The sequence below is a fragment of the Chryseobacterium sp. CH21 genome (assembly GCF_004119445.1).
In the GTDB taxonomy this organism is placed as follows: Bacteria; Bacteroidota; Bacteroidia; order Flavobacteriales; family Weeksellaceae; genus Chryseobacterium.
In genome coordinates, this window is record NZ_QICI01000075.1 from 1 (window position 1) to 47,841 (window position 47,841).

Sequence of the window (47,841 nt, forward strand, 5' to 3'; positions counted from 1 at the left end):
CTTTGGCGCTTAATGATTCACCCTGTTTCTTGTGGATTAATTAATACTATAAAGTTAATTTACGTAATTCAAAAAACTTTATAATACAAACTAAAGGGCGCAAATTTCTTAATATGCAGCAGGTTTAAGGCGCAAAGATTTTATCTCCGATAAAATTTTTCGGTGTCTTTGTCATTCCGAGCAAAGCAAGGAATCTATACATTTATATGCTCTCGCAGATTAATGTTTCATGAAGTTTAGATTCTTAACGGAATGGATAAAGGCTGTGGATAGACTGTTTTTATACAAGATTTCCATTTTAACACTAATATTTTCACTAATATCACTAATGCGATTCAATAGGAACGGGCTATAATCCTAAGCTTAGTCGAAGGGAGCCCGCTTGTTTAAAATATAAACACACCAATGGCTTTAGCCCAAGTCTAACAACAACGCAATAAAACAAAAAACGGACTTAAAAAAGTCCGTTTCTATTATTTTGAAATATATTTTCAATTATTAAGATCTCAACTCAGCGTTGAATTCTTTCTGGAAAGCTTTGATCAAAGAATCCATTACTTCTGCAATCTCTTTTTCTTCCAGTGTTTTTTCTTCGTTTAGCAGTTCGAAGCTCATGGCATAAGACTTCTTACCTTCAGGAAGATTTTTACCTTCATATACATCGAATAGGTTAATATTCTTAATGAATGGAGATTTGTTTTTCTTAGCCGTCTGATATAAATCCTGGTAGTTTACCGTTTTATCAATCAGTAAAGCCAAATCTCTTCTGATTTTGTTGAATTTAGGAATATCTTTGAATTTCAATTCATTTTTAGAACGCAATTCCTGAGCGTATTCCAGTTCAATTTCTGCATAGAAACAATCCTGATCAATATCAAATTCTTTCAATAAAGCTGGAGCTACTTTTCCAATTCTAACGAGAGTTTTACCTTCTGCCTCATATGCCAATGCATCAGAGAATCTATCATCAGACAAAGCAACTTCTTTGTAATCTACAGCAAGTCTTTCCAATAAAACTTTCACATAAGCTTTAAGGTTATAGAAACTTACAGCAGATTTTGGCTGAAGCCAGTTTTCTGCAACATCTCTTCCAGAAACCAATAATGCAACCTGCTTTCTTTCTTCATATTTATCTTTTTTGTGATAAATTTTTCCTAATTCGAAGAACTTGATATCCTGATTCTTTCTGTTGATATTATATACTGTATTCTGAAGAAGTCCTTCTAATAAAGACTTTCTCATGAATGCCAAATCACCACTTAACGGGTTCAATAGTTTTACAGCATCAGTTTCATCTTTTACAGAAGTTAATGAGTTGTTCATTACTTCATTGAAGCCAATGCTCTGTAAAGTTCTTGCCCAACTATTTTCCAGTTCATCCTGATCGTTAGCACTTAACTTAACAGGGGTAAACGAAATCTTCTGTGGAGCATCAATCTTATTGTATCCGTAGATTCTTAAGATCTCTTCAATTACGTCAATTTCTCTTGTTACATCTGCTCTGTAAGCAGGAACTGAGATTTCGAAACCGTTAGGAATTTCATTTAAAACCTGAATTTCCAATGCTTTTAAGATCTCTTTTACTTTTTCTCTGTGAATTTTTGTTCCTAAAATCTGTTCAATTTTAGAGAATCTGATAATCACATAGTTATCTTCTATTTTCTTAGGATATTCTTCCAATAGCTCTCCTACCAACTTTCCTTCAGCAATTTCCTGAATCATTTTAATAGCATGAGTGATGGCTGTTCTTGTAAGATTGGGGTCTACTCCTCTTTCAAATCTGAAAGAAGCATCTGTGTTCAGGCTGTGCGCTTTAGCTCCTTTTCTCACGGCAATCGGGTTGAAGTAAGCACTTTCCAGGAATATTGTTTTAGTGGTTTCAGATACTCCTGAGTTCTCCCCACCAAATACTCCGGCAATACACATTGGTTTATCTTTACCATCTTTGATCATGATTTCAGAACCATTCAATGTTCTTTCAACACCATCTAAAGTCGTGAATTTTGTTCCCGGTTTTACCACTCCTACTTTCACTTTCTTATCTGCAATTTTATCAGCATCAAATGCGTGAAGCGGCTGTCCGTATCCGTGAAGAATATAGTTGGTAATATCTACAACGTTGTTAATCGGGCTTAATCCGATCGCTTTTAATCTGTCTTTTAACCAAGATGGTGATTCTGCTACTTTTACACCTTCAATAACCGCTCCGATATATCTTGGGCACAATTCTGCATCTTCAATTTCCAGTTTGAAATCATGAGTTCCCTCACTATTCAAAACTTCAGAAGCTACTTTATTAAATTGAGATTTCAATTGGTTTGTAGAAAGATAGGCGTGTAAATCTCTGGCAACACCATAGTGAGACATCGCATCTGTTCTGTTCGGTGTTAATCCGATTTCAAATACTTCATCGTTAGTCAGCTCAAAATAATCAGCAAAGTTTTTTCCCACTTCATATTTGGTTTCATCCAGCACCATGATTCCTCCGTGATCGTCACTAAGACCTAATTCATCTTCAGCACAGATCATTCCCTGAGAAACCTCACTTCTGATTTTTGCTTCTTTAATTTCAAAAAAGTTTCCGGTTTTGTCATAGATTTTTGTTCCGACAACAGCTACAGGAACGGTTTGCCCAGCCTCTACATTAGGAGCTCCGCAAACAATGTTCAACACTTTTCCGTTTCCTACGTCTACCGTTGTCTTCTTCAGTTTGTCAGCATTAGGATGTTTTTCGCAAGTTAAAACTTTACCTACAACGATTCCTTCCAGGCTGCCTTTTACACTTTCAAATTTATCTATCCCTTCAACCTCAAGACCTATATCTGTAAGGAATTCACCGATTCTTTCAGTTTTTGATTCCGTTTTTACAAAGTCTTTCAGCCAGTTGTTTGATATTTTCATTTGTTAATCTATCTACTTATTTAATTCGTCAGATGAGTCCTAAGATTTCACCTGCTCTATTTTGAAACTTTTATTTGAAATTCCACACTTATTCCGGTATGATTTTTCAAGCTACAAATGTCGTGTTTTTTTGAGAAACAGAGAAATTTAGAAGCCACTTTAAGATAATAAATTTTCGTTAATCTTATGCTTCTGGTTTGAAAATCTACTGATCGGATGGTCTCAGTACTTTCTTCAGGCTATCCGAAAATAATACGAGTCCTCCGGCCATCATAATAATATCTTTCAAGACAAGACGTCCTGCTCCGGACAGATACGGAAATCCATATTGAGGCGTTGGAGAATCTCCACCAAGATTTGGCACATATACTTCCGGAGTCGTGATCAGGAACGAGAGGGTAACCATTGACATTAAAAATGTTAAGGCACCTCCAACGGCTCCAATTTTAGGAAACCAGATTCCTAGCAACACCAAAAATCCGATAACTACAATCATTGTTCCCAGGCCGTAGGAAAATATATAAGTTCCGTTTTTTGTATGCCAGTCGATATTTTTCTGAATGACTTTCCCTTCTGGATTTTTATACACTGTATATTCTGCGACTAATTTTTTATCTTCGTTAAAGACCTTATTATTTGCATTTTTGTAAAAGAAACTCATCAATGGGCTGTTAGCAACAAAAGGAACGATTCCATCAGCTTCATAATGAAATGCTTTCAAGCCTCCAATCCAGGCCATAACGATGAAAATTGAAATTCTGAGAAAATTGAAAAAGTAAGTATCCCATTGTAATAGTTGGTGATAAAGTCTATTGTTTTTCATGTGATTTATTTTTACCAAAGGTATTCACATGCCTACAGCGCCAACATAGATATTTGAGGACATTACATGGACATTTTTGCCACTACTGAGATCCCTACGCTTTCTCTATACTTTTTCGGCGAACATCCTACCGATTTTTTGAAATACCTGCTGAAATAAAATTCGTCTTCAAATCCCAACTCTGCAGCAATCTCCTTTACAGATCTAAAGGTTAAATGCAGCAGCTTTTTAGATTCCAGAATAATTCTCTCGTTGATAAGCTGGGTAGGTGTTTTTGCAAATTCTTTCTTTACGGCCTTACTTAATGTATTATTGGTGATATTCAGTTTATCACTGTAAAATGACAGTTCTTTTTCATTTTTAAAATGGGATTCCAACAGTTTCTGAAATTCAGCTGCATTTTTATTGGAAAGCTTTTCATGAGAAACCACACTGTTTTCAATGCTGCTTTTTTGTTTGCTTCCAATGGCAAGAATAAGCTGAATATAGGTCTTTATAATAGATTCCGAAAACGGATGTTTCTCTGATTCTTCTTTTTGAATATGATTAAAAAGCTCAAGAATATAATTGAAACTCTCTTCTGACAGCTCAACCCCCGGATTCAGATAGATATTATTAAAAAGAAGCCCATTGCAAGCCACTTCCTCTTTATGATATTCTATACAGTAATAATCCCCATGAAACAAAAGCACATGAATATTTCCCTCCGATTCCGAAGCCAGTTTCATCTTTTGGCAAGGAGAAAGAAACAAAATATTGTGTCCGCTGTAAGAATAATTAATATCATCCACAGAGAAAACACCTGAACCTTTCCATAGAACCACACTGTAGTTTTCAGTTGTGAATTCTGCGGCAAAATCTGAGGTTGGGTAAGACTGGATTTTTATTTTCATGATTAAATTTTTTAAACACGAATTACTCTAATGATTCACAAATAACACGATCCCGTTTAATATTGTTTTGAATATGTTTTTTTCTCTGTCAGATATTCATTCTTGGTTCCGTCACCAGTTCTGAAAAGAGTTTTGAGAGTATTTTTTTGCTTTGGTTTTGAAGGGTCTGGAAGAAAGCATTGGAAGTGTAAATGAGGACCATTTGTCCACCCTGTATTGCCACTCAATCCTATTAAATCACCTTTTTTAACCTCATCTCCAATGTTTAACTTTAACTCCATCTTGTTTCAGGTGAAAATATTGCGCAATAGTTCCGTCTGAATGTAAAATTGAAATATAGTTCGCCTGATTAGCACAACTTGATGTAGGACATCCTGTATTATTATTCTGAACAGCATCAATCACTTTCCCTTCTCTTGCCGCTGTAATTTCTGTTCCTTCAGGCATTACGAAATCTAAAGAGTTTTCATTCTGGTGAGAAAATATTCCATTGTACCCCTGATAAACATTAAATGATTTCCCTTTTTGAAAAGGAAGATCATATTTATAATCTGCATCATAGGTCTTTATTGTTGCATCTCCAGCCAATGTATAATAAGCAGGCATTTTTTTGATTTTCCAACCTTTTTTATTATCATTGACAACAAAATAAGCAATTCTGTTTTTTGTTGATTTAGGAGGCAGCACTCTGATCATTTTAAATGCTTCCGGGCTCTTCAAATTTTCTGTTTCCGGTTGTTCTGAGAATGTTATTGAAATGGGGTAGATTTCAATATTATCAGCATAGTAAGTGATAATATCTTTCGTATGTTCATAATACATTTTTGCATTCTTCTGAGAGAAAGCCCATAGAGAACAGATAAGTGATCCGAGAGTTGTTATTTTTTTCATGTTTATTAATTTATTTTTTTTATTATTATACTTTTACCTTGAAGCAAAAGTATACAAAGTTCAAGACGGAATAAGTCGATTATACCCTATTTACAACTATGGATCAGATGGCAAGATTACAAAAAAGCCGGAAAATTCCGGCTTTTTATATTTGTATATATTAAATATTATAATCCGATAACCGGCATTGATAACATTAAGATATTTTCGTTTTCTTCAAGACCATCAAGAGGTTCAATAATTCCTGGTCTGTTAGGTTGAGACATTTTCATGGTGATATCGTCAGATCCTAAAATCGTCAGCATTTCCGTTAAGAATTTTGAGCTGAATCCGATATTGATATCTTCTCCATTGTAATCACAAGGAATCTGCATGTCTGCTTTGTTTGCATATTCAGTATCTTCTGCATGAAGGTGAAGAATATTTCCGGAAAGCTTGAATCTTACCTGGTTGGTAGATTTGTTAGACATAATAGATGCTCTTTTGATCGCTCCTAACAACAAGTTTCTATTGATTGTCAATACATTTGGATTTTCTTTTGGAATTACCGCTGTATAGTTCGGGTATTTCCCGTCAATCAGTCTACAGATCCAGATATGTTTACCAAAAGTAAATTTAGCCATATTCTCATTGAAGTCGATCGTAACGTCTTCATTGGAACTTGCCAGGATATTTTTGAAAATGTTAAGAGGTTTTTTAGGCATGATAAACTCCATTGGTTCAGCATTCATCAGGTCAGCTCTTTTGTATACCACCAATCTGTGGGAGTCTGTAGAAACGAAATTGGTTTCATTTTCTCCAAACTGGAAAAGAACTCCTGTCATTACCGGACGAAGGGAGTCGTTACTTGTAGCGAATAGTGTGTTTGTCAAAGCTTCAGACAAAACTCCTGCCGGCATCGTTACACTTTGTGAAGCATCGAATTCCGGTAATTCAGGATAGTCATCAGCATTGTCTAATGCTACTGCGAAATTATCTTTTTCATCTAAAATCTCAAGCTGGCTTCCAGTACCTTCGGCATTGTCTTTTACAACAAATGTCAGAGGCTGTTCACCATATGTCTTGATAAAATCCTGAAAAATTTTAGCAGGAACAGCAAATTTACCTGTATCATCAGACTTTACTTCCAGAGAAGTAACAAGAGTTGTCTCGCCGTCAGATGCTGTAATGGTAACATTATTTCCGTCTAATTCAAAAAGATAGTTTTCTAAAATCGGTCTCGATTGAGAGCTTGATATTACGCCACTTACAGTTTGCAACGCCTTCTGCAGTTCACCACTTGAAATAATAAATTTCATAGATTTATAAAATAAGTTTCTACAAATATAATAAATAGATACAATAAAGAAAAGAATAATATTGAGGAGTTTTTCACAAATATCCTTAATTTGTTTTGAGCCTTGACATTATGCTTTGATTTCTGCAAAGATTCATTTTTTTATCAATTACAAAAGCTATATTTGTGAAAAAAGTTTTCAAATCGTGCAAAAACCTCCTATCCATAAAAGTTTTCTCAATGCTTTCCGGGGTGTTTTGATGATGATAAAAACGGAAAGAAATTTCCAGATCGAGCTTCTGGCCTTCTTTGTCAATCTCTTTCTTATTTTTTATTTCAAATTAAATTATACCGATACCGCATTGGTTCTTATGGTTTCGTTTGCTGTTTTAAGTGCCGAAATTTTCAATACTGCTATTGAAAAGATCTGCGATATCATTCAACCGGATTTCGACAAAAGAATTGGCTTTATTAAAGATATTGCTGCAGGAGCTGTTGTGCTGACGGCCATAGCAGCAGTGATTGTCGGGATTCTGGTGTATGGGAAATATGTTGTAAGGTTTATGAAGACCATAAAACTCTTGTTTCTGTAGGCTCAGACCACCCCGTCAAAAATTCTTTGAATTTTCGCCACCCCTCCGAGGGAGGGGAATTTCACATCTTCAGTTCAAAGGTCTGTGAAAGCAGGAAATTTTTTCTCTTTTTATTTCACAGCGATGAAAATATCAATTTCCGCGTCTAAAGGATTTTGTGCTTTTTGCCCATAAACTTCAAAATCGGCTGTAAATATTCTTTCCAGATCCATGTTCCATATTTTGATCCATTCATTGATCACGAGATCTTTTGAAACATCTCCTTTTACTGTAAATTTCAGATAATCTCCGCCATCAAAAGAATATCCAACCATTCCTTCCGGAATATTGTCAAGGTTTTCCACCTCGCATCCGAGAACAGTCGTGTATGGTTTTGTATGGTCTTTTTCGTAGTCTGTGTAAATGGAATAAATGGTATTGTCAATTTTATTAGGAATTGAATTGAGAATATCTTCACTAATCATTTCCTCCCATAATACCGGGATATCTTTTCCTGCCTGTCCATTTTCATTGGTTGTTCTTACCGAGATACCTATGACCTTAAAAGGTTTTATTTTTACGTTATTCATTATTAATTTTTTATGATAGAGCAAAGATAAGGGGAGGTTGTGACAAGGGGTGTCAGGAGTTTTTTTAATCTTAGTAAAGCCCATGGATTTATTTTTATAAGATGAGTGGGCTTCCTTCGACTATGCTCTGGATTAGAGCCCACTGCTATTGAATTGAATTTCTGCGGCTATTTTCTTTTGGCTTAGCCTATTCCAATTTTCTCACTCTGTAGGAGTTTCAGTATGTTTTATAAACCAATTATTCCTCGCTCTGCCCGGAATGACAAAGAGACCATTGATGTTTTATCTGAGATAGTGAGATTGCTTCGCTTTGCTCGCAATGACTATTTCCCGACATAGATAAACCCATTTTTTCCGGATTTAAAAACGGTTTCGATTCTTTTGTAATCATCAACTTCATATTCATCTGCCTGAAGGATTTCAGCATCTGTTACTTCAAAAAGTACACCTTCTACCTGATCATCATCACTTCCTGAAAATTCCAGTACAGGATGGTATTTCTGGCCGCTTTTCCGAAGCACTTCAGGATCTGTAATTTCCAGCATACTTAATTTGTAGCCTGATAAAATGTCTTTTTCACCTTTTAAAAGACGTCCAAAGGTTTCCATTTGAACCTGCTCTTTTTGCAGCGTTCCGTAAGAAAATAAATTAGGCATTATAAATATTTTTCGATGATTGGTATTGCGATTTCGGCCATCATTCCATAGCCTTTTTCGTTGGGATGTACACCGTCTGTGGAAAGCAGGATTTCTTTGTCATCCAGGAAAGCAGAATAGAAATCAATATAGGTCAGTGAGTCATCAACTGCAACATCTTTCAAGATCTGATTGTAAACAACGACATCCTCATTGATTCTTTTCTTCCCGGAGCTTACCACTACTCCATCTATTTTTTGAGAGAAAGGAAGAATGCTTACAACGTAAATTTCATTAGAAAACTGTCTGGCATGTGCGACAGCTTCTTTGATATTATTTTTAAACTTTTCAGGATTTACGATTTGTTCTCCATCTTTTACAGCAAGATCATTGGCACCGTAACTTAGAAAAACGATATTTCCATCAGCGGAATTTCTTGCATTTAATTCGTGAGGAATTCTTTTTAATAGTCCTTCTGTAGTTTCTCCTCCTATTCCGAGATTGAACAGGATGAGTTCATCTCCGTTTCCTTCATGAAATTTTTGCAGGGCATATCTTTTCAGAATATCTACCCAACCGCCAAAGACTCCGTCATATTCCCCATAGGTAATGCTGTCACCGAAGAACAGCCCGTAAATAATTTTCTTCATTCAACTTTTATTGTTTCCTGTTTTGTTGAAGTAAAAGTATTAAGAAAAAACTGTTTAAGGGAAATAATTTTCCTCAATTTGTGTGATTTTTAACGCAAAAGACGCTAAGTGTTTATATTAGTTTTTATGCTTTTGTTCGCATGGGCGTTTCACTAAGCAATACACAAACTGATATCCTAACTGAACAAAGAGATTGGAACCATTAAGATTTTTGAAGGAGTAAAGAATTATTAAGGTAGTAGCGCAGCTATTAATAAGCAGCCTGCTTCATTCATCGTTGATGAATCTTAACTTTCCTTAAAAACTTTACTATTCTTAATGGTTAAATAATTTTTATATTTTTTTTGACGCAAAGGTTTTATTGTTATTATGTTGATTGCAGGAAGCAAAGAAGGAATCAACAAGTTGATTTGATGAAGCTCACTGAAAATGTCAACATTTAAAAATTTCCACTCATTACTCATTACTCATTACTCATTACTCATTACTCTTCATTCCAGCCTCAGTGTAATATTAATATGTGATTCTATAATTTCTACCAGGATATCAAAAAGCGTCTGTCCTTTTCCTTCTGTCAATTCATCTAGCTTTTGCTGAATTAATTCTATGTTGAAGGGTTTTCCCTGTCTGACTTTGTTTTCGTAGAATTCACGGGTAGTGGTAAAACCTAAATCTTCTTTTGACTTCTGCGATTCTTTCCAGATAATTTCAATTTCTTCTTTGTTTTCGAATACTCCAAAACCACCGTAAAGAATGTCATCAAAGCCATCCAGTGTTCCTATTTTCCATTCTGTATCTTTCATCAGCACGTTGGAAGCTTCTTCGTAGAAACCTCCTAAAGACGAAAAATGACCGCCATGGATAACGATCATTTTTCTTGTATTATTATTTGAAGTATTCAATTCCATTTTTAAACATTAGTGATCATTGTAAAACAGGATAGTGTTTGCTTACCAAAACATATTCTATTAAATAAGATGTATTAAATAAGCTAATAAAATCAAGCTATATTTATAGGTAACAATACCTAAAAATAGGCAAATTAAACTTTTGCCATAATTTAAAATATTTTTTTCTCCAAAAAACTGGCCAATTGCTCCCACAAAGTAAATTTGAAGTAATATCACACCAATCTTCGTAATTATTAGTAATCCCGTTAGTTTTGAGAGCAACAGGAAAAATAAAAGTACGATAAAGAACACTCCGAAAACATAAGATAATAATACAAATATTTCAAATATATTATAACCCTTTCTGTAAAAGAATATTTTGGTCCAAATAGCCATAAAAAAACCAATGATCAGGGCAGAATATCCAACATGAGAATCAATCCATTTATTGATAACTTCGGTATCAATATTATGCTCCCATTGTAATGTTCCGCTAAATCCGTTAATATTAAAGATGAGGACTTCAATATGAAATAAATGAATAATAAAAGTATAAATAACTGCTGCAAAGATGAGAAAAACGATTGGTTTTACATATTTCTCACGGTTTTCTCTAAGATATTCTCTTACTGCCTTTCCGGGACGCAGCAAAACTTCTTTAAAGGTAAAAGGAAAACCTTTGTCAAAATGCAAAAGGTGTTGAATCTCATGCGAAATATAATGTGCATCTATTCTTTTGATTTGTTTATCAGACTCAGAAGAATTTTCTTGGTTCATGGGTTAAAGTTTTATTTTTCTAATTACGCTGCAAAAATATAAACTTATTGATTACATATTAAAAAAAACCTCACAGACTTTGATGTCTGTGAGGTTGTTGTTTTTTATTTGAAGTATTCAACTCCATTCTTGAATATGTTGTGATAATTCGCGGTTGGTATATTTCTCATGAGACCTTCAGCAAATCGTTCCGGGTGCCCCATTCTTCCGTAGATCTTTCCACATGGGCTGGTAACTCCTTCGATTCCGAATAATGAGTTATTTGGGTTGAAAGGCATCCCGTGGGCAATGTTTCCATCAAGATCAATGTATTGAGTGGCGATTTGTCCGTTTTCATACAATTTCTTGATTTCTTCTTCTGAAGCCATGAAACGTCCTTCTCCGTGGGAAATCGGAATAGTGAAAGTTTGACCTTTCATTCCTTTTAACCAAGGGCTTTCGTCATTTACTACCTGTACCGTTACCATCTGAGAAATATGTCTTCTGATGGCGTTGTGAGCCAATGTTGGAGAGTTTTCATCCAGATCTTTGATTCTTCCATAAGGTAGCAATCCTGATTTCACAAGCGCCTGGAATCCGTTACAGATCCCGATGATCATCCCGTCTCTGTCTAATAATTCATGAACTGCATTTTTCATTTTCTCGTTTTTCAGAACGTTTACAATGAATTTTGCAGAACCATCCGGCTCATCCCCTGCAGAAAAACCTCCTGAGAATGCCAGAATCTGAGAAGTTCTGATCTCTTCTACCCATGCATCAATGCTTTCATCCAGTAACTGGTGATTGATATTGATTAAAGGTAAGCTGCTTACTACAGCTCCTTCTTTCTGGAATGCATTCAGTGTGTCATACTCACAGTTAGTTCCCGGGAATACCGGAGCAAAAACTTTCGGCTGTGCGATTCCGTGTTTTTTAATGATGATATTTCGTGGATGGATTGAGTTTGATTTTTCATCAATTTCAACCGTAATCTTTTCTTTTTCTACTGTTGGGAAAAGGTTCTCGAATGTATTGGTATTGGCAGCTACAAGGTCTGTGATGTTTGATTCAAGACCATTGATTTTTACAATACCTGAATCTTTCACTTCTCCGATCAACTGAAGAGCTGCTGAGCTTAATTCTTCTTTTGATTCAATGATTAAGCTACCGATATTTTTAGCTAATAAAGCATTTTCATCAGCGTTAATTTCAGCACCTAATCTGTTTCCGAAGCTCATTTTTGCTAAAGCTACTGCAAGACCTCCTTCTTTCACTGTTTTCACAGAAACAATTTTTCCTGCTTTGATGTTTTCAAAAATGAATTCAAAAACTTCTTTTAAAGCAGTATAGTTTGGTAGTCCGTTTTCCTGAGCAATATGATTGAAGAAATATAGTTTGTTTCCAGCATTTTTCAATTCAGGAGAGATGATATTTTCTTTATCTCCGTTAGCACATGCAAAAGAAATCAAGGTTGGCGGAACATTCAGATCCTGGTACGTTCCACTCATGGAATCTTTACCTCCGATGGCTGCAAGACCTAAATTGATCTGAGCATCATAAGCTCCTAAAAGGGAAGCCAAAGGTTTACCCCATTTTTCAGGATTTTGTCCTAATTTTTCGAAATACTCCTGGAAGCTTAGTCTGATATTTTTATAATCACCTCCCATCGCTACGATCTTCGCTACACTTTCTACTACAGCATAAGATGATCCTAACAGTGAGTTTTGTTTTGAGATTTCAGCATCGAATCCCCAGCTTGCCAAAGAAACAGTTTTAATATCTTTTGCTCCTAAAATTGGCAGTGTCTGCACACTTCCTTCCATTAGCGTCTGCTGATATTTCCCTCCCAAAGGCATAGCCACCGTAGTTGCACCAATTGAAGAGTCAAACATTTCCAATAGCCCTTTTTGGGAAGCTACGTTTTTATCTTTTAAGATGTTCAGGAAGTTTTCTGCTGTGAAAGCTTTTGTTTCTTCTTTTACTTCTTCAAGGTGAGTGATTTTCACTTCCTGAGATTTTGAACATCCGTTGGTATCTAAGAAAGCTCTTGAAAGGTCTACAATTTTGTCTCCTTTCCAGAACATCTGCATTCTTCCGGAATCTGTCACTTTTGCTACTTCTACGGCAACAATGTTTTCAGCTTCACAGAATTTGATGAATTTTTCTTTATCCTGAGGATCTACTACCACCGCCATTCTTTCCTGAGATTCGGAAATAGCCAGCTCGGTTCCATTTAATCCTTCATATTTTAAAGGTAATACATCAAGGTTTACTTCTAAAGAGTCTGCAATTTCACCAATCGCCACAGAAACTCCTCCTGCTCCGAAGTCGTTTGATTTTTTGATCAGCTTTGTTACTTCAGGATTTCTGAATAGTCTCTGGATTTTACGCTCTTCTACCGCATTTCCTTTCTGAACTTCAGAACTCATTGTGTGGATAGAAGTTTCGTCCTGTTCTTTTGAACTTCCGCTTGCTCCTCCTACTCCGTCACGACCTGTTGCTCCTCCTAAGATAATGATAGAGTCACCGTTTTCAGGCTTCTCACGTCTTACCCAGTCTACAGGAACAGCTCCGGTAACGAAACCTACTTCCATTCTCTTGGCTTTGTACCCTTCGTCATAGATTTCGGAAACCATTGTAGTGGCAAGACCGATCTGGTTACCGTAAGACGAATATCCGTTGGCAGCCTGTTTTGTAATGGTTTTCTGAGGTAATTTTCCTGGTAATGTTTTGTCAACAGATTCTAAAACGTCTGCAGCACCTGTTAATCTCATCGCCTGGAAAACAAAAGATCTTCCGGATAATGGGTCTCTGATAGCTCCTCCCAAACAAGTGGAAGCTCCACCGAAAGGTTCAATTTCTGTTGGGTGGTTGTGCGTTTCATTTTTGAATAATAAATACCAAGGCTCTTTTTTACCGTCGTATTCTGCTTCGATCTGGATGGTACATGCATTGATCTCGTCTGAGATAACAAGATTATCCAGGTTTCCTGTTTTATGGAAATATTTACCGCATACTGTTGCAAGATCCATTAAGGAAATTGGTTTCAGCTCACGGCCTAAGAATTTTCTTTTTTCTATATAATCATTGAAAATAGTTTCCAATGTGTGTTTGAACTGACCTTCAAACTGAATGTCTGACAACTGGGTTTCGAAAGTGGTATGACGACAGTGGTCGCTCCAATACGTGTCTAATACTTTTAATTCTGTTTCCGTAGGATTTCTTTCTTCAGTTTTGAAGTAATCCTGAATGAATTTCAAGTCGTCTAATCCTAGTGCAAAACCATGGTTGTTATAAAAACTTTCAAGTTCTGCATCATTGAAATTGATGAAGTTTTCGTGGATGATTACTTTTGATGGGATTTCATCTGCAGGAATATCAAGAATTGATAAGTCTTTTTCCTGAGATTCTACTTTGTTGATCAGAAGGTCTTTGATTTTAACCAGATCAGCTTCGGAAACTCCTTCAAATTCGATTAATTTTCCACTTCTTACTTTTGATTTTTCATTTTCAGTCAGTAAAGCGATACACTGTTGTGCAGAATCTGCTCTCTGATCATACTGACCTGGTAAAAATTCCATTCCGAAATGAATAGCTTTTGCAGGGTTTTCTGTATGTAAAATATCAGTAACAGGGTCTACGAAAGTGTTGTTCACTACTTTTTCAAATTCTCCGTCATTCAAGTTGAAAATATCATACAGATTGTATACTTTCACACTTTGAACTGCCGGAACAACCGCTTTTACTTCATCAAAAATTTTTGGACTTTCAACATCGAAAATTCCTCTTTTTTCTACGAAAATTCTTTTGTTATTAGACATTAGATGTCAGATTTTTAATATTAGATTTATTTTTCTTTTTTACTTTTTCTGAGTTAAAGTTTCTTTCTTTAAACCCATCTATATTGGAAATTTTTGAAAGAGATTTTCTCTCTAATCATTATTCCGTACAAATTTAAAGGAATAAGTCGTATTTTCTTCAAATTTGACCTATGCAATTTCCAAATTTATTTTATTTGTTTATAAATTTATTCGGATTGTCCTTATGTTCTTTCTGAAAGTCTTCTGCATTTTTTATTTCTTCTTTCAGCCAGTTTTCAAAGGCACTTTTTTTCATTAAAATCTTCAATGGCATAAAATGTTTTACCATTTTCTGAAACCAGAAATTTGAAACGATAAAGCATATCCAAATCCTTTTTCTTCCAATCATAAGTATTCACCTGATAGTAGGGAAAGTTTTCTTTTGGTCTTTCTACAATTTCAAAAAACAGGTTCTTTTCTTTTTCAGACAGTTTATTGTAAAAATTTACATAATAAAGATCTGCAAGCTTTTTCTTCTGTTTTTCAAAGAACTGAAGGATATTTTTCTCTTTTTCATTGTATTGAAATGGATTCGGGTAGTATTTCCCATCTATTTCAACATCCTGTTCTGTTGGTTTTGCCAATGGCTGAACAGTTTGTCCTTTGACATTCACCACACCCCATTTTCCTCCTACAATTGCTCTGTGTTCATCATTGGTCTTTTCCCAATCGCAACCATCGCAAAATGCAGCGTAACCGTAATTAAAAGGTGATACAAAATCATGCTCAGCTTCAATAACAATTTTGCCATTGCGGTCTGCAAATCCTACTTTACCATTTTTCACCAATCTTCTCAGTCCTTCAGAGAAATAATCTGCTCCATTGTCATAAAGGAAAGGCTGGTACAGAAAATTGCCTTTTCTGTCGTACACATATCCCCATGCATTTTTCTCTGGTTTTTCACCTTCTTTACTACCATCAAAAAGAATGGTTTCTCCTTCTACAGGATCTCCATCTTTTAGAAATGAAAAGATTTTGAACTGTGCAGGAACAATTATTTTTCCTCCTTTATCTTTTACTCCAACTAAAGAATCTTTGGATTTAAAATAATGCAAATCTTCTTTACTCTGAGAAAAAGAAATGATTGGTGTTAATAGAATGGTTAATAGTAGTTTTTTCATAGTAATTTGGAGTGGGAAATAAAATATGCAGCCCAAAAGACTGCATATTGTTTTATACTTTAAGATCAGCTTCCAATCCTATTAAGTCTTTGTTTTGGTCTATAATCGGCTGTACTTCATTTTTGATGAATTCCTCCGTCTGGATCGGCGCGAAACCAATAAAGTTTTTAGGATCTAAAACTTCTTTCAGTTTTGATTTGTCTAGTTTTAAAGAATCATCGTTTAAGATTCTTTCGATAAGGTCATTTTCTTTTCCTTCTTCTTTCACTTTTTTGGAAGCTTCCATAGAGTGAACTCTTATTACCTCATGGATTTCCTGACGGTCACCACCAGCTTTTACTTCTTCCATGATGATATATTCTGTCGCCATGAAAGGAAGTTCTTCCATAATATGTTTGTTGATTCTGTTTGGATAAACAACGATTCCGTTCATGATGTTATTCCAGATTAATAGAATAGCATCAACAGCTAAAAATGCCTGAGGAATTGTTAATCTTTTGTTGGCAGAGTCATCCAAAGTTCTTTCAAACCATTGTGTAGAAGCTACCATTGCAGAACTTGTTGTCAAAGACATTACATATTTTGCTAATGCCCCGATTCTTTCGCTTCTCATTGGGTTACGTTTGTATGCCATTGCCGATGATCCGATCTGGTTTTTCTCGAATGGTTCTTCAATTTCCTTAAGGTTTTGAAGTAAACGTAAATCGTTTGTGAATTTGTGTGCAGATTGTGCAATATTTCCTAATAAAGCGACAACTTTAGCATCAATTTTTCTATCATAAGTTTGTCCGGAAACTCCGAACACTTTTTCGAAACCGAATCTTTTTGAAAGTTCTTTATCTAAGTGTTTTACTTTAGAATAATCACCGTTGAAAAGCTCAAGGAAGCTGGCAGCAGTTCCTGTAGTTCCTTTTACTCCTCTGAAACGTAGTGTTTCAAGGAAGAAATCCAATTCTTCGATGTCAAGAACCAAACTCTGTAACCAAAGTGTAGCTCTTTTCCCAACCGTTGTCAACTGAGCTGGCTGGAAGTGTGTGAATCCTAAAGTCGGAAGGTCTTTATACTGAATTGCAAAATCCGAAAGATTTTTCATCACGTTCACCAACTTTTTCTTTAAGATTAAAAGTCCGTCACGGATTTGAATTAAGTCTGTATTGTCTCCTACAAAAGCCGAAGTAGCTCCCAGGTGGATAATTCCTTTTGCTGAAGGCGCCACATCACCATAAGCATGAACGTGAGCCATTACATCATGACGGAATTTTTTTTCGTACTCTGCAGCTTTTACGTAATCGATATTTTCAGCATTCGCTTTTAACTCAGCGATCTGCTCGTCTGTAATTTCAAGTCCAAGGTCTTTTTCGATTTCAGCAAGAGCTATCCAAAGCTTTCTCCAATTCTGGAATTTGTTATTGTGTGAGAAGTTAAATAACATTTCTTCACTGGAGTAGCGCTCTTCCAATGGATTTTTGTAGGAATTCATTCGTTCTTTTACTTTTTAGATGTACAAAAATACGGTTTTTCAGTGAGAGATGAAAATCCTGTTCTGATGATTTTCATTCATGATTTATACTTATACTTTTGTATTAAAACAAAAGTATTCAAAAGTTCAAGACGGGAATTATCCCTAACATAAAACAGGCTGCCTCATTTCTGAGACAGCCTGTTTACATTATTTTCATGAATCAAATTAATCAATAAGTCCGCATGATGATCCTACAGGGATACATTTTTTTACAAATGAACACCAGAAGTATCCTGGCAGACACATCGGGATACCTCCCTGAACGGTTTTCAATTCTCTTTTTGAAAGTTTTCTTAGATTTTTCATAGTAACATTTTTTTGTTTTTTTCCTACTCTAAATGCTTTTCGGATTGCGCTTTAATTTAGTAACACCAATATACAAATTTTTCGGATATAAAAACATAAACTACTCATTTTACACAATTTACACCCAAATACCCATCTACTAACAGTATTTATACTTTTGCCTTGAAGCAAAAGTATACAAAAGTTCAAGACGGGAATCATCCGCTAAAAATTTGAATGGACTCCTAAAATTTCCAAACTCGCATGAATCATTTGGCTCTTCTTCGGTTCTAAATTTCACTCATGCTCAGACAGTGGAAATTTTTTAACGGATTCCATGCAAATTTTCTTAACGCTCCTAATTCCTAAGTCGATAGTTTACAACAAAGTATTCAATTATATTTTTTTATCTATTATTCAATAAACTATACATCCAGCTATAAAAAAACCACTCTCCCGAGTGGCTCTCTATTTTTAAATTTGATCTTATTGATAAATTACTTCATCATTTTTCTTGATCTGATAGCTTTTTTTGTAAGGAGTTAAAACATAACTGTCTTTCACATGAGTTCCGCTTTTCCAGATTTTCTGTTTCCCCTGTTTATCCAGAATAATACTTTTTGCCGCTCCATCCGGAATAAACACTTCAGCTTTTGTCATGCTTTTATTGAAAATCACAGCGGTTGTAGAAGTATAACTTTTATCTGTACCGACTTCCTTAAGTTTAATCTTCTGATTGAAAGTTTTTATACAATTATTTTTAAGCTGCGAGTAAGTATACCCTGCTGAACCAATGCAACCATGAACATCTCTATCACCTCCTAAAACAGGAGATTTTTGAGCAAAAATACACGTACCAAGGAGCATTACACTGAATAAAATAGTTTTTTTCATAGTTTAAATTTTTGTTTTCTGATGGGTTAAAGATATCACAAAAATGTGACATCAATTAATTTCTCTCCAAGTTACAAAAAAACCACTCTTGCGAGTGGTTTTTTGTTTCCTGAAATGATCTTACTGATAGATCACTACATTATCTTTTTTAAGCTGATATCCGCTTTTTTTGTAAGGAACCAATACATAACCATCCTTTTCCATGCCTTGGCTTTACCTCCGGCTCTGGTTAGAATGATACTTCCTGATTCGGCATCTTTAACGAAAACCTCAGCTTTTTTCATGTCTTTGCTGAAGATTACTGCAGCTATTGAAGTATAACTTTCTTTCGGTGCTACTTCTGTTAACTTGATCTTTTGTTCAAAAGTTCTTACACAGTCCTTTTTAATTTGGGAATAGGTATACCCTGCTGAACCAATACAACCATGTGCATCTCTATCTCCACCTACAACACGTGTTTGTTGTGCAAATACTAATGAACCCAGGAACATTGCGCTAAGGAAAATTGTTTTTTTCATATTGATTTTTTTATATAATAATAATAATTACCGAGTTATTATTAAAAATCATGCCAAATAAACCGTAACACACCTTCCTGTGAATAAAATTCTTTTTTATTACTTAGTCCAATTAACCTTTGAATGCTTCACATCAGCAGAGCTGGTACCAATCATAATTTCAAACTCTCCTGATTCCCAGTCATATTTCAAATCCCCGTTGTAGAATTTAAGATTTTCAGGGGTGATATCAAAAGTAACTTTTTTAGATTCTCCTTTTTTCAAAAATACTTTCTGGAAACCTTTCAATTCTTTTACCGGTCTTGTAATGCTTCCTACCATATCTCTGATATACAACTGAACTACTTCTGCTCCGTCATAATTACCATTATTCGTCACTGTAACAGATGCCTGAACAGTCTGATTTCCTTTTGGATTGGCATTAGATACCACAATGTCAGAATACCCGAATTTTGTATAGCTTAAACCAAATCCAAACGGATACAATGGTGTATTACACTCATCCATATAGTTGGAACGGAATCTTTGATATTCACATTTATCAGTCAGTTCCTGACTTAATGGACGACCTGTATTTTTAGCATTATAGTAAATTGGAACCTGTCCAAGGCTTCTTGGGAAAGTCATCGGAAGTTTTCCTGATGGATTTACTTTTCCGAAAAGAACATCTGCAATAGCATTTCCAGCTTCTGAACCTGCAAACCACGCATTAAGAATAGCGTCCGGTGTATCTTTTACATTCGTTAGAGCTAATGGACGGCCTGTGAAAAGAACGACAGCAATTGGCTTACCGGTTTTCTTTAATTCATTTAAAAGATCAACCTGAGACTGAGGAATGGTAATCTCTGTTCTTGAAGACGATTCACCGCTCATTTCTGCAGATTCTCCGATTGCCAGAACAATAACGTCTGCTTTATTGGCAACATCTACAGCTTCTTTCAACAATTCTTCTTTAGAACGATTATCTCTATCTGTTTTTTGCCGTGAGCAGCATAGATGTCTTCTAATTTAGCATCATAATCAATATTGGCACCTTTAGCAGAAAGGAATTTCACTTCTTTACCATAGTTAGCCTGAAGACCCTGCATCAGGTTTACTGCTTTATCATGTTTTGCAGCAACACTCCAGGTTCCGGCCATGTTTAATGAATTGTTCACCAATGGTCCGATCACAGCAACGGTTCCTGATTTTTTCAAAGGAAGTACCTGGTTTTCATTTTTCATCAAAACCATTGACTGAGCTGCAGCACTTCTTGCTACATTTCTGTTTTCCATATTGAAAACTTCTTTTGCCGCCAGTTTTGCATCTCCGTATTTGTATGGATCAGTGAATAATCCTAAGTCATATTTTGCTTCAAGGATTCTTTTGGCTGCCAGATCTATTTCAGCCTGTGTTACTTTTCCTTCAGATAAAGATTTTTTTAATGTGGTTAAAAATCCTTCTCCTACCATATCCATATCCACACCTGCTTTCAAAGCCAATGCAGAAACCTGCTGAAGATCTCCCATACCATGGTCAACCATTTCATTGATCCCTGTGTAATCAGTTACTACAAAACCTTTAAAGTTCCATTTGTTTCTTAGAACTTCGGTTTGAAGCCATCTGTTTCCGGTTGCAGGAACGCCATCCACTTCATTGAAAGAGGCCATTACAGAAGCTACACCTGCATCAACAGCTGCTTTGTAAGGTGGGAAATATTCGTTGAACATTCTCACATGGCTCATATCAACTGTATTGTAATCTCTTCCGGCTTCACCGGCTCCGTATAATGCAAAGTGCTTTACACAAGCTAAAATGGTATTTCCAACAGATAAATCTTTGCCTTGATATCCATACACCATATTCTTCGCAATTTCACTTCCTAGATACGGATCTTCACCGGAGCCTTCGGAAACCCTTCCCCATCTTGGTTCGCGGGAAATGTCTACCATTGGAGAGAACGTCCAGTTGATCCCGTCTGAAGATGCTTCTTTAGCAGCAACTCTTGCTGACTGCTGCACCAGATTCATATCCCATGAAGCGGCTAAACCTAGTGGAATCGGGAATGTTGTTTCATAACCGTGGATAACATCCATCCCGAAAATCAAAGGAATTTTCAGACGACTGTTTTCCACCGCTACTTTTTGAACGGCTCTGATTTTTTCAGCTCCTTTTATATTAAATAGTCCGCCTACTAAACCTTGTTCTACTTTTTTACCGATATCTGAACTTTTAGCCAGACCTGTGGTAAAATCACCTGAACTTGGTAAGTTAAGCTGACCGATCTTTTCATCCAATGTCATTTTAGATAAAAGATTGTCTACGAAAGCTTTCTTTTTAGCCTGATACTGGGCCGTCTGATAAGACTGAACGGGCTTGTCTACCATTTCCTGTGCAGAAAACACAGGAGCCAATGCTAAAGTGGCAATTACAATTAACTTTTTCATAAATCTATCTTCTTAAATTATTGTTTTTATATTTTTTAGTTTTAATTCGATCGGTTTATCTTTCAATCATTATGCGTCTGACTATTTTCCTTTCTTTTTTGATAACATCCATTCATAGAACTGCGGATTTGAGTAGGCAGAATCCCATGAGTTATGATTGTCATTCGGGAAAATTACTAATTCTGCAGTTGGGTTTACAGGGTGCAGCTTTTGGTAAAAATTAAAAGCATTGGCAGGCAGAACAATATCATCCATTCCGCCATGAAATATTTTCATATTCAAATCTTTAAATTGCTCAATATTTGCTGTCATAACCTGATCTGTAGGTGCACAAACTGAAGCTACTGCTGCAAACATTTCCGGATGTTCCATTGCCAGTTTCAATGTTCCCCATCCTCCCATAGAAAGTCCTGTAAGATAAATACGGGAAGCATCAATTTTATATTTTTTCTGAATTTCCTGGATCAGATTATATATAGTAACGGTATCCCACCACATTCCTTCCGGACATTGCGGAGCAAGAATAGCCACGGGTTCTTTGATCAGATTTTTATAGGTAAACGGACTATGTGCCTTTACAAGATCAAGATTGGTTCCGCGCTCTCCTGAACCGTGGAGAAAAACAATCAGAGGAACATTTTCTTTTGTATTCTGGGGATAATCCAGAATATAAGACATCTTTTCCTGTCTCTTAATTTCTTTATTCAGTTCTGCTTTTATTTCCTGAGCATTGAGGCTTAAAGAAAATGGCAGAAGTAAAAGGGGAATATGTTTTAATTTCATGCTGCTATTTAGGTTTTGGCTAAAGCCGATGGATTTATTTTTTTATTTAAACGGACTCCCTTCGACTATGCTCAGGATTATAGCCCGTTTCTATTAAATTATTTTATTCCATATTTTGTTGACTGGAAACTTAGCTTTTTCAATCCCTGTTGAATTTCCGGAGCATTCATAAATAATTTCCAAAGGAATCCGGATCTGTAGTTTTCAATCATTGGAGCGATAGTTCCCTGATCAATAGCCAGGTATCTTGGGGTAAACCAATTGTTGTAATTGATTGAAGTGGCATCATAAGGACCTGCTGATCCTATGAATTCAGGTTTTTGAGTATAAATAAATCTCAGAAAAGCCATTGATTCTTTTGGAGTATAGGGAAAACTGCTCAATGCGGCTGTAGGCGTTATAACTCCGTTATCGTTATTACCCGGCATGTGAGCTGTATACCCCGCACTTCCGTCTTCATTTCTGGTATAACCGGCTGTCAATCCCCAATAGTTGGGTCCGTACCCTTTCCATTGTTTTGGATTTTCGACACAGTATTTGTAATCGATGAGGGTTTGATTTTTATTGATATCAAAGAAATTTTTCACAAGTTTATCGGATAAACCTGTAGGGTCAAGCCCGATATATGAATATTGTGCCCAGAAAAGCGGTCCGCCATATTCTTCGGCATAATTGTGTTTTACATACAGGGGTAACCCATATTTTGTTTTGTCTGTAAGGTAGGTTCCGTTTCTCGTCCAGCCTTTGTAATATGTTTCTGCATCAATGGAATAGGTAGGTGAAGATGCTGCCAGAATATAAGTGATGAGACATTCATTATATCCTTCCAAAGGAAAGTTCATTTCCCATTGATATTCTGGTGACCAGTGCCAGTAAAGTACTTTCTGACCTCCTTTGGTATACCAGTTCCACTGAATTCCTTTCCATAGCTCATCGCATTTTGCTGCGAGGGCTTTTTCTTCTGCAGTTCCGTTTTTAAAGTACTCACGAACCATCAGAATTCCTGAAGTAAGGAAAGCGGTTTCCACAAGATCGCCGCCATTGTCTTTTTTGCCAAAAGGAACTGTTTTTCCGGTTTCTCCATTGATCCAATGGGACCAGGCACCTTTGTGACGGTCTGCCTTTGCAAGAAAATCCATGATATGAGTAAGTCTTTTTACAGCTTCTTTTCTTGGAACAAATCCTCTTTCTACTCCTACAAGTATGGTAGCCAGTCCAAATCCTGAACCTCCTGTAGTGATTACGTGTTTGTCATTATCCGGATAGATATTATCTTCATGATAACGCTCTCTTCCCAGCATTGAATTCGGTTCAGCGTAGTCCCAAAAGTATTTAAGGGCATCTTTCTGTACTCTGTCCATCAGTTGTTCATCTGTGATGTTACTTTTTACCGCTTCAATTTTTCCTGCTTCCTGTTGGGCTATAGGAGCATTTTTACAGGAATAGACAAAGAATAAAGAGGTGACAGCTATTGATAATATGTTCCTTTTCATGAGATCTCTTGTTATAGGTTTCTAAAGAAGAGGAGAATTTTCATTCTCCTCTAATGTTTATGATTTATTTTTAATAGCCAGGGTTTTGAACGAAAAGTCCGTTACTCTGGTTCATAGCGTCCAAAGGAATCGGGAAAACTTCATTCTTTCCTGTTTTAAATCCTTTAGGTCCTAAATAAGTAGCAGCCTGACCTGTTCTTACTAAATCCGGGAATCTATCCATTTCCATAGCTAGTTCCACTCTTCTTTCCTGCCAGATTGCAGTTCTAAGAGCACCCTGACTTGAAGCGGTAGTGTTACCAAGCTGAGCTCTGTTTCTTACTTTATTAATGCTCGTAGTGGCAGCAGCAGTATTTCCTAATTCATTAGCCGCTTCAGCATTGATTAAAAGAATATCCGCAAATCTTAAAATTCTTATATTCTGGATAGAACCATAGCCACATGCATTATTATTTAAAGAAGTTGGCACATACACTTTCTGGTTCCACATATTTCCTGCCTGAGGGTCTCCTTTTTTAATTAAATCTCCTTCAAGTGTTGTTTCTCCTTCTCTAAGAATGCTTAATTCTTTTCTGATATCTCCCGGTTCAAATGCATTTTCTAACTCCTGAGTAGGCGTAAAGAATCCCCATCCAAACTGATTTCTTACCCCCTGAACTTCTGCATACTGGCTTCCACCAAATGCTGCAGAACAATCACAGTTTACTTCAAAAACAGATTCTGATCCAAATTCTCCAGCTGGTCTGAACAAATGGTTAAAATCCGGATCTAATGAATATCCCATACCAATAACCTGGTTAGAAGTATCATAAGCTTTTGGTAATCTTTCATATAAAGATATACTTTTGAAAGCAATCCTAAAGCTCCTCCTTTTGTTACTCTTCCACGGTCTGCTGCAGAATAAGTCTGAGGCAGTACTTCAGAAGCAGCAATAAGATCCGAAACGATAAAGTTATAAACTTCTGCTGTAGAATTTCTAGGTTTCAGATAGTTGCCATCTGCAGGTAATCCATCAAAGATGGGAACTCCTCCATAGATTCTTACCAGATTGAAATAGAAGTAAGCTCTCAGCATTCTGGCTTCAGCTACCAATCTATTTTTAAGCGTAGCATCCATATTTATTTTCGGAACATTGGTAATCACCTGGTTGGCTCTGTTTACAGCCTGCCATTGTCCGATCCAATATCCTCTTACTCCTTCATCACTTACTGTATAGGTAAAATTGTCATACGCATTAATAAAAGAGGCATCCCCAGGATTAGATCCCTTTTCTACATCATCACCAGGAACCCCAAATACATATTGTGCAGGAAAACCTGAATTTTCCCAGCTTCTTAAAAAGCTATATATGGCACTTGTTGCCTGCATGGCATCTTCCTGCGTTGTAAAAAAAGCAGCAGCATCAGTTCGTCCTTCATCTTTAATATCCACAAAATCGTTATTACAACTTACCATTAGTGAAACCAAAGAGATTGTTAAAAATATTTTTTTCATGATTTTTAATTAAAATGTTAAGTTCATACCGAATGTATAAATGGCAGAGATTGGGTAAATATTATTATCAATTCCCATTTGTACTCTATCTGTATTTGTAATCTCTGGAGAGAAACCATGATATTTAAAACTTGTCCATGGATTCTGTGCACTCACATATAATCTCAATTTTGTGATTGAAAGAGCTTTTGCAAATGTTTTTGGCAAGTTATACCCAATTTGAACATTTCTTAGTCTGATATAGCTACCATCTTCTACATAGAAACTATTTGGTAAAATGATGGATTGGTTAGTGGTAATCATTGCATTGGTATTAGAAGTACCTGCTCCATGCCATCTGTTATTATACATATCCAAATCCCAGGTTTCGTTTCCAAAACGCTGTTCACGGTTATAGTTGTATATTTTGTTACCAAATACCCCTTGGAAATCAACCGCAATATCAAAATCATATACATTAAAATTAACTCCAAAACCATAAGTTCCTTTAGGAATTGGGCTTCCTAAGAATGTTTTATCTCTTGAATCAATTGTGCCGTTACCATCCTGATCTGCGAATTTGAACCATCCCGCTTTTGCTCCAGGCTGTCCTGAAGCTGCTGCTTCCGCATCTGTCTGGAAAACACCTGCAACCTGATAACCATAGTAAGAACCTACTGGCTGACCACTCTGCAATCTAACAATAGAGTTTCCAAATAAACTGGCTCCTGTTTCTAAATAAGATCCACCATACACTGATGTGATTTCATTTTTAAGGGAAGTAAAGTTTCCATATATTCCAAAAGTAACATTTTCACTAAGTTTAGTATTATAATTAACTGAAACTTCAAAACCTCTATTGTTAAAAGAGTATGCATTAGTGTAAAAACTATTCCAGTTGCTTGCACCGGATACTGTTCCCTGTACTATACTATAGACTACATCTTTAGAGTCTTTATCATAATAAGCGGCATCAATTTTAAGTTTATTATTAAGCAACGCCATTTCCAACCCTACATCTTTACCTGTTGTAGTTTCCCAGCCAATATTGGGATTAATAAATTCTGTAATAGTCTGGGCCGGGTAACCTGTATTACCAAAATATGCACCACCTCCTATAATAGTTGTATTCGAATTAAACTTTCTCAATACAGTCGGGTTTCCAAGCTCACCATAGCTGGCTCTTAATTTTAATAAATTGAATACATTCTGTTCACTCATAAAGTCTTCTTTAGAAATTACCCAACCTGCACTAATTGCCGGAAAGGTTTTAGATCTATCAACACTAATTTGTGAACTTGCATCTCTACGTATGGATGCGTTTACTAAATATTTTCCTTTATAATCATAGTTAATTCTTCCAAAGAAAGATTCAATTCTTTGCTGATCCTGGAAAACTCCAGAAACAACAGCGTCATCTCTATCTACACCTTCTACATGAACAAGGTCTGTTCCGTTGGCAATATTTAAAGAACCATTAGTTCCGTCATAGTTTACATTTCTTGCAGACCAATAATCTTGTGATAAGGTAGTTCTCGTTCTTGAAAAACCAGCAAGTATATCAAAATTATGATTACCAAATTTCTTCTTCCAGTTGATGGTATTATCCCAAACATAATTACTATTTCTAAAATTCCTTGTAATCAAAGTAGATTTCACTTGATTAGCAGGTGGAACATAGCCCATTGTTGGTGTATATTCATATTGGCTAGGATTATAACGATCACTAGAATAGCTGATTCTGAATGTAAAATCCTTCAGGAATTTTAATTCTCCCCAGATGTTATTCAATAGTCTTTCCTGTCTTACCTGAGAACGATATAAATCCAGCTTCGCTCTTGGGTTAGGTATAGAATACCCATTGAAAAACTGATAATCCCCTGTAGCAGGATTCATTACAGAAAATATAGGAGGAGCATTATATGCATCTAATAAAGGATTCTGTGCTACATCAGTACGCATTTTTGAGAAACTGAAGTTATCTCCAATGGTAATGTTATCTGTGATTTTGTAGCTAAGGTTTAATTTTGTATTAAATCTGTTAAAACCACTTCCGGAGTTAATTCCATGGCCTGCAGCAAGGTTACCTTCGTCTTGAAGATATCCCACACTACCATAATAATTAAGTTTTCCTATACTTCCTGTTGCCGAAAAATCATTAGAATTAATGATACTTGTACGGAAAATCTCATTATACCAGTTGGTATCTGCAGGAAAATTGGATCTGGAAATAAAATCTGAAGGTTGTGGATTAGGAACATCATTTTTTATCTTTTCATTATATAATTCTACATACTGATCAGAATTAACCATTTTAGGAATATTGGTCACCTTTTTAATTCCTAAATATGAATTTACACTAAAAACAGGCTTTCCTTTTCCAGTCTTTGTCTTGATGATAACAGCTCCATTGGCTGCCTGAGCTCCAAAAATGGCCAAACTCGATGGATCTTTCAGTACGCTCATAGATTCAATATCCTGAGGATTAAGGAAGGAAATATCATCTGTAATCATTCCATCAACAATAAATACAGTTTTACCCGTAAGGGAACCAACTCCTCTGATGTCTACTCTCGGGGACCCACCAGGAGTACCTGTATTGGTAATATTTACCCCTGCCAGCCTACCCTGTATAGAACTTATTGGGTTGGCATTTGGTTTGTCGGCAAGATCTTTTGCAGAAACCATTCCGATACTTCCGGTCACGTTTTCTTTTTTCTGAGCTCCATATCCAATCAGAACTACTTCTTCGATCTTCTGCTCTTTGGCAGTAGTATCTTTTCTAGCAGTCTGTGCATTGACATTCATACCGAAGTACAGAACAGCAATCAGGCATGAATACTTTAAATTACTTTGTTTCATATAGTTTCAATTTTATTCAAATAAATTCAATCTTTTTTTTTTCCCTAAATAGTAGAGTTATTTAAAATCTCAAAAAAAGACATTAGCCAAAAATATAAAAAATATTGAACAATGTTAAATTATCTTAAACATTTAAATATTCACCTGTTTTATTGTATTTAAACTGACAAATATTTAAATATTATAAATTTATACTCAAAATAATTATCAATTAACCCATATTTCATTAATGTTAAATTAACATTTCAACCTCAAAAATTCACCAAATCCGACCTTCAATTTAATATTTTGTTAAATAGAGAATAGTAATTACCTTTGGTGCAGTTTTTGAGAAAAGGATTTAGACAATAATCAATAAAAAGATCAATGAAAAAATATATCATTGCAGCCGCTCTTATGATCGGGACCGGTGCTGTCATTACCACCAGTGTACAATCATGTACAACATTGGCCACATCGGACATGGGGCTTTCTATTATAAAAAGAATTCTGCTTAATGGTATTGATAAGGGGATGGGAATCTATGGAAACAAAGAAGCCTTCCTTCAGAATAATATGGTAGATAAAGCTCTTCCAAAGGAGTTGAGAGATATTAACTCTATGCTGGAGAAGGTAGCTCCGTCATTGGTCGCCAAAGAAAGAGATTATATTGCACAGGCAGCAGCTTATACGGTAAATACCTCGAAACCGATTTTAGAAGGTGCTGTAAACAGTCTGAATGCTCAGGATGTAACGAGAATCATGCAGGGAACTACGGCTACACAGGTTCTGAAAGAAAAAACATCCCAACAGCTTATTGCAGCTATTGCACCTAAAGTAGACGAAAAACTGAATGAATATGGAATTGTAAAAACAATCAACACCGCATTATCAGGAAGTAACTTTTTGGGAAGTCTTTTAGGAGGAAACAAAAATACAGTTAATTCCGGTGGATTGAGCCAGCTTGCTTCAGAACAACTGGTAAACGGACTGTTCAATATCATTGAAGATTACGAGCATCAGAACTCCAAAGCCCTTCTTGGACCATTTGGAAAATAGGAAAAATTTCGTTATATTTATATTATATTAATAATTGGAGATGGATATATTACAAGGAAATCAACACGCAAATCCTGAGGATTTTTACGAGTCTTTGAAGGACAAACTGGAGGATCATCATGATTTTCCGGAGGATTATTTATTTAAATTTATTATTCCTACAGACCAGTCAAAACTTACTGAAATTTACAAAGTTTTTGATGGGATTAAATTTACACTGGGAAACCGAGAAAGTAAAAATGGAAAATACACAGCCTGCAACATCAATGCATTTGTTTTAGATGCCAATCAGGTTGTCAATATTTATAAAGAAGTAGCAAAAATAGAAGGCGTTATTCTATTGTAAAAGCAAAAGCCGTTTCATCATAGCGATGAAGCGGTTTTTTATGATCCAAAAAAAACATAAACCAAAGCACAATGAACATCCAACTGATCTTATTGAATGTTATTTTAACGGCAACCACCGCAACGAGCTGTATGCATAAAAATAATAGTGACAATACAACCAATATCACCAATGCAGTTCAAAAGCAAAAGATTGAACAAATTCAATTAACAGAAATGACAAGAGGGTTCAGAAAAAGTATTATCTACACCCCATCTTCAAAGACAACAAACACCAATGAAGAGGTTGCTAATGCTAAGATATCTCCTTCTGAATGGAATACGGTTTCCAAGCTGGCCGGAACTATTGATCTATCCAAAATAGCAGATCTTCCATCTCCTACTACAGGCCGACACTCTGATCGTGCATTGGCAAGCAATCTTATAATCACTTCCAATGGTACTGAGTATACTTCTGCAACTTTTGACTCCGGTAATCCTCCTAAGGAACTGGAAGCATTATACAATGCAATAATTGGATCTGATAAGACAAAAGATAAAACGCAATAAAAATAAAAAGAACGCTCTGCAGAGCGTTCTTTTTTATAATATATATCTTTACTTTTCAATAAAGAATTTCACATTTTCAATGGGCCTTCCCAACATGGCTACTGAACCTTTTACTAAAATAGGTCTTTGTATCAGGGATGGATTTTCAGACAAAATCTTGAGCCATTCTTCTTCCGAGTAATTTTTATCTGCATAATTTTCAAGATACAGCTTATCTGTTTTACGGATGATATGAAAAACAGTTTGGTTCAATTTTTTCAGCACTGTTCTTAGTTCAAGAATGCTTAATGGATCTTCAACGATATTAATGATCTCAAAAGGCACTCCGTTTTCGTCAAGATACTCTAATACCGCATTTGACTTTGAACAGTTTCCGTTATGTAACACTTTAACTACCATGATCTATTATTCAAAAAAAGTTAAACTTGCTTTCAACAAATTTAAAAAGAATTACCCTGAGTATGTCTTAATATTCTGATAAAAATATGTTAAAACAATCCGTGAAGTTCAGCTTCAATTTTCTCCAGAATAAATCCGAAATCTTCCGGTTTTTCAACGAAATCAAGATCATCCACCTCCACAATCAGAAGTTTTCCTTCCGTATAATTGGAAATCCATTTTTCGTATTTCTGATTCAGTTTTGAAAGGTATTCAATACTGATAGACGCTTCATACTCACGCCCTCTTTTATAGATTTTTTTAACCAGATTGGGAACATCTGATTTCAAATAGATCAGCAGATCCGGAGCAGAAACAAAAGATTTCATCAAATCAAATACTGATGAATAGTTATTGAAGTCCCTGTCCGAAAGAAGATTCATATCATTTAAGTTTTCTGCAAAAATATGAGCATCTTCATAAATGGTACGATCCTGAATAATATTTTTACCACTTTCTCTGATTTCCTTTACCTGACGGAATCTGCTACCCAGGAAATACACCTGAAGTGCAAAACTCCACTTGCTCATATCTGAATAAAAATCCTCCAGATAAGGGTTATGATCTACGTCTTCAAATTGTGCATCCCATCCGTAATGCTTGGAAAGCATCGTTGTCAAAGTTGTTTTTCCGGCTCCGATGTTTCCTGTAACTGCAATATGCATAATATTCTTTTTCCTTGTATTTACTGATTAATTGATAAGTTTTTCTAAGCCGTCAGTCTGAACTTCGGAAACCTCTTCGATCAATTTCTGTAATGTATTGTCTGAAGGTTTCTCCGCTGTTGTCTCTTTGGGGTTTTCTTCAGTTTTTTCTACGGGTTTTTCTGTAGACTGCTGTAGAGATTCCGGCTGAGCTTCAAGCTGTTTTTGCTGTTTGGCTTTCTTTACTTTTTCAAGGCTGTAAAGATAGAGTTTGTTGCCCTTGATTTCAAAATAAGAGAGGATATTTTTATCCACAATTTGCGCATCCTGATCTTCAAAAATAGTCGCCATTCCCTTTTCAGGAATATATTGTGAAATGAAATTATTAGCCACCACAAGAATGGCATCATTCTCTCTTCTAAACCGTTTTCCGTTCTCCAAAGGGGCTTCAAACAGTTTTTCAAATTTCAGGCTGTAAATTCTGATATGTTTTCTTGTTAAAATATAGACCTTATTTTCATAGACCAGCATATCCATCAGATCTTCAAAACTGATATCAAAAGGATATGAATTGATGGTCGTATCATTTCTGAAATTATACTGTATCAAACGTTTTGTGCTGTCATCCAGAAGCCAGAGCTGCTGCAGATCTTCGGCATATGCCATTCTGATGAAACCAAATTTTTGTTTAAAATCAAGTTTTTGAATTTCATTCATATTCTGATCTACAAACTTCATTTCCTGAGCATTTTCAGAGAACAAAGGTACGTTCAGAGGGTTTTGTACGGATTGTACTTTATAAGGAACAGTAAGCATCATTTTCCCGATCTGTTTTCCCAAGGAATCGTATTTGGTAAAACTAAAATCCTTGTTTTTATAGATATACAGACTTCCATAATCATCGGCAAGCATATCCTTAGCTTCCTTGAGCTTCAAGGTATCTAAGGGTAGTATATTCTGCGCCGAAGCTGTACAGAAAATGAGAAAAAATAGTATGTTTAAAAACTTCACTCTGCTTTTTTATTGGGGTCAAGATACTGAAAAATAATTTCATCCAAAAGAGGATTAAATTCAGTAAAATCTTCTTTGATAGTAATCAAAATCGAGACCATCCTGTTGTTGAAAAAAGAACTTTTCTCCCCAATTTTAACCTTGAGAAGTATAATTCAATTTATTGAAAAGAAACTTCATAAATTTTCGGCCAGTTTTTTCCTGTTACGAGCATATTTTCACCTTTAAATGCAATTCCATTCAAAACATGTTCACTGTCGCCACGGCTATTCTCCTTTGTAAGCTGGGTAAAATCAAACTTCCCTACTACATCTCCGGTTTTGGGATTAATTTTCAGGATAACAGGTTTATGCCATACATTTGCATAGATAAAACCATTGTGGTATTCCAGCTCATTAAGCTGATCATAAATATTTTTGCTTCCGGCCACACAGACAGTCTTCACAACTGTTGAGGGATTATTGACATCCAGAAAATAAAGATTTTTAGAACCGTCTGTAGCAATCAGATTTTTACCATCATAAGTAAGTCCCCATCCTTCTCCGATGATATTGGGCAAGGGAAATTCGGATATTTTCTTTAACGTGTTTTTATCGTAAATAAAACCGATTTTATTCCGATAAGTCAGCTGATATACTTTATCTCCAACGATGGTACAACCTTCAGAGAAAATCTCAGCAGGCTGCCTGGCAACGATTTTAGGAGCGGATGATCCTAAAGTATATTTTATCAATTGCGAGGCATTTTCCATCCCATCACTTTCATATATAGTATTTCCTTCCATTACAAAGCCCTCAATAAAGTTTTTTGGATCGTGGGGATAATCAGCAACTATTTTATAAGGAATATCCTTTTCCGTAATTTTTGAGAATACATTGATGGTTGCATCCTGATTCAGGACTTCGCCGCCTTTTGTTTTGATGATAAAGATGACCTTGTTATCTCCCAGAGTGAAAAATTTAGGATCAATGGTTAAATCTTTAGTTTCTTTATCTCCAAGGCTGACTGCTATGCTTTCTGTATTTTCTGTAATTTCTTTCGGCAATTCAATTTTATCTCCGAAATGATAACCTTTCTTTTCTTTTGAATTGTTGTAATCTGCCAAAGAATCGAGCATTTTTTCATTGTTGCTGCAAGAAGCAAGTAAAAGAAATGCAGCAAAACCAATGTTGATATTTCGCTTAATAAAGTTGTTAATCATGGATCAAAAATACTAAATTTTAGTCCTTAAAACGAAAATAGCGCTCCCAAAGGAACGCTATTTATATATTTTATTAATAAATCAGATTACTTGATCTGAACTTCATAAATTTTCGGCCAGTTTTTACCTGTTACAAGCATATTATCTCCTTTGAAAGCAATTCCGTTCAGTACATCATCACTTCCTTTGGTATTCTGTTTTGCTATTTCTGTGAAATCAAAAGTTCCGACAACTTCTCCGTTGGCTGGATTGATCTTTAAAATGATCGGTTTTTGCCATACGTTGGCATAAATAAATCCGTTGTGGAATTCAAGTTCATTTAATTGATCATATGCCTGGGAACTTCCTGCCACTGCAATATATTTGATCAGTTTTGAAGGGTTATTTACATCAAGGAAATACAAAAGTTTACTCCCATCAGAAGCGATTAAGCTTTTTCCGTCATAGGTTAATCCCCAACCTTCTCCCAATACGTTAGGGTAAGGGAATTCTGACAAAAGTTTTAAAGAACTTTTATCATAGATATACCCTTTTTTGCTTTGCCATGTCAGCTGATACACTTTATCTCCAACGATGGTACTTCCTTCAGAAAAGTCTTCCTGAGCCTGTTTGGTAGAGGCTAGCGGGGTGGTTGTTCCAAGGGTGTATTTTAAAATCTGAGAAGATCCGTTCTGCCCGTCACTTTCATAGATGGTATTTCCTTCGATCTGGAATCCCTGTACAAAGTTTTTTGGATCATGCGGATATTCTGCTACAATCTGGTAAGCAAGATTTTTTTCAGGATTTTTTGCAAACACATTGATGGTAGCATCCTGGTTTAGGACTTCACCTCCTTTTGTTTTGATGTTGAATGTAACAGCATTATCTCCCAAAGTAAAAAATTGGGGATCAATTGTTAAGTTCGTTGTTTCTTTATCTCCAAAGCTGATGGTTACGCTTTCTGCATTTTCCGTTACCTCTTTCGGAAGCTCAAGCTTATCTCCGAAATGGTATCCCTTTGCCTCCATTGAAGTATTATAAGTGTTTAATGTATTAAGAATCTCTTTATCCTTATTACAAGACGCCAATAATAAAATCGCTGCGAAACCTACTATTATACTTTTTTTCATTGAATTTCTAAATATTTCTCCAAAAATAGCAAATTTTATTCCGTATTGCCAATATTATCTATGGGTTCACCAAATTGTAATATGTAACCGTTGTTATCATAGATGGCAAATTCTCTCATTCCCCATTCAAAAGTTTCTATTTCATAGCAGACCTTGGCTTTTGTTTTAAGGTCTTCCCAAAGGTCATCCACTTTATTTACATTGAAATAAAACGAACCGGAAAACCCAATAGAAGCATTGTTTTCATGTTCATTAGGCTGAGAAAGCATAATGTATACTTCATCTTTTCGAAGGGAAGCCCATTGCCAGTCATCATTTCTGCCCATGAGGGTAAACCCAAGAATATTCATGTAAAATGCGATGGTTTCATCCAGATTTTCTGTCCAGAAAATAGGCCGAAGTGTGGTAAATTGTGTCATGATTCCTGTAATTCAAAAGTGTTTCTATGGATTTTCATATTGAGTGAAACCCATGTTTCCTGATCAATCTTTGCTTCGCTTTTAACATGTGGATCTAGAGTGAACCCTACTTTCTTGTAGCATTCAATGGCTCCGGTATTCCAGTCGTAAACGTTCAGTTCAGCAGTTTCTTTATCAAAGTGATTGAAACCGTATTTCAGAAGTTCCTGCATTACTTTTTTACCATATCCTTTTCCTCTGTTGTTTTCATCCCAAATCAGAATTCTTCCCAACAGGAATGTTTTTTCTTTAAGAAAAATCTGAGCATGGCCAATTGTACTTCCAGCTTCATCTTTAATTTTAAATAAGGTTCTTTTTTCATCAGACAAATCGATTTCCAGTTGCTCTTCTGTAAGAGGGAAACGGTATACTGGTCCAGCGAACTGAAGCAGCATTCTTTCGTCTTTTATCTTTGAAATAAGCTGTGGAGCATCTTCTGCTGTAAAAGGCTGTAATGTAATCATCATTTACTTTTCTAAATATTCTTTTAAACTTTGCCCTACAATTGTTTTCCAGCCTTCACTAAAATTTTCTCTTGAAAAGCCTTCTCCTAAATCTTCGAAGTTGTCAATATCTTCATGGGTTAGCTTTACTAAAGTCTGTCCGTCTTCCGGTTGTAATTCCCAAGTCACAATAGTTTTCAGTGCTGAAAATCCGGATAAGACCATGTGTGTTTCAATTTCTGATTCGGGATTATTTCTAAAATCTCACCTTGATGATGGTATTTATTGGCGCCTCCGGGTTCATAGAAATTAAATTTTTTCCCTGTTTCCAATACAAAATCCTGGATATCAAAATACCAGGATTTCATTTCATTTTTATCGGTTAATGCTTTCCAGATTTTTTCAGCCGGAGCATTTATGGTATACTGAACAATGATGGGTGTACTCATATTATGGGTTTAATATGTTTAAATGTACACATTTTGTTCTTACTATTTAACCACAAAAGTCACAAAAATTTTTATCTGCTAAATTATTTAAGTTTAAGTTTCTACTCGTGAGAAGTACATTTAAGCCTTGAAAATTTCAGGATTTTCATTTTGTGAACTTTTATGGTTTATTTTTTATTACCCATGTGAAAAACCGGTGATCTTGGCTTCATCAAAATCCAGCTGCATTTCAATGGTTCTCATGACGTGATCATCAAATATTTTTTCTCTTTTCATTCTGTGCAGTTCATTCCTCTGTGCCTGAATGATCTGTCGCAAGACATCTTTATTTTCATTGATTGCCGAAACATAATCTCCTGTGGAAGCCATACATTGGGCTTTGTCTGCCATCAGCATCATTTCATTTTCCAGTTTATGCTTTTGATGACGTACCAGGCTGTTGGTTACGGCTAATTCAGAAAAGTCATTATCCAGTTTATGCAAAGCTGTTTCCTTCAGTTTTCGCATAAGGATTACTTCCTGTTTTTCTTCCGGCAATTCACTTCCGGCATCCTGAATATTCAGTAATTTTAGAATCGGGCTCAGCAATAAGCCTTGTCCCACCAAAGTAATCAATATGATAACGAAAGTGACAAATAAAATAATATTTCTGTGCGGAAATGCTTCTCCGTTAGGTAAAAAAGCAGGAATCGACAAAGCCGCAGCCAAAGAAACTACTCCTCTCATTGCTGCAAAACTGATGATAAACGGCTCCTTCCAATCGGGTTTGGGAACTTTTAATCTTAAATCTTTAGAGCAGACTCTTGGGAAGTACATCAATGCGTAACTGTACAGAATTCTTGTTCCGATAATGGCACCGCCAATCACAACACTGTAGAAAATTCCTTCTGAAATGGTGTATTCTTTCATTCCTTCTACTACGATAGGAAGTTCAAGACCAATCAGGATAAAAATGATGGTATTCATCAGGAATATGAGAACACTCCACACATTTCCGGACTGTATCCTTGAAGTATGGCTCAGATAGCAATGTGAATTGTATGACATCAGCAAACCTCCGGCCACTACTGCCAATACTCCTGAAAAATGGAAATGCTCTGCTCCCACATACATAATATAAGGTACAATAAGCGTGATAATGGTATCTATATTGGAATTGGTAGGAATAATCCTAAGCAATGCCCCAAACAGAAAACCAACAGCAACACCCACGGCAATTCCTCCAATGGCCATGGTAAAGAAATCCTGAACGGCATCTCTCCATATAAACTGCCCTGAAATAACTGCTGCAAGGGCAAATTTAAAGACAATCAAACTGGATGCATCATTGATAAGGCTCTCCCCTTCCAGAATACTGGTAATCTTTTTAGGAATTTTCATATGCTTCAGAACAGAAGTAGCCGCCACCGCATCCGGCGGAGAGTTTACTCCTCCCAACAAAAATCCCATGGCTACAGTAAGCCCCGGAATAATGGAAGATGAAAGATAAGCTACCACTATTGACGTTAAAAACACCAATCCGAAAGCCATTGAAAAAATCTGCTTTCTCCATTTATGAAAGTCCTGCCATGAAGTAAACCATGCGGCTTCAAACAAAATAGGCGGCAGGAAAATAAGAAAAACAAGATCCGGTTCTATTTCAATACGCGGCATTCCCGGTATAAAGCTTATCAGTAGTCCTGCTATCACAAGAAAAATAGGGTATGCTACTTTTAGTTTCTGGCCGACCATTACCAATATCATCACAGACAGCAGTACTGCAATGGATATTATAACATAGCTGTGAATCATTTTAAGTAAGTTTTTTAAGTGTTATTTTTTATTTCCGGATAATCATTTTATTACTATCCAAACTTTTCCAAACCTTATAGGTTTTAAAAACCTATAAGGTTTAATCTACATTCTAATTTCAAGTACTAATTAACTGAATTAAAGCACAATATTATTCTTCGGAGTAATAGCTGGCGGAAGATCAGATTCATCCAGCATATCTCTCATATCAATTTCTATGGTTCGGCTGATCTGAGTGATAGGAACATCATTAGGGCTTCCTTCAAATGGATTTACAGAGGCTTCACCTACACTGTCTAAGGTATGGAAGCACCATGTTACCAATAAAGAAAATGGAATATTAAACCATAATGTCCAGCCTTCTACGATGGTTCCGTCTCCTAATTTATCCAGTTCTTTCAATAATCCGAAAGGCACAAAAACAATGAATAAAAGTAAAAGATAAGTGGTGATGGAAGAGAAATTCCTTGGATACGGAAAGTTTTTAATTCTTTCAGCTTTTCCCTGATCGTCTGTAAACTTCACCAATTGCTGGTTGATCTGCGTCCATTGAAAATCATTGAGTTCTCCTTTTTCATAGGCATCTGACAAAGCTTTGCTCTGTTTGGCCATCAGTTGTGTCGCTCTGTTCTTTTTACTTAAAATATACTGTAGTTCAGATTCAGAGAGGTATTTTTTCAATTCTTCATCCAGTTTGGAAAGTCTCTCCGGAATGTCATATTTTTTAGCATATTCATCATATTGCTCTGTCCCCATGTTTTCCCATGCTCTTGGCTCACGAAGCTGAAATCTCAACGCTGTAAGCCATGCATAATGACGCAGGAACATTTCTTTTACTTTACCCGGATCTTTAGAAAGCAGTGCATCTCTAAGAATATATCCAAAGCTACGGCTGTCATTGATAATGGCTCCATAGATCTGTCTGGCTTCCCAGAGTCTGCTGTAGCTGGCATTATTTTTAAACCCAACAATAAAGGCTACTGCTGTTCCCATGATAGCGATCGGCTGCCAGGGAACGGAGAGAAATTTCCAGCCAAAAAAGTACAAGGTTGTAGGAATAGCTGCTAATACAAGCAAAGCATAAATACTCCGTCTGGTCCACATAATGAACTCGCGGGCTCCAAATCTTTTTCCTGAATGCATAGGTGTTTATTTTTTGTGGTGTTTATTATTTTAAATTTTTCAAATAATGGTTTTCCTCAGGGCATTCAGCAGCGGTTCTGATCAGTTTTTAGTAAATGGAATATTGTTATAAAAACCGATTTGAATCTGTCCTCTGTTTCTGTTCTCCTGAATCTGATTCATATACCCAGCTTCAATCCTCATATTTTTATTAATGACATATCCTAAGGCTCCATACACTCTGTTCCTGTCGAAAACCGGACTGTTGAAGTGCAGAAAAATCTCATTATATACTGAAGCATAAAGGGTTTTCGGCAGCATTTCCTTTTGAGTAATCGGAATATTGACTCCCAGCATATACCGGAATCTCATTCTAAAATCATCCTGAAGAAAACGTTCTTCCAAGCGGTAACGGTGCTGAAGATAAAAACGTCCAAATCTCTGCTTGGTAATATACTGCTGAAAAATTCTATGTTCTATATTTTCTTTTTTCTCACCGTTTACATAAGGCTGGCTCAGAATGAAACCATATCCCAATAAAACATTGTTGTTATTTTCGGTAAGATCATACCCGATTCCTGTACGGATCAGCAATTGTTCCAGATCTCCAACAGCATCAAAATTACGGTACTGAATTTCATTATGCCAGTTCAGTTTCTTGCTGATCTTATTGTTTCCAAAATACATATACCATGCTCCCAGATCGTTTTTCTGAGCAAATGTCAAAATGGATCCCAAACTTAATACTGTGAATGCCAACTTCGTAAAAACCTTTCTCATGCTTGTTAATTACTATTATCTATCGTTTTTAACAAAATTAATATTTTAAATCAATAATAGCAAACAATATTTTTTCACATGATAGAAAGAGATCCGGATGAAATATCTTCCACCCGGTTTTTCTTTAAAAGATTATCCTGGAACCTGTTCTGCAAGTACGTCTGTTTCATTTTGATCAAAATAGGTACAAGTCATCATATGAAGAACCATTGTCCAGCCTTTGATTCCGTTTTCTGCACAGTCTTTACAGAAAGTCATATAATCTGTTCCTCCCTGTTGGTGAAGTTTTAGTCTTGCTTTAAAATGGTCAAGGTTTAAAGTATCGGAAACGGTAAGGGTATCATATTTTCTTCCTGTTTGAACAGATTGGTTTTCGTTATTAAAATACTCAGTATTTCCGTCTGAAACATAGGCTTTGTAATGAGAAACTCCAAGCGTTTTTATAGCCTGAATGTATTGAGGAAAATCGGCTCCGCTTTTTACTTTCTGATGCTCCGCCTTAATGTTTTCAATTGTAAATTTCATTTTTTATGTTTTTTATGTTTAAAGAATACTCCTTTTATGAATGATGAGTGATTTTCTCTTTCATCAAATTTAAAAAAATTTTGGGATGCAAATATATACCAAATAAAAAACCGGCAACATCATTGCCGGTAAGTTTTAACTATATTTCGAATACAAAATATTTATTTTATGGATGCTGCTGCATTTTAGCAGGATCATCATAGTTTACCATCCAGTTGATTCCGAATTTATCTGAAAACATTCCAAAATAAGCTCCCCAGAAAGTATCTGCCATTGGCATTGTCACCTGTCCTCCCGCAGAAAGACCTCCGAATAATTTATCTGCTTCTTCTTTAGATTCTGCGTTTACAGAAATAGAGAAGTTATTTCCAGCTTTGAAATTGGAAGACCACTCACCTCCTGTATCGCTTCCCATCAAGATTGTTTCTTTAGAAATTGGAAGTGAAACGTGCATGATCTTATTTTTGTCTTCTTCAGAAGTTTCTTTTCCTTCCATTTGAGGCATTTCTCCAAATGTACCGATGTAAGGATATTCTCCTCCGAAAACGGATTTATAGAAGTCGAATGCTTCTTTGCAATTTCCGTTGAATGTCAGGTATACGTTTACTGTTGCCATAATTGTCTTGTTTTTTTAAGTTTAGTTTGTATTTTTTATTGAGGTTTTTCAGATAAAGTTTTCAATCTTAAAAGCCCTTTCTGATAATCTTTTCCTATAGCATCCTCCATATTCATAAACAGCTTCATCAGGGTAAACGGATAAGGAATCTGGGAAGTAAATCCCCATGTTGCCTTGCTTCCATTTCCTTCCGGAACAACTGTTACATAAGCATTTGCCTCACTTTCATATGGAGTAAGAAATTTAAGTTCCGTATCTACTCTTTTACCTGCTTCATCTACTTTTTTCAATTCCTGACAACCTTTTCCTGCATTTTCATTTTTACTGTCCCAACAAACTTTTTCTCCGGGCTGCCCCGTTGTACCTGTCCAGTCCTTTTTCATGTTAGGATCAAGATCGTTCCAAGGACTCCACTGATCCATTGCTTTGAGGGAATTGGTATTTTGCCATACTTTATCTACCGGTGCATTGATAGAAATCGTTTTTTCATATTTGCAGTCTCCTGAAATAAAGGCTGCCACTACTAACAAAATGATTAGTAATGCGGCTAAAAATAGCATAATTCTTTTAAATGTTCTCATCATGAATGTATTTTAATTGTTATCTGTGCTGATCTATAAGAATCATATTTCCATCGGGATCTTTCAGGTAAATATGTTCGGGACCTGAAGTGGTTTCATCGGCTTCTTTTCCGATTTCTATTCCGCTTTCTTTTAATTTTCTCTGAATTTCACGCACATCATCAAAGGATTCAAGATTCTGTGCATTTTCGTCCCATCCAGGATTGAAAGTAAGCATATTTCCATCAAACATTGCCTGAAAAAGGCCTATCAATGTAGAACCATTTTTCATGATCAGATAGTTACTTTCTGCAGTTCCTGCCATTGTTATAAACCCAAGTTTCTCATAAAAGTCTCTGGATTTCTGAAGATCTTTTACACTTAGACTGATTGAAAAAGCGCCTAATTTCATATTTTTTTTGTTTTTAAAGCAAGTTTATGTCCTACGAAAACCAGTCCCCAAACAAGGATTCCCAAAATCCAGAACCAGATTGGAGAAGGAAGAGTTGCCATCATATAAATGGTCATCAGTAAAAAAATGATTCCACAGATTACGGCTGCGGTATATTTTCCGTTATTTGAAATTTTTGAAGCTGTAAATCCGGAAACAACCGCTGCTAAAGCATACGCCAGAATGATAAAAAACAAAGCCATAAAAGGAGCTTCACTCACGTAGACTTTCAGTGCCTCCATATCTCCGGCACCGGCTTCCGCGGGAGGTGGATACAGATAATGCCCAATTTTTTCTACAACGGTGATACAGAGAGAGCCTGCAATAAGCCCTACCAACACAGCTAAAATTCTTCTCAGCATATTTATTGGTTTTTTAAATGGGTCTTCAGATCGATGGTTCCGTCATAGCTTTTCCAGTCACCAATAAACTCAATATACTGTCCTTCTATTTTCTCTGTTTTCCTGTTCCATTTGAAATTATAAACAAACTTTCCTTTGAAAAGGCCGGAATGTTTTCCTTTATTCTCTTCTGCCAGTTCATATTCTCCAAATACGGTTCCCTGCTTCTTGGAATCTTTGTATTTTGAAATGGTAATCTTCCCTTCGAATTTTGCATAGTTGGTATCTACGAGAGAATATCCTGACACAAAATACTCCTGATCATTTTTCTTATTCTGTTCGGAAATATTGATCTTCAGTTTCAGTTCCTGCCCTTTGTTTCCAATAGTTCCTATATAAGGTTTGCTATTGTTCAGCCAGGTATTGGAGATATCCGGCATCTGCCCCAATGCAAAATTGGCCACAAGAATGAGGAATAATAAAAGTTTTTTCATAGTGTGTGATTTTTAAACGCCAAATTGTGCCAGATGGTGGTTCAGATGTTTAGCAAACAGATTGTTCCACTCCTGGGAATTCAGTTTTCCGAAAGAAAAAGATTCTTTACCATCGAACGCTTCTGCTCCCAACTGTTGGGTCTTCTGAATAAAACCGATCAGTCTTGTTTTTTCTTCGTGAAAATTCTTTCTCGTAGTGATCAAAAACTGTGGAGCAGTAGGGGAATCTCTTGGATAGGCTTTTTCTCCCACTACTTTTGGTTTTACGAAAGTTTTTAATATAAATTTTGCAATAGCTCCCGGCTTTTTGTGCTTTTCCGGTTCGTAGATCATTTCATAGGTGATAGAACAGTGTGCCAGCATCTGATCCACTGTCATTTTCCCCCACAAACCATGGGTATCTTCTACCAGTCTGTTGATTCTATCAATATAGTTTTGAGCATCTTTTGCATCAAATACATTTTCCATATAATTTCTATTTTACTATGGACAAATATATCAGTTTTTTTGTTTGATTTTATCGTTGGTGGAAAAAATTGAAGGGTGTGGGTGCGAGGTTCGAGTTGCGAGTTGCTGGTTGATAGTTTGTGATTAAGTGTAGGAATACAGGTTGAGGGTTTTATGTGGGACTTTGGGGTGTGAAAATGTGGAGTTTGGTTGATACAGGTTGTTTTGTTTTTTGAATTATTTCTTGATGTTATTATTTTGAATGGCTTCATGTAAATACTAATAACCAGTATCCAATCAACCAGAAACCAGAAACAGTTTAGCTAGCAAGAAAAAACCAGCAACCAGCAACCAACAACCAGCAACAAATTAACCAACAACCAGCAACTAGAAACAAAAAAAACTACTCAACCTCCTCAGAAATATTCTCAACCTCAATTTCCTGTGGTGTTGACTTTTTGAAAATAAACCAAAGCTTGATCTTCAAAGCAATCCAGCCTATAATGGCATATATTACCAAAAGGATACTTAGGTGTTTCAGATAAGGGAAAGTAAGCTCCACCGAGCCTTTTTGAATCAATAAGATTTTAAACGCCTGTAAAAAGGGAGTTAACGGGATAATATTCGCGATAAACTGAACGAAAGCAGGCATTGCACTCAAAGGCCATGTAAAACCACTTATGATGAAGGCCGGGGATGCAATAACCATCAGGATTTGTGTAGCCTTCAAAGCATCCGGAATCAGAATACTGATGAATACGCCCAAAAATGAAGCTGATCCTACAAAAACTGCCGTCAGAAGAATAAAATTGAGTATTCCTTCGGGCATTGGAACCCTGAAAATCATATGCATAAAGTAGTAAATACCTACAATAAGAATAGAAAACACCCAGATTGGGATTACTTTTATCAGCATGGTTGGGAAAGCCCATCTTTTCATTTTCAGGTATTCTTTCACAAAGGATCCTCTTTCAAATTCAGCTGCAAAACTTACTGCCATTGCCAGCAGAATTACCTGTTGTAATACCACAGCCAGCATTGCAGGCCACATGAAGATCAGGTAGTTTCCGGTCGTATTGAAAAGGGTAATATAATTGGCTTTGAAAGGTTCATATTGTGTAGCAGCCTTTGCAGCGGGCATTCCTGCTTTTTGAAGTGCTTTAATAGAAGCTCCTGCTGAGAATGTTCCTATGGTAAGCTGAAGTGCTTTGGAGGCGAAATTGGCCGTTAAAACATTTCCTGTATTGATATAAACATTGAGTTCAGGGTATTTTTTCTGAAGCATATCTCCTTCAAATCTTGATGGAATAATCACCACAGCGGCCGCTTCATGTCTGATCACCTCATCTTTGATGCTGAGAGGTTCCTGTAGGTATCTGATAATTTTGATGCTTTTATTATCATCCAGCATTTCCGTCAATTGGTTAGATAAAGGTGTATTGTCTCTATCTACTACCAAAACGGGTGTATTTTCAACTTTTCCGCTTTTGTAGACAAATCCCAGCAAGGTTGCATAAAAAACCGGTGCCAAAAAGAACACCGTTCTTAAGGTAGAATTGCCAATAAAAAGTTTGAACTCTCGTTTCAAAAGACGGAAAAATTCTTTCATCTGTAGATTTTTATGGGTTGAAGAACAAAATGAAACTCAATACAAGCTCCATCCCTTCCTTTCAATTTATTTCAGGATTACATTGGCGTTGACTAAAATACTTTTAGCCTTGTTCATGTCTTTGGGTTTTACTTTGATCTCGTAGATCGCATCCTGCAACTGATAATCTGGATAAGCTGTCGTGATATCTGCATATTTTGTAAGCTGTTTGATATACACGATATTTCCTGTCAGGTTTTCTTTGTTATACACTACCTGCATGGTCACCTCCTGCCCTTTTTTGTATTTTGAAATGGCACTTTCCGGGATGGTAAATCTGAAATACGTACTTTCCGGAATATAACCGTTGAACAAAGCAAAACCAGCAGTTGCTAATTCACCTGTGTTTAAGCTGATGGTCTCAATTTCCATGTCATTGGTGGCAATGATATACCTTTCGGAATAGGCTACATTAGCTTCCTGTAAAGCTCCTTTGGCTTGTGAAGCCTGCCCTGCCGCCATTTCTATTTTTTCGACACGGGTTCCTCTGTTTACGTCATCCAACTCTGCCACTACAGCATCATATTGAGCTTTTGCACCTTGCAGTTTCGCATAAATTTCGTCATGAGCCTGCGGAGACATTAAGCTGTCGCGGAACATATTGTTGGCTCTTTTGTAAGATTTCTGGGCAAATTCATATTGTACCTTCAACCCTTTATACTTGGCCTGAAGCTGTCTCAACTGATCCGCTGTTGCTCCGTTTTTAGCCATCTGTTCCTGAGCTGAAGCGGCATTTACCGCTCCTTGGGCCTGCGCTATCTTTGCAGAAACTTCCGGAACATCAAGCTGTGCTAATGTATCTCCTTTCTTCACAGTCTGACCTTCGGAAACATATATTTTTACAATCCTTCCGGTAACTTTAGGGGCAAAAGAGATCACATCCTTTTTAGTTTTTCCTTCAGGTTCTTTGATTTTTTCATTTTTTTTGTCACAGCTCCCCAACAAAAACAGAGCAGCGAAGAGTATAGATATATTTTTATACATCATTTAAATTTTTAAGGGATTAAATAAAATTTGGTGATATCCAGCTCCTGGGTAGACCTCATCAGTTCTATTCCCGCTCTTCTCTGGTTGAAAATGGCATTCTGATATTCCAGTTCTGAAGCTTCAAGATCGTTTTCTGCATCAATAAGCTGTGAAGATTTACTCATTCCGTATCTGAATTCTTTTTCTGCCTGTACCAATGCATTTTTTGCCAATTCTTTTTCTTTGGCTTTTAAGGTAATCTGTGCAGAAGCAATATCATAATTGGTTTGATTATTGGCCAGATTCAATGTCAGTTTTTTCAGGGCATCTTCTTTCTGATTTTGTAAAACTTCTTTCCCTACTTTGGCGGTTTCCTCGGCATGTTTCCCTTCTTTACCGTCAAATATTTCCCATTTAAAACCAACTCCTGCTGTAATCAATGGAAATACGTTGATATTATTGGGTCTCCAGTCGAGTTTTTTTCCTTCATATCCAAGTATTGGCACTGCGGGAATTACATTCTCCGAAGATTTTATTCTGTTCCCGTACAAACCGATATAATAAGCCGAAGCCATCAGCTGAACTTTAGGAATCATCCATGTTCTTTCAGCTTTTATTTTATAATCTGCAGCACTGATTCCATGTTCCAGAGCGCGGATTTCAGCTCTTTGTTCTATTCCTTTTTCTGCAGCCAGCAATTCTACAGGAGATAGTACCGGATCAATCATTCTAAGCCTTTCTCTTTGAATTCCGGTTAAAATATAAAGCTGGGTAAGAAGCAGTTCCTTTTTCCCTTCATATTCTACCATTTTGGCATCTAAAGTCGCCTGAGCCAGTTCTATTTTCTTATGGTCGTAAGGAGTTATCAAACCATAGCCAAGTGCTTTATCAGCTGTTTTTCTGTTGATATCCAGTCTTTTTTTACTTTCATCCAGAACCTTTTTAGACTGATGAATGAGAGCTAGCTGATCATATGCTTTAGAAATAGTGGCAATGACTTCATCTTTTGTTTTCTCCAGAAGGATATCTTCAGATTTTTTCTTTTCTTCCACCGCTTTTTTCATGTACTTGACCTTTCCTCCTGAATACAGAAGCATTTTGGCATCAGCCTTGGCAATACCTGAAAAACCTGATACGTTGAAATTATTATTGAAAGCTCCTTCCGGAATATTGATAAAGGGAGCGAGATTGAATTCTGGTGACGTCAGTCTTGCTGTTCCGTTGAGATAACCAGCTTTACCACTTAATTCCAAAGTTGGAAGAAAGATGTCTTTGAGTTTATGTTCGTCAAGATCGGTAAGTTTGTTTTGGGTAATCTGTATTTTGAGGTTCGAGTCCCGAACCATAGCACTATCCAGAAGTTCTTTAAAATCCGGCGCAGACTGTGCCCAGCCAAAAGCAGGGAAAGCAAAAAAACTAAACGTAAAAATCAATAAATTGTTTTTCATGGTTTATGTTTATAACAAATATAATGCAAAAAAAGGTAAAATACTTAAAGATAATTCTACAACATGGTGAATTTAAATTAAGTTTAAAATATGTTTAAGTTTAAATCCTTATAAAATACAATTTTGCCCGAAGTGTTTAAATGTCAATTAAAACTTAAAAAAATTGAAAAAATATTTAACTCTACTTTTTTTTTGCCATGTTTTTGCTGTGTTTTTCTAAGGGAACAAAGGAGTAAACAATATTTGATCTGAAAAACCATCTCTATATTTTTATTCTGAATTTTGGAGGTTTGATTCCTGCGGAATGACAAACTGGGTGGATGGCTATTAGAAGAAAAACGCTATGATCGCAAAGGGATTATGAATAGGATTTAAAACGGTCGCAAAGGCGTTACACTCAGCAAAGGGATTCAAGTAATATTTATATCAACTATCCATTATTCAATAGGAGCGGACTTTAGCCCGTTTAATAAAAACAAAATTTCCAACGGCTTTAGCATAAATTTAATTCTGATTATGAATTTTGCAAGTTGGATTCCTGCGGAATGACAAACTGTGTGGATGGGCTATTAGAAGAAAAACGCTATGATCACAAAGGGATTATGAATAGGATTTAAAACGGTCGCAAAGATTTCTATGTTAATACACAAGAGAAATTTGAATTTTTTATTGACACAAATTCTTCTTTTTGTAAAAATGGCTGTTTTCTATTGATGACAGCCATTATTCTGTGTACTAATTTATTTCTTACCGCATTCAGGACACTCATTTTATTTTTTCCTTCACTTACTTTTCTTAGGAAATAAGTTTTTAATTCCTTATCTGATCTTATACTTGCCATTGCTGACATATG

The 47,841-nt window shown here is 36.0% G+C and carries 48 protein-coding genes and 2 pseudogenes; 4 read left to right on the forward strand and 46 right to left on the reverse strand.

Annotated elements, in window-relative coordinates; all coding sequences use genetic code 11:
• Positions 1-498: 498 nt before the first annotated feature.
• The 6 genes from pheT to dnaN all read right to left on the reverse strand — a co-directional run bounded on the left by pheT (position 499) and on the right by dnaN (position 6,806).
• Positions 499-2,901, reverse strand: a complete 2,403-nt coding sequence (pheT, locus tag BOQ62_RS16560; protein ID WP_129041215.1) for a phenylalanine--tRNA ligase subunit beta — start codon at positions 2,899-2,901, stop codon at positions 499-501.
• 205 nt (positions 2,902-3,106) lie between these two features.
• On the reverse strand, positions 3,107-3,724 hold the full coding sequence (locus tag BOQ62_RS16565; RefSeq protein WP_129041217.1) for a DUF417 family protein: 618 nt from the start codon (positions 3,722-3,724) through the stop codon (positions 3,107-3,109).
• 62 nt (positions 3,725-3,786) lie between these two features.
• Positions 3,787-4,617, reverse strand: coding sequence for an AraC family transcriptional regulator (locus BOQ62_RS16570; RefSeq protein ID WP_129041219.1), 831 nt, complete (start codon positions 4,615-4,617; stop codon positions 3,787-3,789).
• Positions 4,618-4,673: 56 nt separating this feature from the next.
• Complete coding sequence (locus BOQ62_RS24315; protein WP_410494214.1) at positions 4,674-4,898, reverse strand: M23 family metallopeptidase; 225 nt, start codon at positions 4,896-4,898, stop codon at positions 4,674-4,676.
• Complete coding sequence (locus BOQ62_RS24115) at positions 4,870-5,508, reverse strand: M23 family metallopeptidase (protein ID WP_317127387.1); 639 nt, start codon at positions 5,506-5,508, stop codon at positions 4,870-4,872. Before BOQ62_RS24115 ends, BOQ62_RS24315 begins: the two co-directional genes overlap by 29 nt.
• Positions 5,509-5,675: 167 nt before the next feature.
• The gene (gene dnaN, locus BOQ62_RS16580) at positions 5,676-6,806 is read right to left on the reverse strand and encodes a DNA polymerase III subunit beta (protein WP_034699704.1); all 1,131 of its coding nucleotides are present in this window, start codon (positions 6,804-6,806) and stop codon (positions 5,676-5,678) included.
• A 184-nt stretch (positions 6,807-6,990) separates the two neighbouring features.
• On the opposite strand from dnaN, the gene BOQ62_RS16585 reads away from it, so the two are divergent.
• Positions 6,991-7,377 carry a diacylglycerol kinase family protein gene (locus BOQ62_RS16585; protein ID WP_129041221.1) on the forward strand — a complete coding sequence of 129 codons (387 nt, stop codon included), beginning with the start codon at positions 6,991-6,993 and terminating at the stop codon, positions 7,375-7,377.
• A 110-nt stretch (positions 7,378-7,487) separates the two neighbouring features.
• Here BOQ62_RS16585 and BOQ62_RS16590 read toward each other — a convergent pair whose 3' ends face one another.
• The 17 genes and pseudogenes from BOQ62_RS16590 to BOQ62_RS16665 all read right to left on the reverse strand — a co-directional run bounded on the left by BOQ62_RS16590 (position 7,488) and on the right by BOQ62_RS16665 (position 28,114).
• Positions 7,488-7,946 (reverse strand): GyrI-like domain-containing protein, encoded by a 459-nt coding sequence (locus BOQ62_RS16590; RefSeq protein WP_129041223.1) that lies wholly within the window; start codon positions 7,944-7,946, stop codon positions 7,488-7,490.
• Positions 7,947-8,269: 323 nt separating this feature from the next.
• Positions 8,270-8,602 (reverse strand): gamma-glutamylcyclotransferase family protein, encoded by a 333-nt coding sequence (locus tag BOQ62_RS16595; RefSeq protein WP_129041225.1) that lies wholly within the window; start codon positions 8,600-8,602, stop codon positions 8,270-8,272.
• Positions 8,602-9,231: an SGNH/GDSL hydrolase family protein gene (locus BOQ62_RS16600; protein WP_129041227.1), complete on the reverse strand. Its 630-nt coding sequence runs from the start codon at positions 9,229-9,231 to the stop codon at positions 8,602-8,604. The genes BOQ62_RS16595 and BOQ62_RS16600 overlap by 1 nt, the downstream gene beginning before the upstream one ends.
• Positions 9,232-9,722: 491 nt before the next feature.
• Positions 9,723-10,139 carry a ribonuclease inhibitor gene (locus BOQ62_RS16605; protein ID WP_129041229.1) on the reverse strand — a complete coding sequence of 139 codons (417 nt, stop codon included), beginning with the start codon at positions 10,137-10,139 and terminating at the stop codon, positions 9,723-9,725.
• A gap of 60 nt (positions 10,140-10,199) precedes the next feature.
• A complete protein-coding gene (locus BOQ62_RS16610; protein ID WP_129041231.1) occupies positions 10,200-10,898 on the reverse strand; it encodes a DUF3667 domain-containing protein in 699 nt (232 codons plus the stop codon).
• 104 nt (positions 10,899-11,002) lie between these two features.
• Entirely contained in the window at positions 11,003-14,698 is a 3,696-nt protein-coding gene (locus BOQ62_RS16615) for a phosphoribosylformylglycinamidine synthase (protein ID WP_129041233.1), read from the reverse strand.
• A 275-nt stretch (positions 14,699-14,973) separates the two neighbouring features.
• Positions 14,974-15,858, reverse strand: a complete 885-nt coding sequence (locus tag BOQ62_RS16620; protein ID WP_228414239.1) for a WG repeat-containing protein — start codon at positions 15,856-15,858, stop codon at positions 14,974-14,976.
• A gap of 52 nt (positions 15,859-15,910) precedes the next feature.
• The gene (gene purB / locus BOQ62_RS16625) at positions 15,911-17,338 is read right to left on the reverse strand and encodes an adenylosuccinate lyase (RefSeq protein WP_034699682.1); all 1,428 of its coding nucleotides are present in this window, start codon (positions 17,336-17,338) and stop codon (positions 15,911-15,913) included.
• A 207-nt stretch (positions 17,339-17,545) separates the two neighbouring features.
• Positions 17,546-17,686: a bacteriocin-like protein gene (locus tag BOQ62_RS22560; protein WP_156118435.1), complete on the reverse strand. Its 141-nt coding sequence runs from the start codon at positions 17,684-17,686 to the stop codon at positions 17,546-17,548.
• A gap of 465 nt (positions 17,687-18,151) precedes the next feature.
• Positions 18,152-18,559 (reverse strand): hypothetical protein, encoded by a 408-nt coding sequence (locus tag BOQ62_RS16630; protein ID WP_129041235.1) that lies wholly within the window; start codon positions 18,557-18,559, stop codon positions 18,152-18,154.
• A 134-nt stretch (positions 18,560-18,693) separates the two neighbouring features.
• Positions 18,694-19,077 carry a hypothetical protein gene (locus BOQ62_RS16635; RefSeq protein WP_228414241.1) on the reverse strand — a complete coding sequence of 128 codons (384 nt, stop codon included), beginning with the start codon at positions 19,075-19,077 and terminating at the stop codon, positions 18,694-18,696.
• Between the two features lie 99 nt (positions 19,078-19,176).
• A pseudogene (gene bglX, locus BOQ62_RS16640) lies at positions 19,177-21,503 on the reverse strand (beta-glucosidase BglX).
• A gap of 81 nt (positions 21,504-21,584) precedes the next feature.
• Positions 21,585-22,286 carry a prolyl oligopeptidase family serine peptidase gene (locus tag BOQ62_RS16645; protein ID WP_129041236.1) on the reverse strand — a complete coding sequence of 234 codons (702 nt, stop codon included), beginning with the start codon at positions 22,284-22,286 and terminating at the stop codon, positions 21,585-21,587.
• 98 nt (positions 22,287-22,384) lie between these two features.
• Entirely contained in the window at positions 22,385-23,779 is a 1,395-nt protein-coding gene (locus BOQ62_RS16650) for a glucoamylase family protein (RefSeq protein ID WP_129041238.1), read from the reverse strand.
• Positions 23,780-23,849: 70 nt separating this feature from the next.
• Positions 23,850-24,563 carry a RagB/SusD family nutrient uptake outer membrane protein gene (locus BOQ62_RS16655; RefSeq protein ID WP_129041240.1) on the reverse strand — a complete coding sequence of 238 codons (714 nt, stop codon included), beginning with the start codon at positions 24,561-24,563 and terminating at the stop codon, positions 23,850-23,852.
• Positions 24,548-25,273, reverse strand: a complete 726-nt coding sequence (locus BOQ62_RS16660) for a RagB/SusD family nutrient uptake outer membrane protein (protein WP_129041242.1) — start codon at positions 25,271-25,273, stop codon at positions 24,548-24,550. Before BOQ62_RS16660 ends, BOQ62_RS16655 begins: the two co-directional genes overlap by 16 nt.
• A gap of 9 nt (positions 25,274-25,282) precedes the next feature.
• Positions 25,283-28,114: a SusC/RagA family TonB-linked outer membrane protein gene (locus tag BOQ62_RS16665; protein WP_129041244.1), complete on the reverse strand. Its 2,832-nt coding sequence runs from the start codon at positions 28,112-28,114 to the stop codon at positions 25,283-25,285.
• Between the two features lie 366 nt (positions 28,115-28,480).
• Between BOQ62_RS16665 and BOQ62_RS16670 the strand changes: the two genes are divergently transcribed.
• The 3 genes from BOQ62_RS16670 to BOQ62_RS16680 all read left to right on the forward strand — a co-directional run bounded on the left by BOQ62_RS16670 (position 28,481) and on the right by BOQ62_RS16680 (position 30,046).
• Positions 28,481-29,152 carry a DUF4197 family protein gene (locus BOQ62_RS16670; protein WP_129041246.1) on the forward strand — a complete coding sequence of 224 codons (672 nt, stop codon included), beginning with the start codon at positions 28,481-28,483 and terminating at the stop codon, positions 29,150-29,152.
• Between the two features lie 40 nt (positions 29,153-29,192).
• Complete coding sequence (locus tag BOQ62_RS16675; RefSeq protein ID WP_129041248.1) at positions 29,193-29,498, forward strand: DUF493 family protein; 306 nt, start codon at positions 29,193-29,195, stop codon at positions 29,496-29,498.
• A gap of 71 nt (positions 29,499-29,569) precedes the next feature.
• A complete protein-coding gene (locus BOQ62_RS16680; RefSeq protein WP_129041249.1) occupies positions 29,570-30,046 on the forward strand; it encodes a hypothetical protein in 477 nt (158 codons plus the stop codon).
• A gap of 48 nt (positions 30,047-30,094) precedes the next feature.
• Here the strand turns inward: BOQ62_RS16680 and BOQ62_RS16685 are convergent, their stop codons facing one another.
• The 23 genes and pseudogenes from BOQ62_RS16685 to BOQ62_RS16790 form a co-directional block, all read right to left on the reverse strand.
• A complete protein-coding gene (locus BOQ62_RS16685; protein WP_129041251.1) occupies positions 30,095-30,445 on the reverse strand; it encodes an ArsC/Spx/MgsR family protein in 351 nt (116 codons plus the stop codon).
• A gap of 89 nt (positions 30,446-30,534) precedes the next feature.
• Positions 30,535-31,149, reverse strand: coding sequence for a deoxynucleoside kinase (locus tag BOQ62_RS16690; RefSeq protein ID WP_002977952.1), 615 nt, complete (start codon positions 31,147-31,149; stop codon positions 30,535-30,537).
• Positions 31,150-31,176: 27 nt separating this feature from the next.
• Positions 31,177-32,139: a hypothetical protein gene (locus BOQ62_RS16695; protein ID WP_129041252.1), complete on the reverse strand. Its 963-nt coding sequence runs from the start codon at positions 32,137-32,139 to the stop codon at positions 31,177-31,179.
• 160 nt (positions 32,140-32,299) lie between these two features.
• Positions 32,300-33,325 (reverse strand): glutaminyl-peptide cyclotransferase, encoded by a 1,026-nt coding sequence (locus BOQ62_RS16700; protein ID WP_129041282.1) that lies wholly within the window; start codon positions 33,323-33,325, stop codon positions 32,300-32,302.
• Positions 33,326-33,426: 101 nt separating this feature from the next.
• Positions 33,427-34,449 (reverse strand): glutaminyl-peptide cyclotransferase, encoded by a 1,023-nt coding sequence (locus BOQ62_RS16705; RefSeq protein ID WP_129041254.1) that lies wholly within the window; start codon positions 34,447-34,449, stop codon positions 33,427-33,429.
• A gap of 35 nt (positions 34,450-34,484) precedes the next feature.
• The gene (locus tag BOQ62_RS16710) at positions 34,485-34,868 is read right to left on the reverse strand and encodes a VOC family protein (protein ID WP_129041256.1); all 384 of its coding nucleotides are present in this window, start codon (positions 34,866-34,868) and stop codon (positions 34,485-34,487) included.
• On the reverse strand, positions 34,865-35,374 hold the full coding sequence (locus BOQ62_RS16715; protein ID WP_228414243.1) for a GNAT family N-acetyltransferase: 510 nt from the start codon (positions 35,372-35,374) through the stop codon (positions 34,865-34,867). Before BOQ62_RS16715 ends, BOQ62_RS16710 begins: the two co-directional genes overlap by 4 nt.
• Complete coding sequence (locus BOQ62_RS23925) at positions 35,375-35,575, reverse strand: SRPBCC family protein (protein WP_262708351.1); 201 nt, start codon at positions 35,573-35,575, stop codon at positions 35,375-35,377. It abuts the gene before it with no gap.
• The gene (locus tag BOQ62_RS23930; protein ID WP_262708352.1) at positions 35,548-35,799 is read right to left on the reverse strand and encodes an SRPBCC family protein; all 252 of its coding nucleotides are present in this window, start codon (positions 35,797-35,799) and stop codon (positions 35,548-35,550) included. The genes BOQ62_RS23925 and BOQ62_RS23930 overlap by 28 nt, the downstream gene beginning before the upstream one ends.
• A 177-nt stretch (positions 35,800-35,976) precedes the next feature.
• Entirely contained in the window at positions 35,977-37,590 is a 1,614-nt protein-coding gene (locus BOQ62_RS16725) for a Na+/H+ antiporter (protein WP_129041258.1), read from the reverse strand.
• Positions 37,591-37,728: 138 nt separating this feature from the next.
• Positions 37,729-38,733, reverse strand: a complete 1,005-nt coding sequence (locus tag BOQ62_RS16730) for a bestrophin family protein (protein ID WP_129041260.1) — start codon at positions 38,731-38,733, stop codon at positions 37,729-37,731.
• An 81-nt stretch (positions 38,734-38,814) separates the two neighbouring features.
• On the reverse strand, positions 38,815-39,492 hold the full coding sequence (locus BOQ62_RS16735; protein WP_129041262.1) for a DUF2490 domain-containing protein: 678 nt from the start codon (positions 39,490-39,492) through the stop codon (positions 38,815-38,817).
• A gap of 132 nt (positions 39,493-39,624) precedes the next feature.
• Positions 39,625-40,017 (reverse strand): DUF1398 domain-containing protein, encoded by a 393-nt coding sequence (locus tag BOQ62_RS16740; protein WP_129041264.1) that lies wholly within the window; start codon positions 40,015-40,017, stop codon positions 39,625-39,627.
• A gap of 166 nt (positions 40,018-40,183) precedes the next feature.
• Complete coding sequence (locus BOQ62_RS16745; protein ID WP_129041266.1) at positions 40,184-40,633, reverse strand: VOC family protein; 450 nt, start codon at positions 40,631-40,633, stop codon at positions 40,184-40,186.
• A 35-nt stretch (positions 40,634-40,668) separates the two neighbouring features.
• The gene (locus BOQ62_RS16750) at positions 40,669-41,217 is read right to left on the reverse strand and encodes an SRPBCC family protein (protein WP_228414245.1); all 549 of its coding nucleotides are present in this window, start codon (positions 41,215-41,217) and stop codon (positions 40,669-40,671) included.
• 16 nt (positions 41,218-41,233) lie between these two features.
• Positions 41,234-41,605 (reverse strand): VOC family protein, encoded by a 372-nt coding sequence (locus BOQ62_RS16755; RefSeq protein ID WP_129041268.1) that lies wholly within the window; start codon positions 41,603-41,605, stop codon positions 41,234-41,236.
• Positions 41,602-42,006 (reverse strand): hypothetical protein, encoded by a 405-nt coding sequence (locus tag BOQ62_RS16760; protein ID WP_129041270.1) that lies wholly within the window; start codon positions 42,004-42,006, stop codon positions 41,602-41,604. Before BOQ62_RS16760 ends, BOQ62_RS16755 begins: the two co-directional genes overlap by 4 nt.
• A 2-nt stretch (positions 42,007-42,008) precedes the next feature.
• Positions 42,009-42,479, reverse strand: coding sequence for a hypothetical protein (locus BOQ62_RS16765; RefSeq protein ID WP_129041272.1), 471 nt, complete (start codon positions 42,477-42,479; stop codon positions 42,009-42,011).
• Positions 42,480-42,491: 12 nt separating this feature from the next.
• Positions 42,492-42,947 carry a DUF1569 domain-containing protein gene (locus BOQ62_RS16770; RefSeq protein WP_129041274.1) on the reverse strand — a complete coding sequence of 152 codons (456 nt, stop codon included), beginning with the start codon at positions 42,945-42,947 and terminating at the stop codon, positions 42,492-42,494.
• 382 nt (positions 42,948-43,329) lie between these two features.
• Complete coding sequence (locus BOQ62_RS16775; RefSeq protein WP_129041276.1) at positions 43,330-44,535, reverse strand: ABC transporter permease; 1,206 nt, start codon at positions 44,533-44,535, stop codon at positions 43,330-43,332.
• Positions 44,536-44,601: 66 nt separating this feature from the next.
• A complete protein-coding gene (locus BOQ62_RS16780) occupies positions 44,602-45,558 on the reverse strand; it encodes an HlyD family secretion protein (RefSeq protein WP_129041278.1) in 957 nt (318 codons plus the stop codon).
• Between the two features lie 11 nt (positions 45,559-45,569).
• Entirely contained in the window at positions 45,570-46,988 is a 1,419-nt protein-coding gene (locus tag BOQ62_RS16785) for a TolC family protein (protein WP_129041280.1), read from the reverse strand.
• A 634-nt stretch (positions 46,989-47,622) separates the two neighbouring features.
• Positions 47,623-47,841 (reverse strand): annotated as a pseudogene (locus BOQ62_RS16790) (hypothetical protein); the annotation flags it as partial.

Bases quoted from the DNA above. Each gene is read 5' to 3' on its own strand.
- BOQ62_RS16660 (WP_129041242.1), bottom strand. From the start codon at position 25,273: ATGAAAAAAATATTTTTAACAATCTCTTTGGTTTCACTAATGGTAAGT.
- pheT (WP_129041215.1), bottom strand. From the start codon at position 2,901: ATGAAAATATCAAACAACTGGCTGAAAGACTTTGTAAAAACGGAATCA.
- BOQ62_RS16760 (WP_129041270.1), bottom strand. From the start codon at position 42,006: ATGCTGAGAAGAATTTTAGCTGTGTTGGTAGGGCTTATTGCAGGCTCT.
- BOQ62_RS16715 (WP_228414243.1), bottom strand. From the start codon at position 35,374: ATGATGATTACATTACAGCCTTTTACAGCAGAAGATGCTCCACAGCTT.
- BOQ62_RS16735 (WP_129041262.1), bottom strand. From the start codon at position 39,492: ATGAGAAAGGTTTTTACGAAGTTGGCATTCACAGTATTAAGTTTGGGA.
- BOQ62_RS16775 (WP_129041276.1), bottom strand. From the start codon at position 44,535: ATGAAAGAATTTTTCCGTCTTTTGAAACGAGAGTTCAAACTTTTTATT.
- BOQ62_RS16600 (WP_129041227.1), bottom strand. From the start codon at position 9,231: ATGAAGAAAATTATTTACGGGCTGTTCTTCGGTGACAGCATTACCTAT.
- BOQ62_RS24315 (WP_410494214.1), bottom strand. From the start codon at position 4,898: ATGGAGTTAAAGTTAAACATTGGAGATGAGGTTAAAAAAGGTGATTTA.
- BOQ62_RS16685 (WP_129041251.1), bottom strand. From the start codon at position 30,445: ATGGTAGTTAAAGTGTTACATAACGGAAACTGTTCAAAGTCAAATGCG.
- BOQ62_RS16635 (WP_228414241.1), bottom strand. From the start codon at position 19,077: ATGAAAAAAACAATTTTCCTTAGCGCAATGTTCCTGGGTTCATTAGTA.
- dnaN (WP_034699704.1), bottom strand. From the start codon at position 6,806: ATGAAATTTATTATTTCAAGTGGTGAACTGCAGAAGGCGTTGCAAACT.
- BOQ62_RS16565 (WP_129041217.1), bottom strand. From the start codon at position 3,724: ATGAAAAACAATAGACTTTATCACCAACTATTACAATGGGATACTTAC.
- BOQ62_RS16655 (WP_129041240.1), bottom strand. From the start codon at position 24,563: ATGGGATATTCATTAGATCCGGATTTTAACCATTTGTTCAGACCAGCT.
- BOQ62_RS23925 (WP_262708351.1), bottom strand. From the start codon at position 35,575: ATGGTCTTATCCGGATTTTCAGCACTGAAAACTATTGTGACTTGGGAA.
- BOQ62_RS16650 (WP_129041238.1), bottom strand. From the start codon at position 23,779: ATGAAAAGGAACATATTATCAATAGCTGTCACCTCTTTATTCTTTGTC.
- BOQ62_RS16620 (WP_228414239.1), bottom strand. From the start codon at position 15,858: ATGAAAAAACTACTATTAACCATTCTATTAACACCAATCATTTCTTTT.
- BOQ62_RS16785 (WP_129041280.1), bottom strand. From the start codon at position 46,988: ATGAAAAACAATTTATTGATTTTTACGTTTAGTTTTTTTGCTTTCCCT.
- BOQ62_RS16610 (WP_129041231.1), bottom strand. From the start codon at position 10,898: ATGAACCAAGAAAATTCTTCTGAGTCTGATAAACAAATCAAAAGAATA.
- BOQ62_RS16750 (WP_228414245.1), bottom strand. From the start codon at position 41,217: ATGATGAGAACATTTAAAAGAATTATGCTATTTTTAGCCGCATTACTA.
- BOQ62_RS16780 (WP_129041278.1), bottom strand. From the start codon at position 45,558: ATGTATAAAAATATATCTATACTCTTCGCTGCTCTGTTTTTGTTGGGG.
- BOQ62_RS23930 (WP_262708352.1), bottom strand. From the start codon at position 35,799: ATGAGTACACCCATCATTGTTCAGTATACCATAAATGCTCCGGCTGAA.
- BOQ62_RS16665 (WP_129041244.1), bottom strand. From the start codon at position 28,114: ATGAAACAAAGTAATTTAAAGTATTCATGCCTGATTGCTGTTCTGTAC.
- BOQ62_RS16765 (WP_129041272.1), bottom strand. From the start codon at position 42,479: ATGAAAAAACTTTTATTATTCCTCATTCTTGTGGCCAATTTTGCATTG.
- BOQ62_RS16590 (WP_129041223.1), bottom strand. From the start codon at position 7,946: ATGAATAACGTAAAAATAAAACCTTTTAAGGTCATAGGTATCTCGGTA.
- BOQ62_RS16570 (WP_129041219.1), bottom strand. From the start codon at position 4,617: ATGAAAATAAAAATCCAGTCTTACCCAACCTCAGATTTTGCCGCAGAA.
- BOQ62_RS16770 (WP_129041274.1), bottom strand. From the start codon at position 42,947: ATGGAAAATGTATTTGATGCAAAAGATGCTCAAAACTATATTGATAGA.
- BOQ62_RS16710 (WP_129041256.1), bottom strand. From the start codon at position 34,868: ATGACACAATTTACCACACTTCGGCCTATTTTCTGGACAGAAAATCTG.
- BOQ62_RS24115 (WP_317127387.1), bottom strand. From the start codon at position 5,508: ATGAAAAAAATAACAACTCTCGGATCACTTATCTGTTCTCTATGGGCT.
- BOQ62_RS16680 (WP_129041249.1), top strand. From the start codon at position 29,570: ATGAACATCCAACTGATCTTATTGAATGTTATTTTAACGGCAACCACC.
- BOQ62_RS16605 (WP_129041229.1), bottom strand. From the start codon at position 10,139: ATGGAATTGAATACTTCAAATAATAATACAAGAAAAATGATCGTTATC.
- BOQ62_RS16675 (WP_129041248.1), top strand. From the start codon at position 29,193: ATGGATATATTACAAGGAAATCAACACGCAAATCCTGAGGATTTTTAC.
- BOQ62_RS16755 (WP_129041268.1), bottom strand. From the start codon at position 41,605: ATGAAATTAGGCGCTTTTTCAATCAGTCTAAGTGTAAAAGATCTTCAG.
- BOQ62_RS16645 (WP_129041236.1), bottom strand. From the start codon at position 22,286: ATGAAATTAAAACATATTCCCCTTTTACTTCTGCCATTTTCTTTAAGC.
- BOQ62_RS16740 (WP_129041264.1), bottom strand. From the start codon at position 40,017: ATGAAATTTACAATTGAAAACATTAAGGCGGAGCATCAGAAAGTAAAA.
- BOQ62_RS16745 (WP_129041266.1), bottom strand. From the start codon at position 40,633: ATGGCAACAGTAAACGTATACCTGACATTCAACGGAAATTGCAAAGAA.
- BOQ62_RS16630 (WP_129041235.1), bottom strand. From the start codon at position 18,559: ATGAAAAAAACTATTTTATTCAGTGTAATGCTCCTTGGTACGTGTATT.
- BOQ62_RS16670 (WP_129041246.1), top strand. From the start codon at position 28,481: ATGAAAAAATATATCATTGCAGCCGCTCTTATGATCGGGACCGGTGCT.
- purB (WP_034699682.1), bottom strand. From the start codon at position 17,338: ATGAATTCCTACAAAAATCCATTGGAAGAGCGCTACTCCAGTGAAGAA.
- BOQ62_RS16690 (WP_002977952.1), bottom strand. From the start codon at position 31,149: ATGCATATTGCAGTTACAGGAAACATCGGAGCCGGAAAAACAACTTTG.
- BOQ62_RS16730 (WP_129041260.1), bottom strand. From the start codon at position 38,733: ATGCATTCAGGAAAAAGATTTGGAGCCCGCGAGTTCATTATGTGGACC.
- BOQ62_RS22560 (WP_156118435.1), bottom strand. From the start codon at position 17,686: ATGAAAAATCTAAGAAAACTTTCAAAAAGAGAATTGAAAACCGTTCAG.
- BOQ62_RS16705 (WP_129041254.1), bottom strand. From the start codon at position 34,449: ATGAAAAAAAGTATAATAGTAGGTTTCGCAGCGATTTTATTATTGGCG.
- BOQ62_RS16725 (WP_129041258.1), bottom strand. From the start codon at position 37,590: ATGATTCACAGCTATGTTATAATATCCATTGCAGTACTGCTGTCTGTG.
- BOQ62_RS16615 (WP_129041233.1), bottom strand. From the start codon at position 14,698: ATGTCTAATAACAAAAGAATTTTCGTAGAAAAAAGAGGAATTTTCGAT.
- BOQ62_RS16595 (WP_129041225.1), bottom strand. From the start codon at position 8,602: ATGCCTAATTTATTTTCTTACGGAACGCTGCAAAAAGAGCAGGTTCAA.